This window comes from Geomonas sp. Red32 (genome assembly GCF_023652955.1).
GTDB lineage: Bacteria > Desulfobacterota > Desulfuromonadia > Geobacterales > Geobacteraceae > Geomonas.
Genome location: NZ_JAKLOY010000003.1, coordinates 225,734 through 281,716, shown reverse-complemented (window position 1 = coordinate 281,716; position 55,983 = coordinate 225,734). Strand labels below are relative to the sequence as shown.

The window sequence follows — 55,983 nt, the reverse complement described above, 5'->3', positions numbered from 1 at the left end:
CCTCCGCGAAGATAGCCGATCAGGACCATGCCGGCCTGCTCGCAGATGCGGATGGCCATGTCGGTGGGAGAGGTGCGGGACGCGAGCAGGGGAATTCCCAGGAAGGCGGCCTTGGCGGCCATCTCGGCGGAAATGCGGCCGGAGGTGACCAGCATCTTGCCGGTTAGGTCGGTTTTTCTTAAGAGCGCCTCCCCGGCCAGGCGGTCCACGGTGTTGTGGCGGCCGATGTCTTCCGCGTAGTAGATGAGGTCGCCATCGAGGTCGCCTAGGGCGGCGGAGTGGACGCCGCCGTGGCTCTTGTACTTCTCGGCCTTCTGGGCGAGCTGCTCCATGAGGTTGAAGACGGCATTGGTCGTGATGGCGCCCGGGCTTGCCACAGCGGGAATCCCCTCCGAGCCGGGGAGCGAAAAGGTGATGCCGGTGCCGCAGCCGGAGGTGAGGATCGGCTTGAGGGTCTCCGGCATCTCTCCACGGATACGGACGTTGGCGACGCCGAAGTCGTTGCAGACGCTCAGCATCAGGAAGTCCTCGGCTTTGCTGACGAACCCCTGCACGCGCAGGAAACCGGCCACCAGGAAACGAAGGTCGTGGGGAGATGCAACAAGGGTGACGATGTCTTTGTCGTTGACGCGGAGGGCCAGGGGGAATTCCTGGACGACGCCGGCCTCTCCGGGAGTGAGGGTACCGCCTGAAAAAACGTGAATCACTGGCATGTGGAGCTTGATTCCTTTTCGGTCCCCTCCCCTTTCAAGGGGAGGGGCAGGGTGAGGATGGGGAGTTACTTGATGCCGCCGATGCAGAGGTATTTCACCTCGAGGTAGTCTTCGATCCCGTACTTGGAGCCTTCCCGGCCGGTACCGGATTCCTTGACGCCGCCAAAGGGGGCGACGGTGGTGGAGATCAGGCCGGTATTGATGCCGACGATGCCGTACTCGATCCCTTCCGCCACCCGCCAGACGCGGGAGATGTCCTGGCTGTAGAAATAGGCGGCTAGGCCGAACTCGGTGTCGTTGGCCATCTGGATCGCCTCCTGCTCGGTCTTGAACCGGAAGAGCGGCGCCACCGGGCCAAAGGTCTCCTCGCGGGCCACCAGCATCTGCGGGGTCACGCCGGCCAGCACCGTCGGCTGGAAGAAGGTGCCGCCCAAAGCGTGACGCTTGCCGCCGGTTAAGACCCGCGCCCCCTTCCCGAGCGCATCGTTGATATGCTCCTCGACCTTGTCCACCGCGGCTTGGTCGATGAGCGGCCCCTGCTGCGTTTCGCCCTTCAGTCCGTCGCCCACCACCATCTTGTTGACGGCAGCCGCGAGTTTCTCCGCGAACTTGTCATAGACACCGTCCTGCACCAGGAAGCGGTTGGTGCAGACGCAGGTCTGACCGGTGTTGCGGAACTTAGAGATGAGCGCTCCCTCCACGGCCGCATCGATATCGGCGTCGTCGAAGACGATGAAGGGGGCATTGCCGCCCAGTTCCAGGGATACCTTCTTCACGGTCCCCGCACACTGTGCCATCAGCTTCTTCCCGATTTCGGTGGAGCCGGTGAAGGTCAGCTTGCGCACCAGCGGGTTCCCGGTCAACTCGCCCCCGATGGGGCCGGAGGAGCCGGTTACCACCGAAAAGACGCCGTCCGGGACTCCTGCGCGGCGGGCGAGTTCGGCCAGGGCCAGGGCGGAATACGGGGTCGCAGTGGCCGGTTTCACCACCATGGGGCAGCCAGCCGCCAGCGCAGGTCCCGCCTTCCTGGTTATCATGGCGGACGGGAAGTTCCAGGGGGTGATGGCGGCACAGACGCCGATCGGCTCCTTGGTCACCACGATCCGCTTGTCGCTCTGGTGGGGAGGAATCACGTCGCCGTAGATGCGTCTCCCCTCTTCCGCGAACCACTCGATGAAGGAAGCGGCGTAGACGATTTCCCCTTTGGACTCGGCCAGCGGTTTCCCCTGCTCGGCGGTCATCAGCACGGCAAGATCTTCCTGGTTCTCCAGCATGAGATCCGACCATTTCCGCAGGATAAGCGAGCGCTCGTGGGCGGTCTTCGCGCGCCAGGCCGGGTACGCCCGGTTGGCCGCCTCGATGGCCCGGCGGGTCTCGGCAGCCCCCATCTTCGGAATGGTGCCGATCTTTTCCCCGGTGGCGGGATTGGTTACGTCGATCGTCTCGCCGCTATCAGCGCCAACCCATTTTCCATCCAGGTAACAGAGCTGCTGAAAAAGCGTGCTGTCCTTTAGTGCCGGCATGTCTCCTCCCTTTGATAGATGTAATAGAAGTCAGAGTTTCAACATTTCCAACTGAACGAATGCAGGACAGATCCCCGGCCCCTTTTCTCAAAGGGGAAGAAACCTGCTCGAAAGAGTCGTGGCGATGCGCACCATCCAGGGCAAAAATCGGTCTAGATTCTATACCTTAACTCCACTGGTGCGGCAACAGAAAAACCGTGATCCCCGGGCCGCTACGCCCCAAAAGAAATGCCTCTTCGCTGTGAGTCGAAGAGGCATCCCTTGATGGTATCTGGCCCGGACGGTTACTTGGCGGATTGCCCGGTTTTCTTCTGCAGGCGGTCCAGATAGTTCGCGGTGTAGATGTAGTCGTCGATGTAGTCACGCTTGCCGTCGCCGTTGAGATCGTACTTCGGCGCGGTGGGGGTGCCCCGCTCCTTGAGGAACAGTGCGAAGTCGGCCTCGGAAGGCGCTGCCCCCTGCTTGGCGGCCGCCAGCTCTACTTTGGGAGCGACCGTAAGCGGGAATTCCTGCACCACGCCTCCATGCAGCATGGTAACCGACGCAGTGACGGCGCCTTGGTCGGGGCGGACCTCGATCTCCCATTCGCCGTCGCCGGTACGGTCCAGGGCCACATAATGGGCCGAGGTGAAGGAGAAGTTGGGAGCGCGGTCGCCGGGGACGCCGGTGATGGTAAGGATCACCGTGGACTTGCCGTCCGCGATGGCCACCGCCGGGGTCTGGATGAAGGTCGCCGAGTTTTCCGGCCTGAACAACGCCATGAGGTTTTCAGGAGTCTTCTCACCGGTGAAGAGCCTGAAACGCTCCAGGACGCTGACCAGTTGCCTCGCGTGGTAAACCTGCTGGGGAGCCGGTTTGGCGGCATTCTCCTGCTGGTCCGACGGCGGAGTCGACGCGGTTTGGGCGGCAGTACCCTGATTACCGCCCCTGCCCTGCCCTTCCTGATCAGCTTGCGGCGCCGGACGAGCGGCCGGATTATCGGCCGGGTTGCTGTCTGCGGGGAAGGTCAGCGTCCCTCCCGCCACGAACGGTTGGGACGAGGTGCCCTTGGTACCGGTGTTAGCCGTATCGGTGGTCCCCGCGGTGCCGCTCCCGCCGCCGGTCGTTCCGCTGCCGCCGCTGGTCGATCCGCTCCCGCCGCTACCGCCTGTGGTATCGGTATTGGAGGCGACCGCTGATGGGTTACGAACGTAGGTGGCGACGGCTACATTTTGACTTTTGCCATCGAGGGCTTTGACAGAAAAAGAGGTGATCGTACCGGCGGTACCGGCGACGGGGGTGAAGCTGATGGTAAGGGCAACACCTTGAGAGTTTATAGAGCCGGACGGCATGGCACCGGCGAAATGAATCGGGTTGGACCCGGAGTTCGTAGCCGACAGTAAGCCGCCCAGCAGCGCCCCTGTGGTCACCGAGGGGTTGGAGAGGGTGGTGGAGTCGTAGCCGATATCAATTTGGATGCCGTTAACGCCCGCCAGGCTTCCCTGGACGACAAAGTTCCCGTCATTATTGGGCGACGAGATGGTGAGCGAGGAGGCGGCAAAGGCTGATACGGGAAGAAGAAGTAACAGGGAGGCCAAAAGGGTGCGGAGGATACGGTTGAACTTCAGCATGCATCACCTCATAGAAGCAGCACTCATAAGTCGAGGCTAAGGACTCTTTGACGGCGGGCTCGGTATCTCAAAGCCACGACAGTATCGGCAGTTATAGGTATAAACTTTACTGACCGCTTCGCAAAGTGTCAAGACGATTGAGGATGGACACGGCACAGGGGAAGCCGGTGCGTGCCTGCAAAGAGCATAAAAAAACGGAAGGGAGAACGAGCATCCCTTCCGTTTTCTTTTAGCCAGTTGTTACCTCACGGTCAGGAGAGTTTCCCCATGGTCTTGAGGATGTCCCACCCTTTGAGGAGATCGAGCGCGCGCAGGATCTGGGAGTCGCCCTTGATCTGCTCGTCGGTCTTGTAGGGAGCCGGAGCCGCTTTCTTGTCGGCGGCGTCCTTACTGTCATTCTCGAAGTGGTTCTCGAGGTCCTTCTCCCTGATGTGCATCCCGTCCTTCTTCTCGGGGGTGGCGGCGATCTCAACCTTCTCGGCCACGATGTCCGGGGTGATCCCCTTCGCCTGGATGGAGCGTCCGCTCGGGGTGAAGTAACGGGCGGTGGTGAGCCGTAAGCCCGAGTTGTCGGAGAGCGGGATGATGGTCTGGACGCTACCCTTGCCGAAGCTCTGGGTCCCCATGACCACCGCACGCTTGTGATCCTGCAGGCAGCCAGCCACGATCTCGGAGGCCGAGGCCGAACCGGAGTTGATCAGCACCACGATCGGGTAGCCGGACTCCTTGCCACCTTTTCTCGAGGTGAAGCGCATCTGGGAATCCTTCTCGCGCCCTTCGGTGTAGACGATCAGCTTCCCTTCGTCGATGAAGTGCTCGCAGACGCGGACCGCCTGGTCGAGGAGCCCACCGGGGTCGTTCCTCAAGTCGAGCACCAGCCCCTTGAGTTTTTTGTTGTCCGGCTGCAGCGCCTTGAGCGCCTTCTCGAGGTCATCGTCGGTCTTCTCCTGGAACTGGGAGATCCTGACGTAGCCGTAGCCGTCGTCGAGCACCTTGTACTTGACGCTCTTGACCTGGATGATGTCGCGCTCGAGAGTGAACTCCTTGGTCTTCTCGAACCCTTCGCGCATGATGGTCAGGGTGACCTTGGTTCCCTTGACGCCGCGCATCCTTTTCACCGCATCGGTGATGGTCAGGTCCTTGGTGAACTTGTCGTCGATCTTGAGGATCTGGTCACCGGCCTTGATGCCGGCCTTGTAGGCGGGGGTGTCCTCGATCGGGGAGATGACGGTGAGGATACCGTCCTTCACGGTGATCTCGATACCGAGACCGCCGAAGGCACCCTTGGTGTCGATCTTCATCTCCTTGTAGGTTTCGGGAGGCATGAAGGAGCTGTGGGGGTCGAGGGACGTGAGCATGCCGTTGATGGCCCCGTAGATGAGCTTCTTGGTATCCACCTCTTCCACGTAACTCTTCTTGACGATGGCCAATACATCGGTAAAGAGCTCGATCGACTCGTAATCGTTGCCGCCACCTTGGGCCGCACATCTGCGCTGAACCCCGAAAGCGATGGCCAGCGTAAGCAGGGAAACGGTGGTGACAAACACAGTCACCTTCTTGAATTTACTGCCCTTGAACATTCTGCCTCCCTTATAGGTTGCTTGTCCTAGACTGTCATCTGAACCAGGGCGACGGATCGACCGGCTTTCCCTGATATCTGATCTCGAAATAGAGCATGGGGCCCTTTGCCGAGTCGACATCCCCTACGCTAGCCAGGACATCGTTTCTGGCCACCTTGGACCCCACCTTTTTGGCCACTGAGGAAGCGTGGGCGTAGAGACTGAAAAAGCCTCCCCCGTGGTCAACGATAACCATATTACCATACCCTTTGAAATAGTTGGCAAAAATCACTTCGCCGTCATACACAGCGCGGATGGGTGTTCCTGCGGGGGCAGCCACCGAAATGCCATTACTGACAGTAAAAGAGTTGAACTCGGGAGATTTATGCCTGCCGAAGCGATCGACAATGGTCCCTTTGACTGGCATGGAGAGTCTCCCCCGCTGGCTCCCCATCCCATGGTCGGGAACCGGCGGCGGTGCCGGCAGCAGGTTGGCCTGCTCCCCCTTGCCATGAGCCCTGGAACTATACCCCTTTCGATTGCGTGCTTCAAGCGCCTTTCGGTTCCTCGCCTCGAGCTTCGCGAACATGGTCTGAAGCCTGCGGGCGTTGGCCTGAAGATCCTTGATCGAGGCCACGTACCCCTGCTTGTCCTTGCGGACTTTGGCGAGGTATTCGGCTTTTTTCTGCTTCTCCTCCTCGATCTCCCGCTTCTTGGCCTCCATCGACTGGCGGATACCCTCCTTGCGGGCGGCCTCCTGCTCCAGACGCTGCTTCAGCCCGCGCAAGCGGTCCAGGTTCTCGTTGTACTGGGCGAAGAGCTTCTTGTCGTTTTCCAGGACACTCCGCAGGTACTTGAGGTTCTCGCTCATCTGGGGAAAAGATTCCGAGGAGAAGAAGACCCGCAGGTTCCCGGTGTCCCCCCCCTTGTAAAGGGCGGCAACCCGGCGGTTGATCTGCTGGCGCTTTTTCTCGGCTTCCTGGCGCTCTCGCTCGATCTCCTGCATGGTCTTGCCGACCCCCTTCTCGACCACGGCAAGATCGCGTCCGAGGTTAACGAGGCTCGCCTGCTTGTCGGCCAGGGACTTCTGGATCTGCTGGAGCTCCCCGCTGACCTGTGTCTCAACCTTCTTGGTCTTCGACAAAAGGGCGTTCTTCTCCTTGATCTGCTTTTTGACCCCCTGAAGGTCCTCGCGCACCCCCGCAAGCGACAGCGACGGCACAAGTAAGAGCAGGACGATTATGGCTGCGTTGATTCTCATGCTAGACGTTCACGAACCTTCTGAGGGAAGTTGCGCTCCCGATGAATCCGAGCAGCACGCCCCCCAGGAGGATGCCTGCCAGGTGAGCTGGCGGCAGAAACGACAGTCCGGCCGAGGCGGGGTTGACCCCCAGGAAATTGCCGGCGTTTTTCAGGAAGGTGTAGTAGCAGACCAAAAGCGCCACCACCGAGAGCACCGCTCCCAGCGCCCCCTGCAGGATCCCCTCGATGAGGAAGGGGGCCTTGATAAAGAACCGGGTGGCACCGACCAGGCCGAGCACCTCAAGTTCGTCCTTGCGGGCGTAGATGGTCAGCTTGATGGTATTGGAGACGATGAAGAGCACGGTGACCGCCAGGAAGCTCCCGAGGAGCATTCCCATCAGCCGGAACAGGTTCATGAAGGAGTTGAAGCGCTTGACCCACTCCTCGCCGTACTGCACCTCGCCGATCCCGTCGATCTTCTTGAGCGCGGAGACGAAGGAGGCCACCTGTGCAGTGTCGCGGTTCGAGCGGTCGAGGCTGATCTCCATCGAGGCGGGGAGGACGTCCGCCGTCACCCCCTCGAGAAGCGATTCCTGCCCCTTCAGACGGGCGCGCAGCCTCTTCTCGGCCTCCTGCTGGGAGACGAAGACAACCTTGGAGGCCCCGGGGATGTTCATGATCCTCCCCTTGAGGGCGGTGACCGCCAGCGGGGCCGGTTCCTTGTCGAAGTAGACCGTCACCTGGACCTTGTCGCTCCACCCCTGCGCCATGTGATCGAGGTTCACGTACACCAGGAGAAAAAGCGAGGCGATCAAGAGCGCCAGCGCGATGGTGCCGACGGTGACCACGCTCACGAAGGTGTTCTGCCTGAGGTTCGCCAGCGCGCGCGAAGAGAAGTAAGAGAACCGGCCGAAGAACCCCTCCTGCTCGAGCTTGGGACGCACCGCGTGCTTCGCCTTATTGCTCATAGCCGTCCTCCCCAATGGCAGCGTGCTCGGGAGCCGCGCCGCCGTCCTCGATCACCCTCCCCTTTTCCAGCCGGATCACCCGGCGGTGGGAGTTGGTGATCACCCGCCGGTCGTGGGTGGCGACCACCACGGTGGTGCCGCGGATGTTGGCTTCCTTGAAGATCTCGAGGATCTGCTCCTTGTTCTCGTCGTCCAGGTTCCCGGTCGGCTCGTCGGCGATCAGGATCTTCGGGTCGTTGACCAGGGCACGGGCGAGCGCCACCCGCTGCTGCTGGCCGCCGGAGAGCTTCAAGGGAGTGGCGTTCACCTTGTCCTCGATCCCGAGCTGCTTCAGCATGTGGAATACCTTCCTCCCGATGTCGCGCTTACCCCACCCGAGCACCTCGAGGGTGATGGCCACGTTCTCCAGTACCGTGCGGTTGGGGAGGAGCTTGTAGTCCTGGAAGACCACGCCGATGTTGCGGCGCAAAAGGGGGATCTGCGAGCGGGAGAGACGGGTCAGGTTCTGTCCGTCGATCAGCACCTGTCCCCGGGTGGGAGAGAGCTCGGCGTAGATGAGCTTCAAGAGGGTCGATTTGCCGGCCCCGGACTGCCCCGTCAAAAAAACAAAATCCCCTTTGGGGATCTTGAGTGTGATGTCGTTGAGCGCCGGGGCGTCACCTTGGTAGGACATCGAAACATTGTGCAGTTGAATCATCTGAATCAGGCCTCGTGGCGATGACGCTTGGCAGCCGGAAGGCTACCACTTGCTGTAAGGGATCCCGTCGGAGCCGACCACCTCGGAACGGCTGTGAATATCGTAGACGTTACCCTTGACCTCCTGCCCTTCGGCAGGCGGCGGAGGGGGGTCGGTGGTCCAGTCGTCCTTGCGGGTGAAAGGGTCCTTGGGGACGCTCTTTATGTACTGGTTCTTGTTATCGGCCATCTCCTGGAGCGAGTCGGGGTAACGCCCCTGATCGGCGGCGAACTGATCGATGGCGGAACGCATCATGTAGAGGTCCTCGCGCAGCACGGACTCCCGTGCCCGGACGATCCCCCACTGATAGTTGGGGGCCGCAATGGCGGCCAGGATGCCGATGATGGAGATCACGATCATCAGTTCGATCATGGTGAACCCCCGTTGCGTCCTGACCAGTCTCGTAAGGCGTTTCAGCATGTCACCAGTCCTTGTATTTGGTGCCGTCGATGGCGGTCTCTTCGCTTTGGGAGGAGACGTCGAAGACGTCCTGGCCGCCCCAGATCCTGCTGTCCGGGTCGTCCGAGTATGAGCGCATCCGCCAGGGGATCTCGTCACCCTTCACCGGATAGAAGGGATCCCGCGGAATCCTGCGCAGAAACTTTTTCTTGGGGAGCAGACCGCCGAAGTCGTCCCCGTCCACCAGCAGCTGGAGGGTCTTCGGGTAGCCGGACTCGTCGGGGCTTGAGGTGATCTTTTTCTCGAGCACGGCCTGGTCGCGGTACTTCTTGTACGCGTCGAGGGCGTCCCTGACCTCGCGCAGGTTGCGCCTGAGCTCGATCTCCTTGGTCCGCTTGATGGTGAGGCGCGCCGAAGGGACGACCAGGGAGGCAAGCAGCGACAGGATGATGGCGGTCACCACCAGCTCGATGAGGGTTAGCCCGCGGTTATTTCTAAGGATGGTCAGCATGGTAGTAGCCGATGGATGCTACTTTACCTCCACAATCGCCTTGAACGGTGTGACCGCGATCACGCCGCCTTGCTTGGTGCTGAAGTTGGTGTTGGCAAAGCCGAGATTCGCCTTGCCGTTGGCGATGGCCTTGAAGGTGGCGATCGCCAGCGTACCGTCTCCGGTGACTCCGCCCGGCGCCGTCATCCGGGAGGCGGTGATCCAGAGCTCGCCCTTGGACTTCAGGACGAAGGACTGGAAGTTGACCTGCTGCCCGTCCTTCTTCAGGAAGGGGCCGGCCGCCTGGCTGACCGGCTCCAGCAGTTTCGGGTCGTAGGTGAGGACGAATACCGAGTTGTACAGATCCTTGGCTCCGTCGACGTTGACCTTGACCTCGAAGCGGTCCCTGATGTTGACCGTGGCGGGGACCCCGAGGGCCAGCGAGAGCTTGGACACCGGGACCACCGCCTTCGCGGCCGGCGGCGCGGGGACGGCGTCCGCGGGGGCCGGGGCCGGCACGGCCTGGGAAGGAGGTGTCACCGGCACGGCAACGGGCGCGCTGGAAGCCGGAGGAACCGGAGCTGCCATCGGGTCTGCTACCGGAGCCGGGGCCGGGACGGGAACCGCTGCGTTGGCTGCCGGAACGGCCGCGGGAGCCGCCTGGCCAGCCGCTGCGCTATCGGGCACCTCACCGGCGGGGACCGTCTGGGCGGAGGGCGGGTTGACCGTCCTTGTCATCGAGGCAGGTTTTCTCCTGGCGCGTCCGGGGCCCGAGCCAGGGGCGGGGGCGTTGGTATCGGCTGCCGCCGTGGCGGCCACGGGGGTGGCCGATACGACCGGCGATCCCGGCGCAAGGTTCGCACCGGCAGCAGGCGCGGCACTATCCGGAAGCGTGTCAGGTTCCTCGAAGGAGGAGTACGGTTTGTTGGTAGAAGGCTCTTCCTCGCGGCCGGACCAGAAGGCCGCCACGTCCCCTTCCGGCACGGTTACCCCGCGCACGATCCTGGGGGTGATGGCAAGCAGAATCTCGGACTTCCCGGCCGAATCGTTGGTGTTGGTGAAGAGGCTCCCCAGGAAGGGGATGTCCCCCAGCAAAAAGATCTTCTGTTTGCTGTCGGTCTTGCTCTTCTGGATCAGGCCACCGATGATGGTGGTCTCACCGTCCTTGAGCGACAATACGGTGTCGAGGTTCCTGGTACCGATGGTGACCACCGTAGTGGCCTGGTCGGTACCGATGACCGACTTGTCGGTGATGGTACTGACCTCGACCCCCAGCTTGATGGAGACCTCGTTGTTGAGCTGGATGGTCGGTTCCGCGTTGACCTTGACGCCGACGTCGACGTACTGGACGTTGACGCTCACGCCGCCACCGGACGGAGAAGAGGTGGTGGTGATCGGCACCCTGGTACCGACGTTGAACTTCGCTTTCTCCCGGTTTTTCACCCTGATCTTCGGATTGGCCAGCGTCTCGCCGTTGGAGAGGGTCTTGCCGAAGTTGAAGGTTGCGTTGGGGACGGTAAGGTAGCCGTTGTACCCGCGGTAGGCGAAGAAGTTGATCAGGTTGGACGGCGTGGCCGGGGTAGTTGTCGAAGTAGTGCTGGTGGTGGTCACCGATGAAAGCGAGTCGGTCAGGAGGCTGGTGCTCCCCGGCGGCGAGGCGGCAGCCGAGATCCCGTACTTGGAGAGTGCCAGCCCGAAGGTCTCCGAATCCTGCTTGGAGAGCTCGAACACCTCGACATCCAAAAGCACCTCGGCGTCCGGTACGTCGTTGGCCTCGAGGATCTTCCTGGCCACGGCGATCACCTCGGGAGTGTCGCGGATCACCAGGGCGTTAAGCTCGTCGTTGACGTAGATCTTCTTCACCTGGAGCATGGTGCGGATGAGGTTGACCGCCTTCTTGGCCTCCAGCTTGTTGAGGTAGAAGGTCTCCACGTACAGCTCTTCGTACTGCTTCAGCTTGTCCGGGGTACGGGGGTAGAGAATGATGGTGCTTTCGTTCAGCACCTTCTTCTCCAGCTTGTTCATCCCGGTGATGATCTCCATCGCCTGCTGAAAAGTGGCATTCTCCAGGAACAGGGAGATGTTCACGTCCTTTACGGTGTCGTCGAACACGAAGTTGATCCCGGAGAGCTGGGAGAGAATGTTGAAGATCTCCTTGAGCTTCGCGTCCTTGAACTTGAGAGTAATCGGCTTGGTCGATTTCAGGTTCAGCTCGTAGCCGTCCAGCTTATGATGCTTGAGGCTGGTGAGCCTGCTGATCCCCTCCTTGGCCTGGCTGCTGTTAGGATCGAACTCGAGGGCATGGCGGTAGGAGACCATAGCCTCCCGCGGCTTGCGGTCCTTCTCGAACTGGGCCGCCTCCTGCACGTACACGGCGGCGTTGGCCAGCTTCTGGGAAAGCTCGGCCTGCAGCCTCGCCTGGACGTAGGTCGGATCGATGGCGAAGGCAGTCTCGTACTCCTTGACGGCCTCGGAGTAGCTCTTGACGGCGAAGAACGCCTCCCCCTTGCGGAAGTGCTTTTTGGAAGCGGCCGACACCGTGTTGAGCAGCCTCACCCGATACTCCCCGACCTCGGGGTAGGCGGTGGCCACCTCGGTGTACTTGACCAGGGCTCCGTCGAGGTCTCCCGCGGCCTCCAACCGTTCTCCCTTGTTGAAGGCAGAGCGCCCGGCGGTGCAGCCGGTGAGCGTCAGCGCCACCAGCAAAAGGGTGCAGATCGGTTTCATAACATGCATGCAGATGCTCCTTAGGGGTTCCTTCTGGAGTGACGCAACAACATCGCGCGATTCTCCACCAGCGGAATGGCTAACTCTTTTCCGGTCGGCAGCGCCTTCAAGGTGAGGGACTCGTCGGTGATATCGGTGACCATGAAGTCTCCCGCGATCTTCGACCCCTTCTTGGCCAGGAAAACCTCGTTGTTCTTGGAGAGGAACACCGTCTTGTCCCCGTTCTTCTTAAGGAACCCGACGAAATTGAACTTACCCAGCTCCACGTTCACCGGCGGCTCGGGAGGCGGCGGTGGCGGCTGCGGCGGCAACACCTGCGGCAGCAACATCGGCGGAGGCGGGAGCTTGGCCGCTTTGGGGAGCGGCGGCAGCGGCTTGAACGGGGGAAGCTTGGCCTCGTCCCTGAAGATCGGGCTGAAGATGTTGCGCCGGGAGCCTCCCGTCTGAGAGGGGACCCGGTCCAAAAGGTCGAGGCGCACCACGAGGTCACCAGAAGCGGCGTTCGACGTAGCGTTCGACGGTGCCTTCGCCGGTGCACCTGCCGGGGCGTTCGCAGGTACGTTGGCAGGTGCCGGGGGCGCGGTACGCGTCTTGGCCTGGACCGGCGCCCGTTTGGCCGGCACGGCAGGACGGGCGAGCTCGGACTGGGTGGCCAACCGCTGCTTCGGGGACTTCACGTAGCTGTAGACCAGGGAACAGCCGAAAACCAGGAGCAGGACGGCAAGGATCAGCTTCTGACGGTTCATCGCGCCCCTCCCTGGTCGAGGTAGGCGGTGAGTGCCATGTTGAGCGCCACCTCTTCGGTCGTCCGGCTCCCGTTACCAAGCGAGACGGAATCGAGGGTGACCATCTGGGGAAGCCGCGCCAGGTCGCTCATGAACCCCTTCACCGCCGGGTACGGACCGGCGACCGAGAAGGTGATGCCATAGGCCAGGATGGTGGGATCCTCCTTGAGGGGAGCGGGACGGTAGGCGATGGAGGTCAGCGCCAGGTGCCGCCCCTTGGCCACGCTGTAGAGCCGCGCGATGAAGGCGGGAAAATCGTCCCGGGCGATCAGCCGCTTGCGGACCTGCGCCAGGTCGGTGACCGCCTTGGCATACACGGCCGCCGAGGAGACGTTACCGCGGTCGGCATGGACCTCCCGGTTGGCGAACCATTCCTTCTGGGCCGACTCCAAAGCCGGCCTTTGCCATTGGCTCAGGTAGATGTAGAACCCGGCGTTGAGAAGCACCAGGCAAAGGAGCAGGATGATGCTCGTCTTCCTGGCCGCGTAGATTTCCTGGAGCAGCTGTAGGTTCATCAGTAGGTAACCTTGCAGGTCAGGTTGAAGGTGAGCCCGCTCTGGGTGAGCCCCACCTTGGTCTCGGTTTGGTTCAGGAGGTAAACGTCCGAAAAGCTCTTGGAGCGCTGCATGTTTTCCAGCAGGTGCTGCAGCTCGGGGTATCCTTTGGCGACTCCGTTGATTCCGACCACCTTTCCTGGCTGGATCTGCCCAAGGGCGACTCCCGAAGGGACCACCGCCTCAAGGGCGTCCAGCAGCCCCAGCCAGTCGGTGGTCTTCTGGCGGATGAGGCTATTGGCAAGGGCTACCTTGGCGGCCACCACCTTTACCTGCGCCTCGCTCACCCCCGCCGGGGCCGCCGGGGCGCTCTTGGCAGTGACGGAACGAAGGCGGGAGAGCTCTCCCTGGTTGGAGCCTATCTCGGCAACCCGGACGACCAGCAGGCCGCCGAACACGAGGAAGCCAAGCACCAGGGCGACGTCGAGGGAGCGCAGGTCCAGGTAGCGCCTGGTGGCGAGGTTGATGGTAAATCTCATCTCACAGGCTCCTTGAGGCGGCGCCAAGCGCGGCGCAGAGTCCGTGCAGGGCGTTTTTGTCCATGACCGTCCCAGCCCCCAAGGCAACCGCCCGCTCCAGGTCGAGCAGCACCGGCTCCATCTGGGTGGTCTCCGCCACCAGGGCACGGAACGGTTCCGCCTCGGCCGGGGAGGCCATGCAGAAGACCTCGCCGATGGCCTGGCCAGGGTAGCGGTCGCGGTAGACGAGGAGCGAGCTGTTGAGCTCGCGGTAGAGGTTCTGGGCCTCCCCCGGTGTCTCCTTGGTACGGTAGAAGGAGAGCACGCCGCCGAAGAAGATCAGCACGGTCAGGGCTCCCCGGTAGAAGGAGACGAAGGCGGCGTCCTCGCTCATCTCGAGGCGCTGGGCGAACATCCGGTACAGGTTGAAGGAGGTGAAGTCTATGAAGCGCGGTTCGAGCCCCGCCTCGCCGAGCAGTTCTTCGTACTGGGCGGCCACCGGCCGCGACAGCAGCGAGACGAGGAGGCTTACCGCCCCGTTTTCCCGCTCCACCAGGGTCTGGTAATCGAGCTGCACGGCGCCCAGATCGATCGGGAAATTCTTCTTGAGCTTCCAGCGGATGATCTCCAGCCCCTCCTCGCGGCTCCTGAAGCGGGCCTCGAGGTCGAGCAGCACCACCCGGCCGACCGCATCGGGAAGCGAGACGGAGGCCGCCCGCTCCTTGGTCAGAAGCCGCAGGTGCGCTTCCCGGACCGCCGCCACGAAGTGGGCCGCGTTGAGCACGTTGGGTTCGCGCCGGGAGAGCTGCAGGGTTCCGGGAGGGAGCGGAACGCTCAGCCCCCCCTGCACGGTCAGGTTCTTCCCGCCGGAGGCGACCGCGAGGGAGAGTCCCTCTGCCGACACCTCCAGTCCCAGCCCTTTTCTCGAAAGTATCATTAACGGCTACTCCACGAAGGTGACGCGGTTGATTTCCTTGATGCTGGTTTCCCCCGCCAGCACCTTGGCGACCGCCGATTCCCTCAGGAATGAGGTGCCGGCGGCCTGGGCGGCCTTCTTGAGGGCCGCGATGGGGGCCTTGGAGATGATCAGCTCGCGGATCTCGTCGTTTAAGTCCAAAAGCTCCACGATGGCGGAGCGTCCCCGGTACCCGGTCCCATTGCACTCGTCGCAGCCGACCGACCGGTACAGGGTAACCCCGCGGGTACGCTCCGGATCGATGGCCGATTCCCTAAGCTCCTGGTCGGTGTGGGCGATCGGCTTCTTGCAGCTCGGGCAGAGTTTTCTGACCAGCCGCTGGGCCATGACGCAGTTCAGGCAGGAGACGAAGTTGTAGGGGTCGATCCCCATGTGGGTGAAGCGTCCGATGACGTCGAAGACGTTGTTGGCATGCACCGTGGTGAAGACCAGGTGGCCGGTCAAGGCGGACTGCACCGCGATCTGGGCGGTCTCGGAGTCGCGGATCTCGCCGACCATGATCTTGTCCGGGTCGTGGCGCAGTACCGAGCGAAGGCCGCGGGCGAAGGTGAGCCCCTTCTTCTCGTTGACCGGGATCTGGGTGATCCCGTTAAGGACGTACTCGACCGGGTCCTCGATGGTGATGATCTTCTCTTCGCCGGTGTGGATCTCGGTGAGCGCGCCGTAGAGGGTGGTGGTCTTGCCGGAACCGGTCGGCCCGGTGACCAGCACCATCCCGTACGGCTCCTTGATCATCTTCCTGAAGCGCTTGATCTCGTGGGAGGCCATCCCGAGGGTCTCCAGCGTGAGCCCCCTGAGGTCGGTGGCGATCGACTCCTTGTCGAGGATACGGATGACCGCATCCTCGCCGAAGGCGCTCGGCATGATGGAGACACGGAAGTCGATCGACTTGCCGGCGATCCTCACCTTGAAGCGGCCGTCCTGCGGGATACGCCGCTCGGAGATGTCGAGCTCGCTCATGACCTTCAGGCGGGAGATCAACGGTCCCTGGAAATGGTTGTCGATCGGCTCGGTCGCCTTGTAGAGCACGCCGTCGATACGGTACTTGATGATCACCCCTTCCGAGGTGGTTTCGATGTGGATGTCCGAGGTCCGGCGGGTGAGCGCGTCCAGGATGGTCGAGTTGACCAGCTTGATGATGGGGCTCGTGTCGGCGGTGACGTTCTCCACCGAGAGGACCTCTTCCCCCTTCTCGGTCTCGGTCACCAGCTGGATCATGAAGTCCTCGGAGACCTCTTTCAGTACCCGGCTGGTCCCCTCCCCCTTCTTCAGGTGGTAGGAAATCTCGCTTTCCTCGGCCACCTTGAAGACCAGCGGGCGCTCAAGGAGAAGCGACATCTCGTCGAGCTTTAGGACCGCGGTGGGGTCAGCGATGGCGACCGAAAGGGTCTCCCCCTCGATCTCCAGCGGGATGAAGTGGTAGCGGTACATCATGTCGGGCGGCAGCGCGCTGAAGATCGCCTCGTCGGGGCGGAACCCCTTGAGGTCGACGTACTCCATCGCGAACTGCTCGGCCAGCGCCTGGGCCAGCACCGTCTCGGTGATGAGCGCATCGGCCAGACAGATGGCTCCCAGCCGTTCGCCGGTCGCCTGCTGGCGGTCGAGGGCGTAGGCCAGTTGGTCGGGGGTGAGCTCACCCTTTTGCAAAAGGATGTCCCCCAGCGTCTTTCTCTTGAACGGTTTCAGCATATCGTTAACCCACGGTGCCGGCGAGTTTGAAGACCGGCAGGTACATGGTGATGATGATGGTACCGATGACGACCCCCATGACAATCATGATGGCCGGTTCGATGGCGGTGGTCAGCATGTGAAGGTTGCGGTCGATCTCGTCCTCGAAGTAATCCGAGATGTCGGAGAGCATCTCCTCCATGGAACCGGTGCTCTCCCCGACCGAGAGCATCCTCAGGGCCAGGGGGGGCATCAGCTTGATGCTCTCGAGGGCGCTCGACAGCTTGCTCCCCTCCTCTACCCGGGTCACGGCGTGCAAAAGCCCCCGCTCCAGCACCCGGTTGTTAAGCGTCCCCACCGACATCCTGAGCGCCTCGACGATGGGGATGCCGCTCCCGAGCACGGTGGCGAGGGTCCGGGTAAAGCCGGCCACCGCGTAGCGGGTGGCGATATTCCCGATGAAGGGTGTGCTGATCTTCATGGCGTCCACCCGGTAGCGCCCCGCCTCGGTCTCCTTCCACCGGCGGAAGATCCCCGCCGCCACCACGACGATCCCGATGAACAGGAGGAGGTAGCGCTTTAAGAAGGTGGTGAAGGAGATCAGCATCTGGGTCGGGACCGGCAGTGCGGAGCCCGATTCGGCGTAGATCGCGCTGAAGGTCGGGACCACGTAGATCAAAAGGAGCGCGACGGCCGCGGTCGCCACCGCCACCAGAATGGCGGGGTAGAAGAGCGCCGCCGTCACCTTTCCCTTGAACCCCTCGGTCTTCTTCAAAAAGGCGATGTAGCGCCTGATGGTCAGCGGGAGATCCCCCGTCCGCTCGCCCGCCTGTATGGAGGCGATGTACAGGTGCGGGAAGACCCGCGGGTACTTCTCCAAGGCCGCCGACAGCGACGCCCCACCCTTCACGTCCTCGCGCACGGCGGTCAGGATCTGGTTGAGCTTTCCCCCCTCAGACTCAAGGATGGTGTCGAGCGCCTGAATGATCGGGAGGCCCGACTTCAGGAGCACGAGCAGTTCCTGGTTGAAAAGGAGCAGGTCCTTGTTGCCGATTCTCTTGCGCCCCCCCCCCTTCTCAAGGAGAAACTGCAGAGGCTTCTTCCTGAGCTCAAAGACGACGTACCCCTGCTCTTCCAGACTCTGGCGGAGCAGGTCGGCATTGACCGCGTCAAACTCCTTGACAGTGATCCTGCCGTCAGAGGAGCCTATCTTGCAGGTGAAGATCGACATAAGCTATTATGAGTACCACAAATGAGAGAGAATGAAAACTCAAAACCTTGAGTAAATTGGCGACCTCTAAGGTCGAGGGCGGGAAAAAGGGACAAATAAACCGGGAGGGACACTTTCTCGGGAAGTATGGATCGATTCCACCTTCAGCGGATCAGGCATTGGCCATGCCGATCATCCAGAAGAGAAAGCTCACCAGCATGGCAACTCCCCACGGCAGGCTGGCACGGACGTCGAAAACCCCGCGGGCGCGGAACCCCTTGAGGATGAAGACCACGGTGCACCCTACAAATGCCCAAAGGCCGGCCACGCAGGCCACGCTCCAGAACCCGTTCACCATGTTATTTCCGCCCTCCGGAGAGCCCCAACAGGGAGCCGATCTTCAGTTTCCAGACCATGAGCACCGCCTCCCGCACGATCTTCTTGGACATCTTCGAGGTTCCGGCGTGACGGTCGATAAAGATGATCGGGACCTCGGCCACCTTGAAGCCGCGCTCGACGCAGCGGAAGTTCATCTCGATCTGGAAAGAGTAGCCGTCCGAGCGGACCTTGGCGAGGTCGATCCCCCTGAGGGTCTCGGCCCGGAAGCACTTGAAGCCGCTCGTGCAGTCGGAGATCTGGAGCCCGGTGATGACCCGGGTATAGACGCTGGCGAAGTAGCTCAGCATGAGTCTTCTGAGCGGCCAGTTCACGACGCTGATCCCGTTCACGTACCGGGAGCCGATCACGAAATCGGCCTGGTCGAGCTTCTCGAAGAAAAGCGGCAGGATGGAGGGATCATGGGAGAAGTCGGCGTCCATCTGGACCACCGCGTCGGCCCCCATCTCGAGCGCCTTGGCGAACCCCTCCCGGTAGGCGGAGCCCAGCCCGAGCTTGCCGGCCCGGTGCAGGACGCTCAGCCGCCCGGTTTCCTCGGCCAGCCGGTCGGCCATCTGGCCGGTGCCATCGGGGGAGTTGTCGTCGACGATGAGAAGATGGAGCGAGGGGTCCAGGGAGAGAATCTGGGTGGCAAGCCTTTCCAGGTTGTCCCGTTCATTGTAGGTCGGAATGACCACGACCGGTTTCAAGGGTTTCAAGGAGGACTCGCTTTCCGTAAGGGGATCGTGGCAGGATCGGCACCGACCCTGCCGCCAGCTTCAGCCGCAGTGGAATATAAACGATTTCCCAGAGTGAAGTCAACCAGGTAAACGGTACCACGCCGGCCGGGGAGCCCCAGGGAGGGGCAAAGAAAAAGGCCACCTGCATGCAGATGGCCTCGATAAGGATGGCGGGGTTGACGGGGCTCGAACCCGCGACTTCCAGCGTGACAGGCTGGCACTCTAACCAACTGAGCTACAACCCCCTACTCCTTCTTCCCGTGCCGTTGGGCGGCGGGAGGTATTCGATTGTGACGGACGCGGCGCCTTCATAATGGTGGGCGAAGAGGGGATCGAACCCCCGACATCCAGCTTGTAAGGCTGGCGCTCTCCCAGCTGAGCTATTCGCCCGTTATGAAAAATGGCGGGGTTGACGGGGCTCGAACCCGCGACTTCCAGCGTGACAGGCTGGCACTCTAACCAACTGAGCTACAACCCCGCGTCAGGCGACCTCGCTTGGAGGTCCGCCGGTACTACTTGTTGATCAGTTCCTTCAGGGTGTTGCCCGGTTTGAACTTGGGAGCCTTGGAGGCCGGGATCTGGATCTCTTTCCCGGTCTGCGGGTTCTTGCCGGTACGGGCGGCGCGCTCGGCGACGCTGAAGGTGCCGAAGCCGACCAGGGTTACCTTGTCGCCACCGGCCAGGCAGCTGGTCAGTGTGTCGACGATAGCGGTAAGTGCCTTATCTGCTTCAACCTTGGTGATCTGAGCCTCATCGGCGATGGCGCTCACCAGTTCTTGCTTGTTCATTGTCGCCTCCTGGACTGCATCGCAAAGTGAAGCAACCTTATACCAGACACCTGCGAACGCTGTCAACTGTTTTTCTAATGGGGTACCACCACATTCTCGCCGGAGGGGGTGGCCCCTTCGGGATAGAGGACGCCGGCCGGGATGGCCGACTCCCCTAACAGGGCGAAACCTAACACTTCGTCCATGTGGGAGACCGGGTGGATGGTGAGGCCGCTGGTGACCTCCCGCGGTACCTCCGCCAGGTCCTTCTCGTTCTCCTTGGGGATGAGCACGGTGGTGATTCCGCCCCGGCCGGCCGCGAGAAGCTTCTCTTTAAGCCCGCCAATCGGGAGCACGGTGCCCCGCAGGGTGATTTCGCCGGTCATGGCGATGTCGCGGCGGACCGCTCGCCTGGTCAAGGCCGAGGTGAGCGCGCAGGCCATGGTGATCCCCGCCGACGGGCCGTCCTTGGGGATGGCCCCCTCGGGGACGTGGATGTGGATGTCGAGGTGCTGGTAGAAGTCCTTGGCGAACCCCAGGAGCTCGCCCCGGGAGCGGACGTAGGTCATGGCCGCCTGGGCGGACTCCTGCATCACCTCCCCGAGCTTGCCGGTCACCGTCAGCTTCCCCTTCCCCGGCACGGTCACCACCTCGATGTTGAGGAGTTCCCCTCCCACCTCGGTCCAGGCGAGACCGGTCACCAGGCCGACCGCATCCTCCTCCTGCGCCTCGCCGTACTTGAAGCGGGGGACCCCGAGGAAGCCGGCGATCTGCTTGGGCTGCACCGTCTTCTTGAGCTTGCCCCCCTCTACCAGGGAGAAGGCCATCTTCCGGCAGACGCTCCCGATCTCGCGCTCGAGGTTTCTGACCCCGGCCTCCCGGGTGTAGCGGCGGATGATCTCCAGCAGTGCGGGATCGGTGAAGGATACCCCCTTGCCGGAGAGCCCGTTGCTGGCGGCCTGCTTGGGAACCAGGTACTGGCGGGCAATGGCGAGCTTCTCGTGCTCGGTGTACCCTTCCAGCCTCACGAGCTCCATCCGGTCCAAAAGCGGCCGCGGGATTGAGTGGCTCGAGTTGGCGGTGGTGATGAACATGACCCTCGAGAGGTCGTAGTCGAGATCGAGGAAGTGGTCGTTGAAGGAGAAGTTCTGCTCGGGGTCGAGCACCTCCAAAAGCGCCGAGGCGGGGTCGCCGCGGAAGTCGGAGGTCATCTTGTCGATCTCGTCGAGCAGGAATACCGGGTTGGAGCTGCCGCACTTCTTCAGGGACTGCACGATCTTTCCGGGCATGGCGCCGACGTAGGTGCGGCGGTGGCCGCGGATCTCGGCCTCGTCACGCACCCCGCCCAGCGAGATCTTCACGAACCCGCGGCCGGTCGCCTTGGCCACCGAGCGGGCGAGCGAGGTCTTGCCGACCCCCGGAGGGCCGACCAGACAGAGGATCGGCCCCTTCATCCCCTTCATGAGGGTGTTGACCGCCAGGTACTCGAGGATGCGGCTCTTCACCTTCTCAAGGCCGTAGTGGTCCGCCTCCAGGCAGGCGCGGGCCTCCTGGATGTCGCTCTTCTCCTCGCCGCAGATCCCCCAGGGAAGCGCCAGAACCCACTCCACGTAGTTCCTGACCACCGCCGCCTCCGAGGACATCGGCGACATGAGCCGGAGCTTCTTAAGCTCGGCCTGGACCTTTTCCCTGGCCTCCACCGAAAGGCTCAGCTTGGCGGCCTTGGCCTCCAGGGCCTGGAGTTCCTGCTTGAACTCGTCCTTGCCCCCCAGCTCCTTCTGGATGGCGCGGATCTGCTCGTTGAGGTAGTAGTCCTTCTGGGTCTTTTCCATCTGCTTCTTGACCCGGGCCTGGATCTTCTTTTCGATCTGGAGGATCTCGATCTCGGCTCCCATCAGGGCCAGGAGGCGTTCCATCCTCTTCGCGGGGGAGCTTAGGGCGAGGAGTTCCTGCTTCTGGGGGACCTTGAGGTTCAGGTGGGGAGCGATGGTATCGGCCAGCCGGGAGGGGTCGGAGATCGACTGCACCGACTGGAGCACCTCGGAGGGGACCGAGCTGTTCAAGCCGAGGTAGCTTTCGAAGCTGGTCACCACCCCGCGCTTCAAGGCCTCCAGCTCGCTACCCTTGACCGCCGGCTCGGGGAGCGGCTCCACCTCGACCTCGAAGAAGGGGCGGCTCTCGGAAAAGCCGGTGATGGCGCCGCGGCGCTTCCCCTCCACCAGCACCTTCACGGTGCCGTCGGGGAGCTTCAGGAGCTGGATGATGTGGCAGACGGTGCCGACCTGGTAGATGTCGTCGGAGGCGGGGTCCTCGGTCTTGGCGTTTTTCTGGGTGGCGAGGAGGATCATCTTGTCGTTGTCGGCCATGGCCGCCTCGAGCGCCAAAACCGACTTTTCCCGCCCTACGAAGAGCGGTACCACCATGTGGGGGAAGATGACGATGTCCCGTAAAGGAAAGAGAGGGAATCTTTCCGGATTCCCTCTCTTCCTGGCTCTGGTCCTGCCGGCCTTACTGCTTTCTTCTGTCATGTTTCTCCGTCCGTCTCAGGCGCTTTCGGCGACGTTCTCGTAGACGATGATCGGTTTTTCCTTGGAGTAGATCACCTCTTCGTTGATGACCACCTCCTTGACCATGCTCTGGGAGGGGATCTCGTACATGATGTCGAGCATCGCGTTCTCCAGGATGGAGCGGAGGCCGCGGGCGCCGGTCTTTCTCTTGAGCGCTTCGCGGGCGATGGCGATCATGGAGCCGTCGGTGAATTTCAGCTTCACATGCTCCATTTCGAAGAGCTTCTGGTACTGCTTGATCAGAGCGTTCTTCGGCTCCTTGAGGATCTGCACCATGGCCTCCTCGTCGAGCTCGGCCAGGGAGGCGAGCATCGGGAGACGGCCGACGAACTCGGGGATGAAGCCGAATTTCAGGAGGTCCTCCGGGGTCACCCCGGCCAAAAGCTCGCCCGCCTTCTTCTCGACCTTCTTCTTGACGTCGGCCCCGAAGCCCAGGGTCTTGATGCCGATCCGCTGCTGGATGATGTTGTCAAGCCCCGGGAAGGCGCCGCCGCAGATGAAGAGGATGTTGGTGGTGTCGACCTTCAGGAACTCCTGCTGCGGGTGCTTGCGGCCACCTTTGGGGGGAACCGAGGCGATGGTCCCCTCGATAATCTTCAAGAGCGCCTGCTGGACCCCCTCACCCGAGACGTCGCGGGTGATGGAGGGGGAGTCCGACTTCCTGGCGATCTTGTCGATCTCGTCGATGTAGATGATCCCCTTCTGCGCCTTCTCGACGTCGTAGTCGGCCGCCTGCAAAAGAGTCAGGATGATGTTTTCGACGTCCTCGCCGACGTAGCCCGCCTCGGTGAGGTTGGTGGCGTCCGCCATGGCGAACGGCACCTTGAGGATGCGGGCGAGCGTCTGGGCCAAGAGGGTCTTGCCGCTGCCGGTGGGGCCCAGGAGCAGGATATTGGACTTCTGCATCTCCACGTCGCCCGGCTTGGTGGCCGCCTCGACCCGCTTGTAGTGGTTGTAGACCGCAACCGCCAGAACCTTCTTGGCGCGGCTCTGGCCGATCACGTACTCGTCCAGGACCTCCTTGATCTCCTGCGGCTTGGGAAGCTTCCTCACGTCGGTCCCCGAGGCATCCTCCAGCTTCGACTCCTCGGCGATGATGTCGTTACAGAGCTCGATGCACTCGTCGCAGATGTAGACCGTAGGCCCCGCGATCAGCTTCTTCACCTCTTCCTGGCTCTTTCCGCAGAAAGAGCAGATCAGCGTATCCGAACGGTCATCCCGTCTGCTCACTTGGCACCTCCTGTAACGATGTTCCTGGTCACTATTGCATCAATGATACCATAGGTGACCGCCTCTTCGCCCGACATAAAGTAGTCGCGCTCGGTGTCGGCGGCGACCTTCTCTACCGGCTGGCCGGTGTGCTCGGCCAACAGCTCGTTCAACTGGTCCTTCATGCGGAGGATCTCCTTCGCATGGATGTGGATGTCGGTGGCCTGCCCCTGGAACCCGCCCAGCGGCTGGTGGATCATGATGCGGGAGTTGGCGAGCGCGAAGCGCTTACCCTTCTCGCCGCCGGAGAGCAGGAAGGCCCCCATGGAGGCCGCCTGCCCGATGCAGATGGTGGATACCGGCGCCTTGATGTAGCGCATGGTATCGTAGATGGCCATCCCTGCGGTCACCACCCCGCCGGGGGAGTTGATGTAGAGGTGGATGTCCTTGTCCGGATCCTCGGCCTCCAAAAAGAGGAGCTGGGCGATCACCAGGTTGGCGACGTTGTCGTCGATCCCACCGCCCAGGAAGATGATCCGGTCCTTCAGAAGGCGCGAGTAGATGTCGTAGGACCGCTCACCGCGGCCGGTCTGCTCAACTACAATCGGTACCAGCATGTTGGCTCCTAGTCTTTGATTTGATCCTTGGGAAGCTCCACGACGTTGGCCTTGTCCAGCACGAACTGCATGGCCTTGTCCTCGCGCAGCTGGGCGCCGAGGCTGTTCTTGGCCTGCTCGTTGTCACGGTAGTAGGAGGCGATCTTCTCGACGTCCTGGCCGCTGGAGGCCGCCATCAGCTCGACGCGCTGCTGGACGTCCTCGTCGGTCACCTCGACCCCTTCCTTGTCGGCGATGGCGTCGAGAATCACCGACCCCTTGACCTGGTCGCGCGCCGCGCCGCGGAACTGTGCCCTGTACCCCTCATCGGTAAGTCCCATCATTTCTAAAGTGAGACGTTGGGCGGCGAGCTTCTGCTTGGACTGGTCGAGGAGCACCTTCAGGTGGCGCTCCACCAGCACCTCGGGGACCTCCACTTCGTTCTTGGCCACCAGGACCTTCATCACGCGCTCGCGAAGGTCGTTCTCCACCCGCTGGTTCTCCTGGGAGGCGTGCACCTCGGCAAGCTTGGCCTTGAGCTCATCGAGAGTCTCGAACTCGCCGAATTCCTTGGCGAAGTCGTCGTTCAGCTCGGGAAGTTCCTTGACCTTGATCTCCTTGATCTCGACCGCGAACTCGGCGGGCTTGCCGGCCAGTTCGCTGTTGCCGTAGCTCTCCGGGAAGGTCACCTTGACGGTCCCCTTGCTCCCGACGGTCATGCCGGCCATCTGCTCCTCGAAGCCGGCGATGAAGCGGCCGCTACCGAGCTCGAGCTGGTAGTCCTGGGCCTCGCCTCCCTCGAAGGGGACGCCGTCGATGGTCCCTTTGAAGTCGAAGGTGACGAAGTCGCCGTTGGCGGCCGCGTGCCCTTCGGCGGCCGGTGCCAGCTGGGCCAGGTTCTCCTGGAGCTGCTTGAGGCGCGCTGCCACTGCCTCCTCGTGGTCGTCGGAGAGCTGCTCCTTGGAGACCTGGAGACCGAGGTACTCCTTGAGCTCGACCTTGGGGTAGACCTCGACGGTGGCCGAGTAGCTGAACGGCTCGCCCGGCTTCAAGGGATCGGAATCGATCATCGGGTAGGAGACCGGCTCCAGGCCGTGCTCGGCTACCGCGGCGTAGTAGGTGTCGTTGATGAGGGTCTTCACCACTTCCTCGGCCATCTTATCGCCGTAGTGCTTCTCGATCAGGCTCATGGGAACCTTCCCTTTGCGGAAGCCCTTGATGGCGGCCTGCTTGCGGATCTCGGCGTAGGCCTTGTCAACCTCGGCGTTGACGCGGTCGGCGGGAACGGTGAGATTTATCTTCTTCTTGATGTTGCTCAGCGATTCGATGTTGCTCTGCATGATTTCCTCTCTTTATCACTTAATCAATCTATAGCGGCAGGATCGGGCCTGCCGCAATGCCTCGTGCGTGGTATCGGCGGGGAAACGTGGAGGGTTCTACGGGGCGTCGTTGGCCAGTTGCCACCCGGGGGCCGCCGGTGGGCGGCCGCATTTGGGCACGCGGCAAAGGCGTAAAGTAACAAAGGAGGAGTGAATTTGTCAACCTAGAATACCCTTTTGAAGGTTCCGGCGATCGGGAGGGGGTAAAACGGGCGCTCCCCCAGCCGGCCGGGCTGGGGGAGCGGGTACTGCGGAAGAGTTAGTAGGCTTCGTGGTCGGCCAGTACCGCCTCGGTGGTGAGCCGCTCCCTAAAGACCCGGTAAGCCCAGATCTTGTAGAGGATCACGATCGGGACGAAGATCAGCGCGACGGCGGTCATGATTTTCAGGGTGTACAGCGAGGAGGAGCTGTTGAAGATGGTCAGGCTGTAGTTCGGGTCCAGGGTGGACGGAATCAGGTTCGGGAAGAGTCCGATCACGCCGGTGGCCACCACGGCCAGCACGGTCAGGCAGGAGGCGGCGAAGGCCTTGCCCGGGGCGGCTTTGGCCAGCAGGGCCCGGATGGAGAGGAGCGACACCACGGCGAGCACCGGGGCGATCAGCAGCACCGGGTGGGCCAGGTAGGTGTTGTAGAGCTTGGTGGCGAAGGCGGTGAAGACCAGGAAGCCGACGGCGACCACGGTGAGCGGCAGCCAGAGGGTCTTGGCGAGATCTTCCGCCTTCTTGCTCAGGGAGCCGACGGTTTTGAGGGAGAGGTAGAGGGCGCCATGCACGAGGAACAGGAGCACGAAGAGGACGCCGGTCACCAGTCCGTAGGGGTTAAGGAGCGACAGCAGGCCGCCGTGGTACCCCTGGGCGTCCATCGGAAGCCCCTCGAAGATGTTGCCGAAAGCGACGCCGAAGAGCAGGGCCGGGAGGAAGCTCGTGACCACGATGACGGTGTCCCAGGTGCCTCTCCAGGCAGCCCCCTCCTCCTTGCTGCGGAACTCGAAGGAGACCCCGCGCACGATGAGGGAGGCGAGGAGCAAAAAGAGCGCGGTGTAAAGGTAGCTGAACATCTGGGCGTAGGCGGTCGGGAAGGCTGCGAAGGTCGCGCCGCCCGCGGTCAGCAGCCAGACCTCGTTGCCGTCCCACACCGGGCCGAAGGCGTTGATCACCACCCGGCGCTCGGCGTCGGTCTTGGCCAGCACGCGGTGCAGGATGCCGCCACCGAGCACGAAGCCGTCAAGCATGAAGTACACCGCCCAAAGGACGCCCCAAAGTACAAACCAAGTAATCTGGAATTCCATCTCAGCTCACCTCCTAGTTGGTTGCCGCGTCGGCGGCGAAAGAAATCTCATCCGATTCGTGGGCTACCTTCTCGTTGTGCCCTTCCGGCCCTTTGCGGGCGAACTTCATCAGCAGGTAGATGTCCACGAAACCGAGCAGCGTGTAAAGGAGGGTGAAGGTCACCAGCGAGAAGATGATCTGCGGCAGGGTGACCGCCTTGGAGACCGCGTCGGAGGTCTTCATGACCCCGTTGACGATCCAGGGCTGGCGCCCTACCTCGGCGACGACCCAGCCGAGCTGGTTGGCGATGTAGGGGAGCGGAATGGACCAGACCAGCAGGTAAAGGAACCAGCGGTTCTTCTCGAGGGTCCCTTTCTTGGAGAAGTAGAGCCCCAGACCGGCCAGCAGCAGGAACAGGGTGCCGAGCCCGACCATCAGCCTGAAGCTCATGAAGACCGGGGTGACCGGCGGGCGCTCGGATTTCGGGAAGGAGTTGAGCCCCTTGATGACGGCGTTGGGGTCATGGAAGGCCAGGATGGAGAGGAGGCTCGGCACCGGCAGCGCCGAGACCAGGTTGCACTGGTTGCTCTCGTCCGGGAAGGAGATCAGGTGGAGGGGAGCGTTGCTGCAGTTCTCCCAGACCGCTTCCATGGCGGCGAACTTGGACGGCTGGGTCTTGGCGACCTCGGCGGCGTGCAGGTCACCGATGACGGCCACCGCGATGGTGGCGATGAAGCCGAACACGGCGGCGATGGCGAAGGATTTCTTGAAGAAGTCGGGGTTCTGCTTGCGGAGCAGGTGCCAGGCGGAGATCCCCATCACGAAGAAGGCGGCAACCGTATAACCGGAGGTGACCTGGTGGCCGAACTTGAGGAGACCGACCGGGTTGGTGGCCACGGCCAGAAAGTCGACCATCTCGGCGCGGCCGTTTCTCAGCACGTAACCTACCGGATGCTGCATCCAGCCGTTGGCCAAAAGGATCCAGAGGGCGGAGAGGTTGGTACCGATCCCCACCAGCCAGATGGAAACCAGGTGCGCCTTCTTAGAAACTTTTTCCCACCCGAAGGCCCAGACCCCGATGAAGACCGACTCCATGAAGAAGGCGACGGTGGCCTCGATGGCCAGCGGCGCGCCGAAGATGTCGCCCACGTACCGGGAGTATTCCGCCCAGTTCATGCCGAACTGGAACTCGAGGGTGACACCGGTCACGACCCCGATGGCGAAGTTGATCAGGAACAGCTTGCCCCAGAATTTGGCCATCTTCTTGTAGACTTCGTTGCCGGTCTGCACGTAGCGGGTCTCGATGATAGCGGTCAGAATCGAGAGTCCCAGGGTGAGCGGTACGAAAATGAAGTGGAACATGCTGGTGAGGGCGAACTGCAGCCGGCTTAGGGTGAGAACATCCATCTGCTTCCTCCTTTTTGTTGTGATGCTGAATTTATGCCGATACCGAAGAGGCTGACGTAGCGCGCAGAAAAAAGACCCCGGATGTTGTATACAGGATCTTTAGGACCGGCTTAGTCCTGTTTTTGGGCAAAATTTTTTAGCTCAAAAGGCCGTGCCCCGCCCGGTCAGGCGGCGTCACGGCCGTCACGGCCACGTGCCAAAGTATCAATGGTGACTGCATCGAGGATGTTGACCACCTCGGTCTGGACCTGGCGCCAGACGTCGTGCACCAGGCAGTGCCCGGTGCCCCGTTCGCAGGAGGCACCGAGGAGGCAACGATTGGGGAGGATGGGCCCTTCCACCGCCTCCACCACTTCGCGCATGGTGATGGCGGATGCCGGACGGGCCAGGACGAAGCCGCCGCCGGTACCGCGGGAGGAGACCACCAGGCCGAGCTTGGCGAAGCTCTGGAAGATCTTGGCCAGGAAGGTCTGCGGCACATCGGCCGCCGCCGCGATCTCGCTGATGAGCGATACCCGCCCCGGGGGCTGCTGGGCCAGGTAGATGATGCCTCTAATCGCGTATTCTCCCTTGCGGGTCAGTTCCATCATAGATAAAACACCTTTAGGATCATTTTGATCCTGTTATAACTAAGGTCGCTGCCGCTGTCAAGGGGAAATTCTGCAATAGGAAAAATTTCTCTGCATGGCGATGGCGATCCGGGTATGGGGTGGGAGGAGGGGGAGTTCCCTCCCCCTCCTCTGCGATTACCTGTAGTTTCCGCCGGTTACCGGAGCCTGCCGGCGTAGAGCGGGAACTGCTTCATGAGGGCATTGACCTGCTTTTTCACCGCAGCGAGCTTCGCCTCGTCGTTGACGTTGCCGAGCACCTCGGCGATGAGGCCTGCCACCTGCTCCATCTCGGCTTCCTTGAGGCCATGGGTGGTGGCCGCCGGGGTGCCGATCCGGATGCCGGAGGTGATGAACGGCGAGCGGGTGTCGAAGGGGATACCGTTCTTGTTGACGGTGATCCCGGCGCGGTCGAGCGCTTCCTCGGCCACCTTGCCGGTCAGCTCGGTCTCGGTGAGGTCGACCAGCATGAGGTGGTTGTCGGTCCCGCCGGAGGTGAGCTTGAAGCCGCGCTTGGTGAGGGCGGCGGCCAGCGCCTGGGCATTCTTGACGATCTGCTGCTGGTAGGTCTTGAACTCGGGGGAGAGCGCCTCCTTGAAGGCCACCGCCTTGGCGGCGATCACGTGCATGAGGGGGCCACCCTGGATGCCCGGGAAGATGTTGGAGTTCAGGGTCTTCGCGTAGTCCTCGCGGCAGAGGATCATGCCGCCGCGCGGTCCCCTGAGGGTCTTATGGGTGGTGGTGGTCACGAACTCGGCGTAGGGGACCGGGCTCGGGTGCACCCCGGCGGCCACTAGGCCGGCGATGTGGGCCATGTCCACCATGAGGACGGCGCCCACCTTGTCAGCGATCCTGCGGAAGGCCTCGAAGTCCAGCACGCGCGGGTAGGCGGAGGCGCCCACCACGATCATCTTCGGCTTGTGCTCGACGGCCAGGCGCTCGGTCTCTTCGTAATCGATCCTGCCGGTCTCGCGGGAGACGCCGTAGGGGACGATGTTGAAGAGCTTGCCGGAGAAGTTGACCGGGGAGCCGTGGGTGAGATGCCCGCCGTGGGCGAGGTTCATGCCGAGCACGGTGTCGCCCGGCTTCAGCACGGAGAAGTAGACCGCCATGTTGGCCTGGGAGCCGGAGTGCGGCTGCACGTTCGCGTGGTCGGCGCCGAAGAGCTCCTTGGCCCTTTCGATGGCCAGATTCTCGACGATGTCGACGTTGTGGCAGCCTCCGTAGTAGCGCTTACCGGGGTAGCCTTCCGCGTACTTGTTGGTCAGCACCGAGCCCTGGGCTTCCAAAACCGCCGGGGAGACGAAGTTCTCCGAAGCGATCAGTTCGAGGTTGTACTCCTGGCGCTCGGTCTCGAGGCGGATCGCCTCGGCCACTGCCGGATCGAAAGTTTCCAGTACGGACATGTCTTTCTCCTGAAATTTTTGGTGTTAAAAGAAAACGGGACTTTTATGGAGTCCCGTCGTTTTTCTTGGGTTTTCCGGGAGTTACCCCGGCCGCCGGTTAGCAGCAGGTGATCTTCAGCTCACCCTCCAGCGCGGTGATCTTGTCCAGGCGGTTCTGGTGACGGCCGGCGGCGAACTCGGTATCGAGCCAGGCGCAGACCATCTCGCGGGCGAGCCCGGCACTGATGACCCGCCCCCCCAGCACCAGGATGTTGGCGTTGTTGTGCTCCTTGGCCATGGTGGCCATGAAGACGTCAGTGGCCAGAGCCGCCCTCACCTTCGGGAACTTGTTGGCCACGATGGACATCCCGATCCCGGTGCCGCAGACCAGGATCCCCTTCTCGGCCGCCCCGGTGGAGACCCGCTTGGCGACCTGCACCCCGAAGTCGGGGTAGTCGACCGAGTCGCCGTTGTTGGTGCCGAGGTCCTGGCAGGCGATGCCGCGCTCCTGGAGAAGTTTCTTGATCTCCTCCTTGAGCTCGAGACCGCCGTGGTCGCTTCCAATCACTATCATCGCTAGATCCTCTTGAAGAGCAGGGTGGCGTTGGTGCCGCCGAAGCCGAAGGAGTTGCTCATGGCGTACTCGATCTTGGCATCGCGGGCGGTGTTGGCGACGTAGTCGAGATCGCAGTCGGGATCCGGCTCGTGCAGGTTGATGGTCGGGGGGGCCACCGACTTCTGCATCCCCATCAGGGTGAAGACCGCCTCCACGCCGCCGGCGGCACCGAGGAGGTGGCCGGTCATGGACTTGGTGGAGGAGACCATCAGCTTGTAGGCATGGTCGCCGAAGACGGACTTGACGGCCATGGTCTCGTACAGGTCGCCGTAGGGGGTCGAGGTCCCGTGGGCGTTGATGTAGTCGACCTGCTCGGGGTTCAGCCCCGCGGTGGCGAGCGCCATCTTCATGCAGCGGGCCGCCCCTTCCCCGCCCGGAGCCGGGCTGGTCAGGTGGTAGGCGTCGCCGGAGAGGCCGTAGCCGACGATCTCGCCGTAGATCTTGGCGCCGCGGGCCTTGGCGGCCTCGTACTCCTCGAGCACCACGATGCCGGAGCCCTCGGAGAGGACGAAACCGTCCCTACCCTTGTCGAAGGGGCGGGAAGCGGAGGCCGGATCGTCGTTGTTGGTGGAGAGCGCCTTCATGACGGCGAAGCCGCCGATGCCAAGCGGGGTGACGGTCGATTCGGTGCCGCCGGCGATCATGGCGTCGGCGTCGCCGCGCTTGATCATATGGTAGGCGTCACCGATCGAGTGGGTGCCGGTAGCGCAGGCGGAGACCGACGAGACGTTCGGCCCCTTGGCCCCGAAGCGCATGGAGATGTGGCCGGGAGCCAGGTTGATGATCAGCATCGGGATGAAGAAGGGGGAGATCTTCTTGTAGCCGCCTTCCGCGAGCGCGGTGTGGTAGCGCTCGATGGCAGGAAGCCCGCCCAGGCCGGCGCCCACCAGGACCCCTACCCTCTCGGCGTTTTCCTCGTTGATTACCAGCCCCGAGTCCTCCATGGCGAAGTGGGCTGCGGCCAGGGAGTACTGGATGAAGAGGTCCATCTTCTTGACCTCTTTCTTGTCGATGAACTCCTCGGCGACGAAGTCCTTGACCTCGCCGGCGATCTTGACCGGCAGATCGGTAGTATCAAAGCGGGTTATGGGAGCGATGCCGGACTTGCCGGCCACGATGGCCTCCCAGTTCTTGCCGTTCCCGATCCCCAGGGGGGAGACCACGCCGACACCCGTTACGACGACTCTTCTCATGCGCTGAACTCCTTGAAATCTGATGCATCATGCCAGTCTGCGGGCATGAAAAAGGGGAAGTGAAACTCCCCCCGTTGGGTACTGTCAGTTTGAATCAGGTATGATCGGTGATGTAGTCGATCGCGTCCTGGACGGACTGAATCTTCTCGGCATCCTCGTCGGAAATCTCGATTTCGAACTCTTCTTCAAGAGCCATCACGAGCTCAACAGTGTCGAGGGAGTCAGCGCCGAGGTCGTCCATGAAAGAGGACTCATTGGTTACCTGAGCCTCATCGACACCGAGCTGCTCAGCGACTATTTCTTTGATGCGTTTTTCAATCGAAGCCATCTATACACCTCCATTTGATTTGCTGCGTCAGACAATTGTGATTGGGTTAAGCCACCTCAGTTTCATAGCATGAAAAGCCGAATTTGCAAAAGGTATTTTTGGCGCCTTTTCAACAAATCCCGGCTCCAATGAATTACATGTACATGCCGCCATTCACCGACAGCACGTGACCGGTGATGTACCCCGCCCCGTCGGAAACGAGGAAGAGGACGGCGGCGGCAATGTCGTCGCCGGAGCCGAGTCTCCCCATCGGGATCTGATCCTGGAGCGCCTCGCGGGCCTTGTCACCCAGCTCGGCGGTCATGTCGGTCTCGATGAAGCCGGGGGTGACCGCGTTGACGGTCACGTTGCGGCGGGCGAGCTCCTTGGCGACGCTCTTGGTAAGGCCGATCAGGCCGGCCTTGGAGGCGCAGTAGTTGGCCTGGCCGGGGTTCCCCATCTCCCCCACCACGGAGCTCACGTTGACGATGCGGCCGTAGCGGGCCTTGGTCATCACCTTGGCGGCCTCCTTGATGCAGTTGAAGGCACCCTTGAGGTTCACGTCGAGGACCTGGTCCCAGTCGGACTCCTTCATCCTGAGCAAAAGGCCGTCCTTGGTGATCCCGGCGTTGTTGACCAGGATGTCGATTTTCCCGAAGGCGGCCAGCGCCTCCTTGAAGAGGTTCTCCACCTCGGCCACCTGGGAGACGTCGACCTTGACGGCGAGCGACTTCCCGCCGGCAGCAGCGATCTCGCCGGCCGTATTCTGGGCCCCCTCCAGGCTGGTGGCGGTCACCACCACGGCGGCCCCCTGGGCAGCCAGTCTGAGCGCGATGGCGCGGCCGATACCGCGGGATGCCCCGGTTACCAGGGCGACCTGTCCGTTGAGACTCATTCAACACCTCCCGCCATGGCCTTCACGCCGGCCACGTCCTGTACGTTGAAGGTCGCCGCTTCCTTGGCGATCCTCTTGACCAGACCGGCCAGCACCTTGCCGGGGCCGATTTCGACGAAACCGGTCACGCCGTTAGCTACCATCCACTGCACCGAGGCATCCCACAGAACCGGGGAGCAGACCTGCTCGACCAGAAGCGGCTTCACGCGGGCGGCATCGGAGTTCGGTTTGGCTTCCACGTTGGTCACCACCGGGGTGACGAGCGGGGAGACCGCGACCTGCTCCAGGGTGGCAGCCAGGCGGTCGGCGGCCGGCTTCATGAGGGCGCAATGAAAGGGGGCGGAGACCGGAAGCGGCATGGCCTTCCTAAACCCTTTCCCCTTGGCGATCTCGATGGCGCGGTTCACGGCGGTGGCGTGGCCGGCGATGACGATCTGGCCCGGGGAGTTGAAGTTGGCAGGGGAAACGATCTCCCCCTGGGCGGCTTCCGCGCAGATCTCCTGGAGGAGCTGAGGCTCGACACCCAGGATGGCGGCCATCCCCCCTACCCCTACCGGCACCGCTTCCTGCATGAAGGTGCCGCGGGCGCGGACGGTGCGGAGGGCGTCGGCGAAGTCGAGGGCGCCGGCGGCCACCAGGGCGGAGTACTCGCCCAGCGAGTGGCCCGCCATGAAGGAGGCGGAAAGGGTGGCCTCTTCCTTGAGGACCCGGAAGGCGGCCACGCTGGCGGCCAGGATGGCCGGCTGGGTGTTGGCGGTCAGCTTCAGATCCTCTTCCGGCCCCTCGAAGCAGAGGGTGGAGAGTTTGAAGCCCAGGGCCTCGTCGGCCTCCTCGAAAGTGCGGGCGGCGGTTTTGAAATTTTCGGCGAGCTCCCGGCCCATCCCCGCGTGCTGCGAGCCCTGGCCGGGGAAGATGAATGCGTAGGACATAGGTACCCTCGTTAAGAAGTGATGCGAACTTACATTACAGGGTCAAAAGAGTATCCGGGAAAAGATCCCCCGGCCGCCTTCCCCAGCAGTACCGGAAAAGGAGGACCAGCCGTCTCCCCTAGCAGTACCGGGAAAAGTGGCCCAACCGTCCCCCCCCTTGCGAAGGGGGGACAGGGGGGACAGGGGGGATTTTTGCGTATCTCGCTAATTTACCAGCGGATGGCGGCCGCGCCCCAGGTGAGCCCGCCGCCGAAGGCGTCGAGGAGCACCACGTCGCCATCCTTGATGCGGCCGGCGCGGAAGGCCTCGTCGAGCGCGATCGGGATGGAAGCGGCAGAGGTATTGCCGTAGCGGCCGAGGTTCACGTAGGTGCGGTCGGCGCCGATCCCCAGCCGTTTCCCGACCGAGTCGATGATCCTCTGGTTAGCCTGGTGCGGGATGAAGAGCGAAACGTCGCCAATGGTAAGGCCGTTGGTGGTGAGAGCCTCGAGCCCCACCTCCCCCATGGCGCGCACGGCGTACTTGAAGACCTCGTTCCCCTGCATGGTCAGGTAGATCAGGCGGTCGTCCAGGTTCTTCTGGGAGGCCGGGTTGCGGCTGCCGCACCCTCTCTGGTAGAGGAGTTCCCAGTAGTTGCCGTCGCTGTGGAGGTGGGTGGAGAGAACGCCATGGTCCCCCTCGGCGGCCTCGAGCACCACTGCGCCGGCGCCGTCGCCGAAGAGCAGGCAGGTGTTACGGTCGCTCCAGTCCACGACGCGGGAAAGAACCTCGGCGCCGATCACCAGCGCTTTTTTGGCCTGGCCGCAGCGGATGAACTTTTCGGCGGTGGAAAGGGCGTAGATGAAACCGGAGCAGGCGGCGGAGAGGTCGAAGCAGGCGGCGTTCACCGCCTTGATGTTCTGCTGTACGATGCAGGCGGTGGCGGGGAACGGGAAGTCGGGGGTCAGGGTGCCGATGATCAGGAGGTCGATCTCCTCGGCCTTGGCGCCCGCGGCCTCCAGCGCCCTGAGGGCGGCCTGGGTGGCGAAGGTGGAGGTGTACTCCCCCTCCGAGGCGATGCGGCGCTCGCGGATGCCGGTTCGGGTGACGATCCACTCGTCGCTGGTATCCACCATCTTCTCGAGATCGAAGTTGGTCAGTACCTTCTCCGGCAGACAGGAACCGGTGCCGGTGATTTTTGCGCGAATCATTGGGCTGCTTTCTCCTTTGCGGCGTCGGGGACCGGTGCGCCCTCGCGTTCGCGGGCCGATCCGGGGAAGCTTTCATCGAGCTTGTCAGCCATCCGGCCGTTGACCCCTTTCAGCGCGTAGTCATGGGCGAAGCGGATGGCATTCTTGATCGCCTTGGGGTTGGAGCCGCCGTGGCAGATCATGCCGACGCCGTTGATCCCCAAAAGGGGAGCGCCGCCGTACTCCGCGTAGTCCACAGTTTTCTTGAAATTATTGAAGGCCTTGCGGCAGAGGAGATAACCTACTTGGGAAAGGAGGCTGCTTTTGATCTCGGCCCTGAGCATCTTGCCCACGGTCTCGGCGAGCCCTTCGGAAACCTTGAGCACCACGTTGCCGACGAAGCCATCGGTGACCACCACGTCGACGGTGCCGTTGAAGATGTCCCGTCCCTCCACGTAGCCGATGTAGTTGATCGGCTTTTCACGCAGCATGAGGCTGCTCTCGCGGGTCAGGTCGTTCCCCTTGCTGTCTTCCTCGCCATTGGAGAGAAGGCCCACCCGGGGGGCGGCGATCCCCATCACAAAGCGGGCGTAGACCTCGCCCATGATGGCGAACTGCAAGAGGTGGATCGGCTTGCAGTCGACGTTGCCGCCGACATCGAGCACGAGGGTCTTGCCGGTGAGGGTAGGAAAGATCTGGGCGATGGCGGGACGGTCGATACCCTTCATCCGCCTCAACACGAACATCCCCGCGGCCATGGTGGCACCGGAGTTGCCTGCGCTGACCACGGCGGCGGCCTTCCCCTCCTTGACGAGCTCGAAAGCGACCCTGATGGAGGAGTCCTTTTTCTTGCGGACCGCGTCGGAGGCGGAATCGTGCATGCCTACTACCTCGGAGGCATGCCAGAGGTCGATGTCCAGACCGGTCACGTCGTAGCGAGCGAGCTCGGCCTTGACCCTTTCGATGTCGCCTACCAGGGTGACCGGTACTCCGAACTCCCTGGCTGCGGCTACGGCACCTTCGACCTCAACATGAGGGGCGTTATCGCCCCCCATCACATCGACAGCAACTCTCATATTTCCCCTGGAAAGCGGATTTCCTGAAGTCACGACAGTGTGAACGCCTGGCTATTAAGCTTCTTCGGCGTTCAGGACCTGGCGTCCCTTGTAGGTTCCGCAGGAGGGGCAGACGCAGTGCGGGAGTTTGGGGGCCTTGCACTGGGGGCAGGTGGAGACGGTGGGAGCGGTCAGGAAGTCGTGAGCCCTTCTCATGTTTTTGCGGGACTTGGAAGTTTTCTTCTTGGGTACAGCCATGGTGTTCTCCTTTTACTTTTCTATCTTGATCTTCTTCAGCGCGGCCATTTTAAGGTTGATCCCGCCGCGGTCGCAGCCGCACTCGCCGTGGTTTAGGTCCTGGCCGCAGTTGGGGCAAAGCCCCAGGCAGGACTCCTTGCAAAGAGGTTTGTACGGGACCTCGAGCAGTACCTGCTCGGCGATCTCCGGGTCAAGGTCAATCTCGTCCCCGCGGTAGCTGGCCGAAATCAACTCTTCGTCGCTCAGTTCGACCTCCTCGTCCATCTCATCACCCTTGGACTCGGTGTAGAAGATGGTGAACTCGGAGGAAAGGGGCAATTCGTACTCGGTCAAGCAGCGCGAGCAGCTGAGGCGGACGGCGCTTTCCACTTTGCCGGCGACCCTCACGTGTCCGTACTCCCACTGGGCGGACATCTCGGCGAGGATCGGCTTGGTGAAGGTTACGCCATCCTCGGCTTCCATGTCGACCAGACTCGGGTAGTGCTCCGCGGGTTCCTCTTCAGTGAGGTCGATCCGCTTCTTTTTAACGTCATCGACGCGTATCTTCACGGGATGGACCCCCTCTTTTTCAAAGTTTCCCAGTATATAGATGGAGGCCATTTTGTCAAGACAAATGATGGGCTACCATCCGGCACCGAGCCGGTAGTCCACACTCACCTCGCCGTCGGCCCGCGACAAGGCTCCCAGCCGGTCGGCGGCGCTCTCCACCAGAAGGTCGATCATTTTGGTTTTCTTCTTGGGCGGTTTGATCAGGTGGGGCTCCCCCTTGATCCCGGCCAGGCGGCCCGCCTCCTCGATGGCGTCCTGCAGGGTGCCGAGCCGGTCGACGAGCTTGACGGCCAGCGCCTGCTCCCCGGAGAAGATCCTCCCGTCCGCGATGGCCCTGACACTCTCCACCGGAAGCTTGCGCCCCTCGGCCACCGCCTTCACGAACTGGGCGTGGGTGGAGTCGATCACGTTCTGGAGCATCTGCCGCTCCTCGGCGGTCATCGGGCGGGCAGGCGATCCCACGTCCTTGAACTTGCCGGTCTTGATGGTGAAGGCCTTCATCCCCACCTTCCCCATCAGCCCCTCGAGGTTGGAGAACTTCATCAAGACCCCGATGCTCCCCGTGATGGTGCCGGGGTTGGCGTAGATGAGGGTCGCGGGGGCCGAGATGTAGTACCCCCCGGAGGCGGCGATGCTTCCCATGGAGACCACCACCTTCTTGACCCGGGCGAGCCCCTTGATCTCCGCGGAGATCTCCTGGGAGGGGCCGACCACGCCGCCGGGGGAGTCTACCCGGACCACCACCGCCTTCACCCGCTCGTTCTTCCTGAGCTCGCGCAACTGGCGCACGGTGTCCTGGCCATCGACAATGACCCCTTTGATCTCCACGTAGCCGATGCCGTCCTCGCCGGAGAAGCGTTCATGGTCGCCAAAGAGCGCGGTGGCCACCGCCACGCAGACCGCGAAAAGAAGCAGCAGCCCCCCCGCCGTCAGGGCGCCCCAGAATAGACATCCTCGTTTCATGCCCCCTCCACTGAATGTGAGTTGTAGCCACCGCCCTGTGGTCCCTTGGGTACCTCCCCAATGAGCCAACAATTTTCTTGAACTCATGTGCCACAAAGGTCTATACACCATTGATATACACGGTATCGGGGAACTCTCAACGCAACTTCCCGCTCCCCGCCATCAAATGAGGCATGTGATGAAACTTCTGGTCATTTCCGACAGCCACGGCAACTATCCGCAGGCCTTCAAGGCTCATGAACTGGCCGGCCCGGTCGACCACATTATCCACCTGGGAGACGGCAGCCAGGACGCGAAGCTTCTCGAAGATGTGCTCGAAGTACCGGTCCTCCGGGTAGCCGGCAACTGCGACTGCGACCCACAGCTTCCCCGCGAACTCACCCTGAAGTTCGGCGGCTGCCAGGTGCTGGTGACCCACGGCAACCGGCATGCCGTGAAGTCCGGGCTGGGCGGCCTGATCGGCCGCGGCAAACAGGTCGGCGCCGACGTCATCCTCTACGGGCACACCCACCTCCCTGCGGTGGACACGGCGGAAGGTATGCTGTTGATCAACCCCGGGTCCCTCAAGGAGAGCGGCTCCGGCTCCTATGCGGTCATCACCGTCGAGGGGGATGAGGTCGAGGCCGTCATTCGCGGCATCGCCCCGTGACATCCCCACCCCTCCCTTCAAAAGGAAGGGGCCTCCATCTCCGGAGGCCCCTCGCCCATCAGCAGCCACATCCACAGTTGTGACAGACCTTTCGGTTTTCGCTGTCGGGAGGCACCGTCTCCGGCGCGAAGGCGATCCGGTTGACCGCCCTCCTGATATCCTCCAGGGGATCGAGGTTGGGGCTTTTCCCGATCACATGGCCGACGCAGATGCTGGAGATCCCGTCGGAAGGGGAGCCGATCCTGACCGCGTTGAGGAGGTCCACGTAGCTCTTTATCTCGATCACCTGCTCCTGGCTGTCAAGCCTCTCCAGCCTGATATCAAAAGCCGCTAACTCCTGGACCAGCTCCTCGCAAAACTGATCGAAACCGGCACCGGATAGCACCTTCTCCCACTCGGGCCGGGTGTGCTTCTGCCCGTAACAGATCAACCGCATGTTCTTTCCCATCACAACCTCTCAACCTTTTTTGCTATTCACCACGCATAGGCCGCGTTGAACAGCCTCATCGTGAAACGCGACGCTTGCCATCACCGCCGGAAGCGCCGCGTTTCGTACCTCAACACGACCTACGAATGTTTCTGATCAGCTCTCCGCCGCCTTTCTCTGGAGCGAGCTGAAGATCATATCGAGCACCGCCTTCTGCTTTGCCTCGTACTTGTTCAATACCGCCAGGCAGGTCCCCATGGGAAACTGCTCGTGGAGGTAGTCTGAGTCGCGCCCCGACAGGATCACGATACGGTTCTTATCCATTCCGACCGACAACGCGTAGTTCACGAGCTTGGTACCGTCGAGCACCGGCATCTCCAGGTCCACCAGCAAAAGATCGAGTTTCTCATCTTTCAGGATGGTGAGCGCCTGGAAAGGATCGGTGCAGGTCCTCACATCCAATAGTGGATAGAGGGACTGGATCTTTTCCTTAAGCGCCTGGACGAAGGCCGCATCATCGTCGACGATCATGATCTTTCTCATCAGCACCTCATACTATCACTTCAGAACCCGAGTGGCTGCGGAAAACACCGGGAAGGGGACATGAAGATCCAGCGTCTTTGCCATCTTCAGGTTGACAATCAGGTCCACCCGTTTCGGGGTAGCCACCGGGAGTTGGGACGCCCTCTTGCCGGAAAGGATGCGGGCGGCGTATTCCGCCGCCACCTGTCCCTGCTCGGCGGGATCGGCCTCCAGCGAGACCAGCGCCCCCTTGTGGGCAGCCCCCGGCATCTGCGAGATCACCGGGATCTTCAGCTCGGCCGCCCGGTGCACCACCTTCTCGAACGCGCGGCTGGCGGCCGCGCACTCGGTGATGTAGATCATCTCCACCCGGGCCCCAAACAGCGACGCCAGCGCGGCATCGACCCCCGAAGTTCCGCTCACGTTGGCCTCGGTGAGGATCACCCCGTTGGCGGCGGCTATCTTGCGGGCTTCCCGGAGCTGGACCAGGGATCCCTCTTCCCTCACCGAATAGATCACCCCCACCGACTTGGTCGGCTTGATCTCGAGCGCGGTGCGGATGAGGGTAACCAGCGGTACCTTCGAGCTAATGCCGGCCGCGTTGGTGCCGGTGGAGTTCATGCTCTTGGCCACGCCTGTTTCCACCGGGCCGTAGACGTCGGCAAAGACCACCGGGATATCCCCCCGCTCGTGCAGCGCCGCCAAGGTGGCGGAGGCCCCGTAGGAGACGATGAGGTCCGCGCCGATGGCGTTGAACTTCCTGACGCTGTTGGCCCAGGAGATCGGGTCCGGATTGGGGGTCTGGGTGATGACTTCCACGCTGCTCTGGTCGTACCCCTTGAGCACCAAGGCCTTGATGAAGGCCCGGTGAGCCTCGCGGTAGCGCGGCAGGTCGCAGGTCAGGATTGCCGCCACCAGCTTCCCGGCCGCAAGGGAGCGCGACGCGGGGGTGACTGCGCAGATGACCAGCAGCAGGATTGTCAGGCGGAAAACTTTCAGGATCTACCTCTTGCTCACCACGTGGCCGCCACGGTAGCCACCACGGAATGGACGGTCCCGTTGTAGAGGCTGTAGGCCGGGTTCTTCTCGTCGTAATTCCTCACCTGGTACTGCAGCGAGGAGGAAAGCATCGGGGTGAAGTGGTACTCCCCCCGTGCGGAAAGCTGGCTGACCACCGTGTTTTGCCTGGTGATGCCGGTGATGCCACTGGTATCGCTGCCGGCGGAGAAGGAGGTAAAGGCAGGCTCGAAGGCCGAAGCGGAGCGGACCTGCTGCAGCATGAGGGAAAGGTCGAGCTTGTCCACCCCGGTGTAGGTGGCACTTACCCCGAACACGTGGGAGCGGTCGTAGAAATCCGAGCCGGCCTCGTGTCCCACCGCCACCATCGAGAAGAGCACGCTCTGGTCGATCCGGGTGTCGAGATAGGCGTAGTTGGCCCCCAGCGTCAATCCCGGCAGCGGAACTAACCACCCGATCAGGTTCCCGTTGACCACCTGGCGGTCGCGGGAGGTGAGGGGATAGGCGGTGTAGGTCACGTCGGTGGAGACCGTAGGGTCGACCGGGAGGTTGACCAGGAAATGCTGCACGTCGGGGTTCATCTCCCGCCTGACGATCAGGTTGGCGCTCCCCCCCCAGCCGTTGTTCCTGATGAAGCTCGCCAGCAGTTTTCCTTCGTGCTTCTCCTGGTAGGAGGCGCCGTAGGAGGGGTGGTCGACGGTGGTGTAGCTGTAGCTTCCGTTGAAGCGGACCCCGGTCACCGGCCGGTAGTTGGCGGAGATGACCCCGCGATGGCTCGCGCTGTCCTCGGGGAGCGCCCAGCTGGTATAGGACTGCAGGGAGGAGACATTGCTCCTTTGCTGGAACTGTCCCCGGTATTCGCCGGTCACCGTGAAGTCGCGCCGCGGATGGTAGGAGATGGTGGCGGTCACCGTGTCCCTGGTGGTATCCATCGGGGACTTCACGAGGACCACCGGGTTGGCGAAGTTCACACTGGTCACCTCGCCCCTTCCATCGTTCTCCAGCTGCTGGCGGCGGTATTTGACCGCCGCGCTCCACTCTTTATTGAAAATGTAGGAGAGGTCGCCGGCGGCATTGTGGAGATCCTCGCGGATGTACTTGGCACCGGTGGTATCGGAGAGGTTGGAGAGGTTTTCGCGCTGCTCGACGCTGTAGGCGCCGCTCGCCACCAGCCCTCCGGACATCGAGCTGTGCATCTTGAGCGTATGGGAGATGAAGCGGCTGTCGGGATTCTCGTTATGCTCCCTCACCCCCCCCACCGTCTCCGGGTTTCCCGCGATATCGTTGCGCGAGACGTAGGGGCCGGACGGGATAGGCTGGCGGTCCTCGAAGACCCTGATCTTGAACTCGTAGGCGAGATCCACCGGCCCCAGGTGAACGTCGGCCCCCACCCGTCCCTCCTGGGTCTGCTGGTTCACGTTGCGGGGGGCGGCGTAAATTGTGTTCGGAGTCCCCTCGAAGGCGATGTCCGCAAAGCGCTGCTGCTTGGTCCCTTCCCGGACCAGCCGCCAGTAACCGAGGCTCACGTGCAGGGGGTAATTGTGCAGCCGGTAGCGGAAGTCGGCGTTGTCCTGTACCACGCTGACCCCGTAATCCAGCTCCGGGTCCTGAACCGCCAGGTAATCGGCCGGGGTCCGGGGGGGATCGACGCGTCCGGCCTGGAAGTTCGGGGAGAAGAGGATTTCGCGGTCCAGGTTGTGGAAGAGCGACTCGGTCCTCAGGTGGAGACGGTAGTCCCCCTGGTAGTCGAGGAGGAGGTCGCCGTGGTAGTCGTGCTCGTTCAGGTAGGCCCCCTCGACCTCGAGGTTGCCGTCGCGCTGGAGGTTCCGATAGAAGAGGCCGCCGGTCCGGCTGGAGCGGAGAAAGCCGAAGGGTTCTGCCCGGCCGCCGTAGCCGTCGGTGGCGACGAAGCCGTACCCGATGAAGCCCCCCTTCTGCTCGAGGGTTTCCACCTGGCGCTCCTGCTCAGGCAGCGGGAGGGTCTTCGCCACCGAGGGATCGGGCTCCAGAAGCGGCTCCCACGGCTCCTCGGCCGCCGCGCCCCCCGCGGCAACGAGCACCACTGCCAGCGAAAGCGCCGCCGCGAGCCTCCTGTTCCACCCTCTGGTCACCTTCCGGTCGTGTAAGCCGTTCATTGGCGCAGCGTCCCCTTTCCGGTCAGCCCCTGGGTGGGGGTGTCGGTTCCGTGGATCTGGGAATGGCAGTCGGTACAGCGGTTGGTGAAGAGTTGCTTAAGCCCGGGGGTGTTGGAGGAGAGGTGGGCGGAGTGGCACTGCAGGCAGAGAAACGGCATGGCGGCGTTCAGCAGGTGGTTGTTGACCGAGCCGTGGGGAGTGTGGCAGTTGAGGCAGTTCTCGGTCAGGTCGCCGTGCTCGAAGACGAAGGGCCCCTGCTTCTCCATGTGGCAGCGGGTGCAGGTCTCCTTGAGGGTGTTCCCCTTGAGAAGCTTCGGCTGGGTTGAGCCGTGGATCTCGTGGCAATCCACGCAGACCATCTTCTTTTCCCGGATCGGGTGGTGCGAGTAGAGGGCGTTTTCGGCCCGCACCTGGGGGTGGCAGCCGTAGCACATCTCAGCCATCTGCTCGCGGCTCACCTTCTGCTGCGGCCCTTTGTGGAGCTTGTGGCAGTCGAAGCAGCTCACGTCGTTGATGGCATGCACGCTGGCGTTCCAGAAGGCCAGCGCCGGCTGCGAGGCGGCGGAATGGCACTTGAGGCAGATGAGCGACTGCGCCTGGGGGGGGAGGTGCATCAGGTCGAGGAAGGTGCTGGTGTCGCACTTCCTGTTTTCGGCGGTGTTCTTTTCTGGGTTGTCGGGGAGGTTGGCGACGGCGAGGCTTCCCGGTCCGTGGCACGACTCGCAGTTGACCAGGGGGAGGCCGGTCTCGGCCTTGATCTGCTCTCCGTGGACGCTGTGGCTGAAATCGTCGGAGATCTTGTCGTGCTTGTGGCACTTGGCGACGCAGTTGGCGGTCCCGACGTAGTCGGCGTCGAGCCTCCCCACGATCATCTTCTCGTACTCGCGCACCGGCAACAGCGGCTTGCTCTGCTTCAAGTCGGCGCAGGCCCAAAGGGAAAGGGAAAGCCCCGCCAGAAAGGTGGTCAAAAGGATGCGGCGGCCAAGCGGTGCCTTTGCCATCTAGTCTCCCCTTATCCCCTTGGTGGTGGTGTAGATGAAGCTGCGGACGACCGGATTCTGGCTCTGCTTGATCTCCCGGGGGGTCCCCACTTCCACGATGGTTCCCCCGCTCATCATGGCGATGCGGTCGGAGATGTAGAGCGCGAAGTTCAAGTCGTGGGTGACGATCACGGTGGTGTTCCGGGTGGTCTCCTTGAGCTTAAGGATGGTGTTGGCCAGCTCGTCGGTGGTGACCGGGTCGAGTTCGGCGGTCGGCTCGTCGTAGAGGATCAGGTCGGGGTTCATGGCGAGCGAGCGGGCGATGGCCACCCTCTTCTTCATCCCGCCGGAAAGCTCCGAGGTCCGGAGCCCCTCCCGTCCGGAAAGGCCGACCATCTCCAGCTTCTCCCGGATGATCTCCCGGATCCGCTGCTCCTTGCAGACCCGTTTCTCCCTCAGCCAAAGACCGACGTTTTCCCCGACGGTCAGTGAATTGAAAAGGGCCGAGGACTGGAAGACCATGCTGTAGCGGTAGTCGCGGGAGGAGTCGTGCGGGTCTCCCGAGAAGATCGGCAGGTCGTCGATGTAGATCTCCCCGGAGTCGGGGGTCTCCAGCTTGACGATGTGCTTCAAAAGCACGCTCTTGCCGGTCCCGGAGGGGCCGATGATGCAGAAGGTCTCGCCGGCCTTGATCTCGAGGTTGATATCCTTAAGGACATGGGTGGAGCCGAAGTACTTGTTGAGCCCCACCACACGGATCCCCACCCCACGCGTATCGTGGAGGTCCACCGGACGGCTGTGGTCGGAGTGGAAAAATGATGCGCTGAGGCCGTGTTTGAGTTTGGCGAACAAGGTGGATCCTTTGCGATGACCTCCCCGGCGGCAAGGGTAGCGGACCGGAAGCCGGAGCGGCGGCAGCCGGAGGGGGACAGCGCTGAAAAATGCGGCAATAGTAGCAGAGAGGCACACGGTCTGGCAAGCAGAGATGTGTACATTCCTTAACGATCACTGAAATTTGCCTCACCGTCCCGGGCTCCGGCAACCTCTTGATATCTCTATGAGATAAGATGGCGTCCCGGGGCGATCGAAGGTAAGAACCCGGTAAGGTTCCGATTAGAAGAGGTAGGGGGAGCGGTTGGTGAAGTGGCGCCGGGAAACGACGGTAAACCAGGTGACCCCGAAGACGAAGATCCCCGCGATGAGGGTGTTGAGCCGCATATCGCCGGGGGTGACCGCCACCCCGCTCAAGGCCGCGTAGCGGTCGGGGGGGATCGACCAGAGATTCACCAGGGCGTTGAACAGGTCGAAGAGGTTGTAGCAGAGGATGAGGTAGTAGGTAACCCGCTGTCTTTTGAGGATCCCCAGGCAGAGATAAAAGGAGACAAGGCTGTCGGCGAAGGTGAGGAAATGCCCCTCCCCTCCCGTGACGAGTTTTCCCAGGAAGGGGTAGGGGCTTCCGTAGCTGGAGGCGGAGAGGAGAAAGGAAAAGAGGTAGACGGCGGCGAGCAGGTTGAGGGACACCGGGCGCCGGTTGGCATGGGAGATCACCGCCGCGTCCCTCCACTCACTGCCGGGCCTGCTTGACGTGCTCCTTCAGGAGGCAGCGGTCCATCACCACGGTGAGCCCCGCGGCCTCGGCACGCTCGGCGGCCTCCTGGTTGACGATCCCCTCCTGCATCCAGACCACCTTGGCACCCTTGGCGATCGCCTGCTCGACGATCTCGGGAACGAACTCGGAGCGCCGGAAGATGTCGACGATCTCCACCGTCTCGGGAACGTCGGCCAGGGTCGGGTAGCACTTCTCGCCGAAGATCTCGGTTGCGGCCGGGTTGACCGGGATGATCCGGTACCCTGCCCTCTTCAGGTAGGCCGCCACCTCGTGGCTCGCCTTCCCCGGGTCCGGCGACAGGCCGACCACCGCGATGGTGCGGTAGTCGAGGATTTTCTTGATGTCGGGTCGTGTCATGGGATCCTCCTTTTTCATGAGTCTTCCTCCCAAGTCTACCACCTGCTTGACGGCTCGGTCACCTCTTCCTCATGCCGGAGATGGTCACGAAGAAGAAGATCACCAGCATGACGCCGGCGATGAAGATCCAGTCGGCCGGGGTGTACGCTTCCATGCGGTCCTCCTATCCCTGGATTTGGTCGAGGAGGCTTTGGGCCTCGGCGAAGTCGGGGTTCATCCGGAGGGCGCTCCGCAGGTAGGTCCGGGCGTCGGCGTTTCCTCCCATGCTGATGCAGCACTGGGCGAGAAGGTAGGGGATCTCCGGCATCGGGAACTCGCAGGCGAAGAAGGCGTCGGCCATCACGTCGTTCAAGACCGCGGTAGCCTCCAGGTAATCACCATCCTCCTTCATGGCCATGGCGCCGGCAATGGCCTCCAGGTAGTCGACCGCCGGCACCCGGGGAAGTTCCCCCTTGCCGATCCGCTCCAGCCTTCCCCTCACCTCGCCCGCCGACTGTTCCGGAAGGGTCGGCAGCAGCGAATTCCAGAGCGAGGAGGCCTTCTCGTACTTGCCGAGCAGGAAATAGACCTCGGCCAGGTTGGAGATCCCCCGCAGGTTGCCGGGGTCGAGGGAGAGCCCCCGCTCCAGGTATTCGGCCGCCTTGTAGAGGGTCACCGTGGAGAGGTGCAGCGCGGAGAAACGGCACCCCTTGTCCAAAAGGGTGGAGCCTATCTCCAGCGGGAAATGTCCGTTCTCGGGTTCCATCAGGGCGAAGATCTTCAACAGGTTGACCCGGCGGTCGAGGTAGGGGACCTCGACGTCCTTCTCGCCCAGCATGAGGATGTTGCTCGCCAGCTCGGAGACGTAGTGGGGATACCCCTCCTTGAGCCAGGCGGCGTAGCGGCCGGCGAAGCGGCAGCCGGGGTCGGTCCTCAAGGCCTGGTAGATACCGCGGCCAAGCTCGTCGTAGCCGGGAGCCTCGCCCCGCAACTTCAGGAAGTCGGTTTCCACCAGCGGGACCGGCTCCGATCCCACCTCGATTCGCACCTTGCCGTCCAGCCCGGTCACCTCGAAGGGGGCCGGGGGGCCATAGTACACGATCCCCGCCAGGGGAGTTGCCTGCTGCATGATTGCCTAACCTCCTACCCTTCCCGTCGAGGGAAGGTATTGACGCCCGCGTGGACGCCTATGGTCTTATAGATACGGACTTCATCCCACGGCTCGCCGAGGATACCGTCGTGGATGGCCCAGCTGCGCCCCCGCACCGTCCGTTCCATCCCGGGACGCCGGAAGGGGGTGGAACCGTCGAGCCTCCGGAAGAGCTCCCCTCCCGGGGCGAAGCCGGCGTCGATCTCCAGCATGAGCTTCTTCCCCACCACGTAGTCGAAGCCGTACTTCTCGTAGCGGATGGCATTGTCGTAGCTCAAAGGCTCGGCAACGATGAGCTCCATCCCGAGCGAGTCGGTGAGCCGCTCCAAAAGCGGAAGAAACTCCCCGAACATCCGCAGGCCGTGGCGCACCTGGTGCGGAAAGAGGCCGGCCTCCATGGCGCGGAGCTCCTCGCCCGGGTTCCTGCCGTGGGTGGCGAAGACGTTGTTTCTCCCCTCGCTGTCCCGGTCCACCTCGAAGCGTTGGGCGGCGGGGTCGCAGATCTGGCAGAAGGCGAGCTCCATCTGGCGGTGATGGGTGTCGCACAGTTCCAGGAAAAAGAGCGGGTCGCGGTCGCCGGCGGAGAGCCGGGCCTCCATCCTCACCAGCCTGAGCCCGCGGGGCGCCACGATGTTGACCGCCCCGCCACCGGCACTCTCCAGCAGGGCGGCCAGCCGCGGCGTGAGGAGCCGCCGGTAGATGGCCTCCTTCTCGGCGGGCTCCAGCCGGTTGATGTCGTGCAGGGAGAAGAGCTCCCGCCCGGACCGGTCCCGTAACTGCTCGTTACCCGCGATCCTTGGCATGGCCACCAATGTGCACCGGGAAGATGTGGGCGCGGAGGTAGGCGATCACCCGCTCCACCGCGTCCAGCGCCGCGTTGCGTTCGTCCTCCTGGGCCCAGTGCATGGCATCCAAAAGCATGCGGTGTGGGTACCCAAGGGGTCCGATCAGCTTGATAAATTCAGCCGGGAGCCTCGGAGAGATCTCCCGGTCGTTCATCACCGCCCAGGCGATGGTCCAGGCCCGGGCAACGTTCATCATATCGTAGCCGCCTCCCCCCACCGCCACCCAGGGGATCCGCAGGGCCCTGAGCTTTTTGAGGAGATAGGTGTAACCGTGGGTGGTGACCTCCAGCCGCGTCAAGGGGTCGGTCCGGAAGGTGTCCGCGCCGAGCTGGGTGAAGAGCACGTCCGGGTCGAAGGCGGCAATGAGCGGATAGGCGATCTCGTCGAAAGCCTTCATGAAAAGCGCGTCGTCGGTGTGGGCCAGAAGCGGCACGTTGACTGCGTACCCCTTCCCCATCCCCTCCCCGGTCTCGCGCTCGAAACCGGTACCGGGGAAGAAGTAGATGCCGCTTTCATGGAGCGAGATGGTGAGCACCCGGTCGCTCTGGTAGAAGGCGTTTTGAACCCCGTCGCCGTGGTGGGCGTCGATGTCGAGGTAGACCACCCGTTTTCCCCGGCCTACCAGGTGGTTAATGGCCACCACCGCGTCGTTGAGATACGAGAAGCCGGAGGCGCGGCTGTGCTGGGCGTGGTGCCAACCACCGAACGGGTTGAAGGCGGCCGCGAATCCCTCCTCGGTCACCAGCCGGGCCGCCTCGAGGGTGCCGGAGACGCCGAGGCAGGCCCAGTCGTAGACCCCGGGAAAGATCGGGTTCTCGAGATCGCCGAGCCCGTAGCGGAAGTCGGCGCGCGACTCGCAGGCGTCGCTGAATTCTTTGAGCCGGTCGAGGTACTCCGGTGCGTGGGCGGTTAGGAGCTCCTCCCGGGTCACTTTCCGGGGAACCCGCTGCTCCATCCCCGGCAGCTCGAGGAGCCGGTAGGCGGCCATCAGGTCACGGGCCAGCCGGAAGCGCTGCACCTTGAAAGGATGGTGGTCGCCGTAGCTAAACCCCGTGAGATCGGCGCAGGTTATCAGTGCGGTCTTGGTTAACAGGAGGTCCCCCACCTTCTTCATCCCCGGCCGGTCCGGGTACTGGAATGTACCCCGCCCGCGGTGGGGAGGTCAACCTCTAATGCTGCCCATTCATTAGGCATGACTGCCTCCCCTTTAGGCAGAATCCTCACCCCTCACGGCCGGCGCCGGTACGGTTTCCCAAGGATTACAGACTTTTCCGTTTTTGGCAAGCATCTTGCTGGTCAGACCGGGCCTTGCGACGCGCTCGCGGTCAGCGACTGCTCATTAATCAGGCTCTCACAACGAGGTGGGACTATTTACCAACGGAGGTAATGTAATGAACGGGATGTCAATGACGACTCCACTTGGCAACAGCAGCGATGTACTCTTCCTCATGCTCGGTGCGGTCATGGTCTTCGCCATGCACGCCGGGTTCGCCTTCCTGGAGGTCGGCACCGTACGGCAGAAGAACCAGGTCAACGCCTTCGTGAAGATCCTCACCGACTGGTCGGTCTCCACCGTGGTCTACTTCCTGGTCGGCTTTCCGATCGCCTACGGGATCAATTTCCTCAAACCGGTCAAAGAGCTTCTGGGGGAAAACCAGGGATACGACATCACCCACTACTTCTTCCTCCTCTGCTTCGCCGCCTGCATCCCGGCCATCATCTCCGGGGGGATCGCCGAGCGGGCAAAGTTCTGGCCGCAGGTGATCGCCGGCGCCATCTTCGCCGGGGTGAGCTATCCCCTCTTCGAGTCGCTCATCTGGGGGAAGAACATGTCCCTTCTGCAGGACGTCTTCAAGAAGGTAGGGGGCGCCGAGTTCCATGATTACGCAGGATCGGTAGTCGTCCACTCCATCGGCGGCTGGATCGCGCTTCCCGCCGTGCTCATCCTGGGCCCCCGCATGGGACGCTACCTCGGGAAAAAGTCCCACCCGATCCCGATCAGCAACATCCCCTTCCTGGCCCTGGGCTCCTGGATCCTGGCGGTCGGCTGGTTCGGCTTCAACGTGATGAGCGCAGGCCATCTGGACAAGATTTCCGGCGTGGTGGCGGTCAACTCCCTCATGGCCATGGTCGGCGGGGTGCTCGCCGCCCTCATCGCCAGCAGAAACGACCCCGGCTTCGTCCATAACGGCGCGCTGGCCGGCCTGATCGCCATCTGCGCGGGCTCAGACCTCATGCATCCCCTGGCCGCCTTCGTCACCGGCGCCATCGCCTCCTTGATCTTCGTCTTCGGCTTTCAGATCGAGCAGGAGAAGCTCAAGATCGACGACGTGCTCGGCGTCTGGCCGCTGCACGGGGTGATCGGCTCCTGGGGCGGCATCGCCTGCGGCATCTTCGGGCAGGAGGCCCTCGGCGGGCTGGGCGGAGTCTCCTTCGTCTCCCAGCTGATGGGGACCGTGTCCGGCATCGCCTTCGCCCTGGTCAACGGCTTCCTGATCTACGGCCTCCTCTCCAAGACCGTCGGCATCAGGCTGGACCCCGAGCAGGAGCACGCCGGCGCCGACCTCTCCATCCACCAGATCGGTGCCTACCCGGAAGAACACGTCCGCTGACCGGTCACCATCACTGCAACCAGGCAATTTTTTTGTCGAAAAGGCCCCCCCCGGGGCCTTTTTTTATTTTGCTATTTGTGGGGAACCCGGTATTATTGGCACCATGGTTAGAGAATCCTAATTACAATCAAAGGTCGGTTCGATCATGAAAACACCCTTAGGAGAGTTACTGGTCGAGTCAGGGATCATAACCATCAAGACCTTGGAGCGCGCCCTGATCAGGCAGCACAAGCAGCGGCGGCGTCAGCGGCTGGGAGGCGTGCTGGAGGAGATGGGGGTCATCACCAGGGACGAGCTGATCGAGGCGCTGGCCAGCCAGCACGGATTCCAGACGGTACGGGAGCTCGCCTCCCAGAGCTACCCCCGTCAGCTGCTGGAGCTTGTCCCGGTGCGGTTCGCCCAGGAACGGGTGGTGTTTCCCCTGCGCCGCCAGCGGGAGGGTGTGGTGGTGGCCATCACCGACCCCTGCGACACCGACACCATCTCCGAACTGCGGGCCTACTGCCGTACCCGCATCATCCCGGTGCTCGCCACCCGGGAGGCGATCATCGCCGCCGTCAAGCGCCACTACCTCGGCGCGGAGGAGGTGAACGCCGAAGCCCCCCGGGTCCTGGTGGTCGACCACGCAACCGACACCACCTCCGAGGTCGCCGAAGCGCTCAGGAAGGAAGGGTACCAGGTGCTGATCGCCAACGACGGGGTGGAGGGGCTCGGCATCGCCTTCTCGCAGCGGCCGGAGCTCATCCTGTGCGACGCGGTGATCCCCCGCATGGACGGCTACGCGCTCATGCGCGCCATCAAGGCCAACCCCGCCACCGCCGAGATCCCGATGATCCTGTTGACCTCCAAGGCCTCTCCCGAGGAGGAGCACCGGGCCCTGAAATCTGGCTTTCACGACTTCATCGCCAAACCGATGATGATCATCAGGGTGGTCTCCCGGGTCAAGCGGGCCTTCGACATCATGCAGCAGGTGAAGGAAGAGCATGCCGCGCCCGCCGCCTGATCCGTTGCCGGGCTCCGGCAGCCTGCCGATAGTGCGGTAAAAACACATGAGAACGAAATGAGGGGCATCTTAACAGTCATCGACGGTAGGTAAATTCCTGAGAGACAAGCTTTTTATCCTTGCAGCGCTTGCATTTTCGAGACATTAAATTACACTAAGAGAGAAGTTTCAACCCGGCATTCCCATTAAACCGCACAAGGGAGGGGCGATGTACAAGGAAAAGAGAAACTTCGCCAGGCTGGCACTGCACGCCAAGGCAAACATACATTTGGATAACGAAATGATCGCGGGTGAAGTGGAAAACCTGAGCATGAAAGGTGTCTTTGTCACGGCCGCCAGGAAGGTCGAGATCAACGACACCGTGGCCATCACCATCTACCACACCCTCACCCCGCAGGTGCTGTGCGACCTCAAGGCGAAAGTCGTGCGGGTCACCGAAAAAGGAATGGGGTTGCAGTTCGAGAAGACCCTTTTGGACTGAGATCTCCAGGCACGGATTACCCGCGGGGAGGAGCCGGCCGGTTCCCCCCGCCTAACCCTTCCCCGCTTTACCGCCATTTCCCCACATCGTTTACGAGCCCCCCTTCCTCCGATCTGCCTCAGGCAGGAGTCAGCGTGAAATAGAAGGTAGCCCCCTTGTCAACCTCCCCTTCTGCCCAGATCCGTCCGCCGTGCCGGGTGATGATCCGCTGGACGGTGGTGAGCCCGATGCCGTGGCCGGGGTACTCGGCGCTGTTGTGGAGCCTCTGGAAGGCCTGGAACATCTTCTCGGCGTTGCACATGTCGAAACCGACCCCGTTATCCCGAACGAAGCAGGCGCGGCCGCTCCCCATCTCGCGGGCCCCGAACTCGATACAGGCGGTCTCCCTGAGGCGGGTGAACTTCCAGGCGTTTCTCATCAGGTTCTTCATGGCGATCTCCAAAAGCCTCGAGTCCCCGATGGTGGTTATCTTAGGCTCGATGACGAAATCGGCCCGGCGCTCCGGCATACCCTGGGAGAGCTCGCCCGCCGTTTCGCTGGCGATGGCAGAGAGGTCGACCAGCTCCTTCTTGAGGCTCTGGTAGGAGAGCTGGGAAAGCTCCAGGAGGGCCTCGATAAGCTCGTTCATGTGCAGGGACGACTTGTGGATCCGCTCCAGGTAGTCGATCGCCTCCGGGTCGAGGCGGGCGCCGCAGCGCTCCTTGAGGGCCTGGGTGAAACCGCAGATACGGGTCAGGGGGGCGCAGAGATCGTGGGCGACCGAGTAGTTGAAGGCCTCCAGGTCGCGGTTGATCGACTCCAGCCGGGCCCCCTGCTCGGTCAGCAGGCGCTCCACCTGCTGGGTCAGGGCCCCGAGCTCCTCGTGATCGGGACGGCGCAGGAGGAGGTCACGGATGCTCTCCAGCGAGTTATGGATGGAACTTTTAAGGTCCGCCGGGTTGGAGACCTCCAAAAGCGGGGGAAGCCCTTTTTCATTGGTCACATCACCACCTCCTGGGGGGCCGTTTCCTGCCAGCTCTGAGGCTCCCCTCTCCCCTCCACCGTGAAGCAGAGGGTTCCTCCCTGTTCGCTCTCTCGTGCCGCCCAGATCCTGCCTCGATGCAGGGTGATGATCCGTTGGACGGTGGCCAGGCCGATGCCGCAGCAAAGGTGCTCCGCGTGCAGTTTCCGGCATCCTGCCGGGTCGGGGGGGAGAAGCGGCGGCCTCGGGCCGTTGTCGCTCACGTAGAAGCTCCGTTCCCCGGCCGCGACCACGGTGCCGAACTCGATGACCGGGGCGGGTACCGCGGCCGTGTAGTTCCAGGCGTTCTCCAAAAGCTGCTCGAGAGCCAGCCTGAGGAGCCGCCGGTCGCCGCGCGCGCGGACCCCCTCCTCGATCCGGAAGGTCACCGAACGCTCTCCGCTTTTTCTCAGCCATTCGGCAATTTCGCGGGCCATGGCGGTCAGATCCACTTCTTCGGGCTCCATCTCCGCCGAGGCGAGCGTAGTGAGGCGTTCGAGGGCATTGATCCGCCCCACCATCTCGAGGGTGGCCTGCTGGATGCTGGAGAGGAGTTCCCGGCACTGGGGGGTGAGCGCGGGGGCGTGCAGCTCCTGCATCAGGGCGCAATGGGCCCCGATCTTGGCCAGTTGGGAGCTAAGATCGTGGGAAACGGCGTGCCCGAAGAGCTCGAGTTCGCAGGTGCGGGCCTCGAGCTCGCTGCTCAAGGACTTGAGGCCGACCTCGGCATCGATCCTCGGGGTCACGTCGAGCCCGGTGATCCAGTTGGCCCAGCCCTGGATGGGAACGTAGCGGGAGATATTGGACCAGGAGATGCTGCGTAACGAGCCGTCCTTGCAGCGAAGCTCCCACTCCCTGCCCCGGTAATGTCCCCCCTCTTCAGGGTGGGCCTCCAGCACCTCTTCCGCCCCCTCGCCGGAAAGGTGGAAGAGCTCCCGCATCTGCCGCCCCATCACCTCCTCCGGCCTGAAGCCGGTGATCCGCTCGAACTCGTGGTTGCAGGCGGACACCGAGCCCTCCCTATCGAAGGCCAGCATCACAGCCGGAAGGTGCTGCAGGATGGTCTGCAACCTTCGGCGGTGCTCGAGCAGCAGATCATCCTGCTCCTGGAGCCTCTTTTCGCTCGCCTTGAGGGTGTCCTCCTCCTGCCAGTTCTCGTAGATCTTGCGCGCCAGGGCGGCGTAAGCCTGCTCGAGTTCCTGCCGCATCCGCTCCCGCTCGGCCGCCGCGGTGGCACAGAGCTGGGATACCGCCAGCAGCAGATCGAGCTCGCCATCCGAGCGGCTACGCCGGGGGGCGTGACCGGCCGGCACGAAAAGGGGGTTGGGACAGATCTTGCCGGCGACGACCAGCTGCGGGTGGAGTTTGGCGAGTTCCAGGATGACCTCGGCGGGGAAAGCCCGCCGGCGGTACAGAGAAAGGATGGTGACGTCGAGTTGCTCGGCCAGCCGGTTGAGGAGCAACTCGAACTCGATCAGGAGCGCGGTAAGCGAGGGGTCCCCGGCCGCCCACCCCATGTCGCAGATGACCCGGGTGGCCCGGAAGCCGTCGGTCGATGCCATGGCGGAGAGGGAAGCGAGAAGCTCGATGACGCTCTTCGGAGTGAAGCTTCCTCCCTTGAGCCAGCACTCCTCCACCGGCAAAAGCTTAAGCGCCCCGATGTCGTGCTTCTGCCCCAGCACCGCGTTTTTAAGCACCCGCTCGAGGGTCTCTTCCCCGCCATGGAGGTAGAGACAGCGCTCCCCGAGGGAGAGCCCCTTCTGGATGAAGGGGACCACCGGGGTCAGGATCTCCTCCTCCCCGTCGTACAGCAGGCAGAGGTGGTGGTGACGTCCCGCCTCCTCGAGCCCCGGGAGTTGTATCGGTTCTCGTTGCGCCATTGCTCTCACCTTAAAATTATTTTCTCTTAATACTACTGGAAATGGGGAAAGGTGCAATAAACCGGTGCCGAAGGAGACGGGAGAACAGGGTAAGAAAACCGGCAACTTCCGCGGAGGAGAAGTTACCCGGACGCCGGCGGGGGAGAGCCCGAAAGGTGCCCAAGGAAGGGGGGAAGCGCTTACCGGTAACGAAAAGTCTTTGCAATTCAAGTTATTTATCGGGGAGAGCAGCAAGAAAGCGGAGAGGAGGCGGGATAACAGCCCCTCCTGTAAAGGGGGGCGCGGTAACGTTCTCATTAAAGTTCAGGCTAGACAGCGGGCCGGCTGTGTGATATACAAAACAGCGTTCTGTTATTTCCGGGGAGGATGAATGTCGAAGCACATCGTCGTCATCGACGACTGTCAGGTCGTGCTGGCCATGGCCAGCGATTTCCTCGAGGCGGCCGGTTTCCGGGTCTCCGTTGCGGACAACGGTGTCTACTCCAACCACCTGATCTACTCCAATACCCCTCCCGACCTGATCATGCTCGACGTGGTCATGCCGCTCATGTCGGGGGACAAGAAGCTCCGGCTGCTCAAGTCCCGCGACAAAAGCCGCCACATCCCGGTGCTGCTGATCTCCTCCAAGGACGAGGAGGAGCTCAGCAGGCTCGTCGACACCCACGGCGCCGACGGCTACCTCGCGAAGCCGTTCACCGCCGAGCAGTTGGTCGCCACCGTCAGGAACCTCATCGCCCCCGGCCCCGGGGGGGACCGGCCGTCCCGGATGAGGCGGGCGGCCTAAGCCGTTAGCGCCGGCCTCCCCCACGCCTTCCCCGCGGCGCCTCCTGCTGGCCGGGAAGACGCGCCAGGTAGACCACGTGCCGCAAACCGCCGCGGCCGGGGCGGTCCGTGGTGACCGCAAAGCCCGCCCCCTTGAGCCGCTTCTCGAACGCGGCGTCCACATTCTCCCCCCACACCGCAAACACCCCGCCCGGCCTCAGCGCAGAGCGGGTGAGCTCGATCGCCACGCTTCCATAGAGGGGATCCATCACCTTGTCGGAGCGGGAGTGGGGACCGGTGTAAAGATCGAGCACCACCGCGTCGAAACGCTCCCCCCCGCCGGCGCTCTTCATGATCACCCGGGAGACGTCCTCGATCTCCACGGTCACCCGGGGATCGCTCACCGCCGAAGCAGTCAGAGGGGCGAGCGCCCCCCGGCACCAGTCGACCACCACCGGGTTAAGCTCGGCCACCACCACGGCCGCCGAAGGGGGAAGCGCATCCAGCACCGCCCTCAGGGTGATCCCCATCCCGAGCCCCGCAACCAGCACCCGGGGAGCGGGATGCTCCTTCAGCGGCGCGCAGGCGACCTCGCCGAGTGCGACCTCGGAACGGTGCAGGGAACTGTTCATGAGCACCAGCCCGTTGACGGTGATCAGGAAATCCCGCTCCCCCCGCCTCCTAAGTTCAAGCACCCCGTCCGGGGTATGCACCCGGTCCAG

The 55,983-nt window shown here is 62.8% G+C and carries 56 protein-coding genes and 3 tRNA genes (2 of these 59 only partly in view); 5 read left to right on the top strand and 54 right to left on the bottom strand.

What is annotated here, in order from left to right; genetic code table 11:
• The 40 genes from fdhD to sppA form a co-directional block, all read right to left on the bottom strand.
• A protein-coding gene (gene fdhD / locus L4X63_RS10575) for a formate dehydrogenase accessory sulfurtransferase FdhD (protein WP_250678592.1) crosses the window boundary here: on the bottom strand, positions 1–713 show its 5' portion. The gene continues 55 nt to the left of window position 1, outside the view; 713 of the gene's 768 nt are visible here — the first part of the coding sequence; its start codon is at positions 711–713; the stop codon falls past the left edge of the window.
• 65 nt (positions 714–778) lie between these two features.
• Positions 779–2,236 carry an NADP-dependent succinate-semialdehyde dehydrogenase gene (gene gabD / locus L4X63_RS10570; protein WP_250678591.1) on the bottom strand — a complete coding sequence of 486 codons (1,458 nt, stop codon included), beginning with the start codon at positions 2,234–2,236 and terminating at the stop codon, positions 779–781.
• A 284-nt stretch (positions 2,237–2,520) separates the two neighbouring features.
• Positions 2,521–3,846, bottom strand: coding sequence for a cohesin domain-containing protein (locus tag L4X63_RS10565; RefSeq protein WP_250678590.1), 1,326 nt, complete (start codon positions 3,844–3,846; stop codon positions 2,521–2,523).
• Between the two features lie 251 nt (positions 3,847–4,097).
• On the bottom strand, positions 4,098–5,426 hold the full coding sequence (locus tag L4X63_RS10560) for a S41 family peptidase (protein ID WP_250678589.1): 1,329 nt from the start codon (positions 5,424–5,426) through the stop codon (positions 4,098–4,100).
• Positions 5,427–5,460: 34 nt separating this feature from the next.
• Positions 5,461–6,666: a murein hydrolase activator EnvC family protein gene (locus tag L4X63_RS10555; RefSeq protein ID WP_250678588.1), complete on the bottom strand. Its 1,206-nt coding sequence runs from the start codon at positions 6,664–6,666 to the stop codon at positions 5,461–5,463.
• A 1-nt stretch (position 6,667) separates the two neighbouring features.
• On the bottom strand, positions 6,668–7,615 hold the full coding sequence (gene ftsX, locus L4X63_RS10550) for a permease-like cell division protein FtsX (protein WP_250678587.1): 948 nt from the start codon (positions 7,613–7,615) through the stop codon (positions 6,668–6,670).
• Positions 7,605–8,312 (bottom strand): cell division ATP-binding protein FtsE, encoded by a 708-nt coding sequence (gene ftsE / locus L4X63_RS10545; protein WP_250678586.1) that lies wholly within the window; start codon positions 8,310–8,312, stop codon positions 7,605–7,607. Before ftsE ends, ftsX begins: the two co-directional genes overlap by 11 nt.
• Before the next feature lie 42 nt (positions 8,313–8,354).
• A complete protein-coding gene (locus L4X63_RS10540; RefSeq protein ID WP_250678585.1) occupies positions 8,355–8,771 on the bottom strand; it encodes a type IV pilin protein in 417 nt (138 codons plus the stop codon).
• Position 8,772: 1 nt separating this feature from the next.
• Entirely contained in the window at positions 8,773–9,261 is a 489-nt protein-coding gene (locus L4X63_RS10535; protein WP_250678584.1) for a type II secretion system protein, read from the bottom strand.
• 18 nt (positions 9,262–9,279) lie between these two features.
• The gene (locus tag L4X63_RS10530; protein ID WP_350339182.1) at positions 9,280–11,967 is read right to left on the bottom strand and encodes a secretin GspD/PilQ domain-containing protein; all 2,688 of its coding nucleotides are present in this window, start codon (positions 11,965–11,967) and stop codon (positions 9,280–9,282) included.
• A 20-nt stretch (positions 11,968–11,987) separates the two neighbouring features.
• A complete protein-coding gene (locus tag L4X63_RS10525) occupies positions 11,988–12,713 on the bottom strand; it encodes a type II secretion system protein PulP (RefSeq protein WP_250678792.1) in 726 nt (241 codons plus the stop codon).
• The gene (pilO, locus tag L4X63_RS10520) at positions 12,710–13,267 is read right to left on the bottom strand and encodes a type 4a pilus biogenesis protein PilO (protein WP_250678582.1); all 558 of its coding nucleotides are present in this window, start codon (positions 13,265–13,267) and stop codon (positions 12,710–12,712) included. The genes L4X63_RS10525 and pilO overlap by 4 nt, the downstream gene beginning before the upstream one ends.
• On the bottom strand, positions 13,267–13,785 hold the full coding sequence (locus L4X63_RS10515; protein WP_250678581.1) for a PilN domain-containing protein: 519 nt from the start codon (positions 13,783–13,785) through the stop codon (positions 13,267–13,269). The genes pilO and L4X63_RS10515 overlap by 1 nt, the downstream gene beginning before the upstream one ends.
• Position 13,786: 1 nt before the next feature.
• Positions 13,787–14,701, bottom strand: a complete 915-nt coding sequence (gene pilM, locus L4X63_RS10510; protein WP_250678580.1) for a type IV pilus biogenesis protein PilM — start codon at positions 14,699–14,701, stop codon at positions 13,787–13,789.
• Between the two features lie 6 nt (positions 14,702–14,707).
• Positions 14,708–16,429 (bottom strand): GspE/PulE family protein, encoded by a 1,722-nt coding sequence (locus L4X63_RS10505; protein ID WP_250678579.1) that lies wholly within the window; start codon positions 16,427–16,429, stop codon positions 14,708–14,710.
• A gap of 4 nt (positions 16,430–16,433) precedes the next feature.
• Positions 16,434–17,639 carry a type II secretion system F family protein gene (locus L4X63_RS10500; protein WP_250678578.1) on the bottom strand — a complete coding sequence of 402 codons (1,206 nt, stop codon included), beginning with the start codon at positions 17,637–17,639 and terminating at the stop codon, positions 16,434–16,436.
• Between the two features lie 151 nt (positions 17,640–17,790).
• Complete coding sequence (locus L4X63_RS10495) at positions 17,791–17,976, bottom strand: hypothetical protein (RefSeq protein WP_250678577.1); 186 nt, start codon at positions 17,974–17,976, stop codon at positions 17,791–17,793.
• Between the two features lies 1 nt (position 17,977).
• Complete coding sequence (locus L4X63_RS10490; protein WP_250678786.1) at positions 17,978–18,703, bottom strand: polyprenol monophosphomannose synthase; 726 nt, start codon at positions 18,701–18,703, stop codon at positions 17,978–17,980.
• A 198-nt stretch (positions 18,704–18,901) separates the two neighbouring features.
• Positions 18,902–18,978: transfer RNA gene (locus tag L4X63_RS10485), tRNA-Asp, on the bottom strand.
• Between the two features lie 69 nt (positions 18,979–19,047).
• A tRNA-Val gene (locus tag L4X63_RS10480) sits at positions 19,048–19,123 on the bottom strand.
• Between the two features lie 11 nt (positions 19,124–19,134).
• Positions 19,135–19,211 (bottom strand) — tRNA-Asp (locus tag L4X63_RS10475).
• A 34-nt stretch (positions 19,212–19,245) separates the two neighbouring features.
• The gene (locus L4X63_RS10470; protein WP_284694579.1) at positions 19,246–19,587 is read right to left on the bottom strand and encodes an HU family DNA-binding protein; all 342 of its coding nucleotides are present in this window, start codon (positions 19,585–19,587) and stop codon (positions 19,246–19,248) included.
• Between the two features lie 8 nt (positions 19,588–19,595).
• Positions 19,596–22,028 (bottom strand): endopeptidase La, encoded by a 2,433-nt coding sequence (lon, locus tag L4X63_RS10465; protein ID WP_250678575.1) that lies wholly within the window; start codon positions 22,026–22,028, stop codon positions 19,596–19,598.
• A 15-nt stretch (positions 22,029–22,043) separates the two neighbouring features.
• Positions 22,044–23,297 carry an ATP-dependent Clp protease ATP-binding subunit ClpX gene (gene clpX, locus L4X63_RS10460; protein WP_250678574.1) on the bottom strand — a complete coding sequence of 418 codons (1,254 nt, stop codon included), beginning with the start codon at positions 23,295–23,297 and terminating at the stop codon, positions 22,044–22,046.
• Entirely contained in the window at positions 23,294–23,893 is a 600-nt protein-coding gene (gene clpP, locus L4X63_RS10455; protein ID WP_250678573.1) for an ATP-dependent Clp endopeptidase proteolytic subunit ClpP, read from the bottom strand. The genes clpX and clpP overlap by 4 nt, the downstream gene beginning before the upstream one ends.
• Positions 23,894–23,901: 8 nt before the next feature.
• Positions 23,902–25,212: a trigger factor gene (gene tig, locus L4X63_RS10450; protein WP_250678572.1), complete on the bottom strand. Its 1,311-nt coding sequence runs from the start codon at positions 25,210–25,212 to the stop codon at positions 23,902–23,904.
• 298 nt (positions 25,213–25,510) lie between these two features.
• Entirely contained in the window at positions 25,511–26,539 is a 1,029-nt protein-coding gene (cydB, locus tag L4X63_RS10445; protein ID WP_250678571.1) for a cytochrome d ubiquinol oxidase subunit II, read from the bottom strand.
• Between the two features lie 13 nt (positions 26,540–26,552).
• Positions 26,553–27,926 carry a cytochrome ubiquinol oxidase subunit I gene (locus L4X63_RS10440; RefSeq protein WP_250678570.1) on the bottom strand — a complete coding sequence of 458 codons (1,374 nt, stop codon included), beginning with the start codon at positions 27,924–27,926 and terminating at the stop codon, positions 26,553–26,555.
• A gap of 164 nt (positions 27,927–28,090) precedes the next feature.
• Positions 28,091–28,516: an RrF2 family transcriptional regulator gene (locus L4X63_RS10435; RefSeq protein ID WP_250678569.1), complete on the bottom strand. Its 426-nt coding sequence runs from the start codon at positions 28,514–28,516 to the stop codon at positions 28,091–28,093.
• 176 nt (positions 28,517–28,692) lie between these two features.
• Positions 28,693–29,940, bottom strand: coding sequence for a serine hydroxymethyltransferase (glyA, locus tag L4X63_RS10430; RefSeq protein WP_250678568.1), 1,248 nt, complete (start codon positions 29,938–29,940; stop codon positions 28,693–28,695).
• Positions 29,941–30,037: 97 nt separating this feature from the next.
• Positions 30,038–30,493 carry a ribose 5-phosphate isomerase B gene (rpiB, locus tag L4X63_RS10425; RefSeq protein WP_250678567.1) on the bottom strand — a complete coding sequence of 152 codons (456 nt, stop codon included), beginning with the start codon at positions 30,491–30,493 and terminating at the stop codon, positions 30,038–30,040.
• Between the two features lie 2 nt (positions 30,494–30,495).
• On the bottom strand, positions 30,496–31,728 hold the full coding sequence (gene fabF / locus L4X63_RS10420) for a beta-ketoacyl-ACP synthase II (protein ID WP_250678566.1): 1,233 nt from the start codon (positions 31,726–31,728) through the stop codon (positions 30,496–30,498).
• A 94-nt stretch (positions 31,729–31,822) separates the two neighbouring features.
• Positions 31,823–32,056 carry an acyl carrier protein gene (gene acpP / locus L4X63_RS10415; RefSeq protein WP_012531540.1) on the bottom strand — a complete coding sequence of 78 codons (234 nt, stop codon included), beginning with the start codon at positions 32,054–32,056 and terminating at the stop codon, positions 31,823–31,825.
• Positions 32,057–32,189: 133 nt separating this feature from the next.
• Positions 32,190–32,930, bottom strand: a complete 741-nt coding sequence (fabG, locus tag L4X63_RS10410; protein ID WP_250678565.1) for a 3-oxoacyl-[acyl-carrier-protein] reductase — start codon at positions 32,928–32,930, stop codon at positions 32,190–32,192.
• Complete coding sequence (fabD, locus tag L4X63_RS10405; protein ID WP_250678564.1) at positions 32,927–33,859, bottom strand: ACP S-malonyltransferase; 933 nt, start codon at positions 33,857–33,859, stop codon at positions 32,927–32,929. The genes fabG and fabD overlap by 4 nt, the downstream gene beginning before the upstream one ends.
• 209 nt (positions 33,860–34,068) lie before the next feature.
• Positions 34,069–35,049, bottom strand: a complete 981-nt coding sequence (locus L4X63_RS10400; RefSeq protein ID WP_250678563.1) for a beta-ketoacyl-ACP synthase III — start codon at positions 35,047–35,049, stop codon at positions 34,069–34,071.
• Positions 35,046–36,104, bottom strand: coding sequence for a phosphate acyltransferase PlsX (gene plsX / locus L4X63_RS10395; RefSeq protein ID WP_250678562.1), 1,059 nt, complete (start codon positions 36,102–36,104; stop codon positions 35,046–35,048). The genes L4X63_RS10400 and plsX overlap by 4 nt, the downstream gene beginning before the upstream one ends.
• A 54-nt stretch (positions 36,105–36,158) precedes the next feature.
• Complete coding sequence (rpmF, locus tag L4X63_RS10390) at positions 36,159–36,341, bottom strand: 50S ribosomal protein L32 (RefSeq protein WP_250678561.1); 183 nt, start codon at positions 36,339–36,341, stop codon at positions 36,159–36,161.
• A 12-nt stretch (positions 36,342–36,353) separates the two neighbouring features.
• The gene (locus tag L4X63_RS10385) at positions 36,354–36,890 is read right to left on the bottom strand and encodes a YceD family protein (RefSeq protein ID WP_250678560.1); all 537 of its coding nucleotides are present in this window, start codon (positions 36,888–36,890) and stop codon (positions 36,354–36,356) included.
• 72 nt (positions 36,891–36,962) lie between these two features.
• On the bottom strand, positions 36,963–37,853 hold the full coding sequence (gene sppA, locus L4X63_RS10380; protein WP_250678559.1) for a signal peptide peptidase SppA: 891 nt from the start codon (positions 37,851–37,853) through the stop codon (positions 36,963–36,965).
• A 178-nt stretch (positions 37,854–38,031) separates the two neighbouring features.
• On the opposite strand from sppA, the gene L4X63_RS10375 reads away from it, so the two are divergent.
• On the top strand, positions 38,032–38,502 hold the full coding sequence (locus tag L4X63_RS10375; RefSeq protein ID WP_250678558.1) for a metallophosphoesterase family protein: 471 nt from the start codon (positions 38,032–38,034) through the stop codon (positions 38,500–38,502).
• A 58-nt stretch (positions 38,503–38,560) separates the two neighbouring features.
• Here L4X63_RS10375 and L4X63_RS10370 read toward each other — a convergent pair whose 3' ends face one another.
• The 11 genes from L4X63_RS10370 to L4X63_RS10320 form a co-directional block, all read right to left on the bottom strand.
• On the bottom strand, positions 38,561–38,950 hold the full coding sequence (locus L4X63_RS10370; RefSeq protein ID WP_250678557.1) for a hypothetical protein: 390 nt from the start codon (positions 38,948–38,950) through the stop codon (positions 38,561–38,563).
• A 135-nt stretch (positions 38,951–39,085) separates the two neighbouring features.
• Positions 39,086–39,472 carry a response regulator transcription factor gene (locus L4X63_RS10365; protein ID WP_250678556.1) on the bottom strand — a complete coding sequence of 129 codons (387 nt, stop codon included), beginning with the start codon at positions 39,470–39,472 and terminating at the stop codon, positions 39,086–39,088.
• Between the two features lie 15 nt (positions 39,473–39,487).
• Complete coding sequence (locus L4X63_RS10360) at positions 39,488–40,366, bottom strand: ABC transporter substrate-binding protein (protein ID WP_250678555.1); 879 nt, start codon at positions 40,364–40,366, stop codon at positions 39,488–39,490.
• A gap of 98 nt (positions 40,367–40,464) precedes the next feature.
• Positions 40,465–42,603, bottom strand: a complete 2,139-nt coding sequence (locus L4X63_RS10355) for an MtrB/PioB family outer membrane beta-barrel protein (RefSeq protein ID WP_250678554.1) — start codon at positions 42,601–42,603, stop codon at positions 40,465–40,467.
• Positions 42,600–43,604 carry a DmsE family decaheme c-type cytochrome gene (locus L4X63_RS10350; protein WP_250678553.1) on the bottom strand — a complete coding sequence of 335 codons (1,005 nt, stop codon included), beginning with the start codon at positions 43,602–43,604 and terminating at the stop codon, positions 42,600–42,602. The genes L4X63_RS10355 and L4X63_RS10350 overlap by 4 nt, the downstream gene beginning before the upstream one ends.
• Positions 43,605–44,435 carry an ABC transporter ATP-binding protein gene (locus L4X63_RS10345; protein WP_250678552.1) on the bottom strand — a complete coding sequence of 277 codons (831 nt, stop codon included), beginning with the start codon at positions 44,433–44,435 and terminating at the stop codon, positions 43,605–43,607.
• A 261-nt stretch (positions 44,436–44,696) separates the two neighbouring features.
• Complete coding sequence (locus L4X63_RS10340; RefSeq protein ID WP_250678551.1) at positions 44,697–45,131, bottom strand: hypothetical protein; 435 nt, start codon at positions 45,129–45,131, stop codon at positions 44,697–44,699.
• Positions 45,132–45,147: 16 nt separating this feature from the next.
• Positions 45,148–45,549, bottom strand: a complete 402-nt coding sequence (locus L4X63_RS10335; protein WP_250678550.1) for a CoA-binding protein — start codon at positions 45,547–45,549, stop codon at positions 45,148–45,150.
• Between the two features lie 163 nt (positions 45,550–45,712).
• The gene (locus L4X63_RS10330) at positions 45,713–46,657 is read right to left on the bottom strand and encodes a tetratricopeptide repeat protein (protein WP_250678549.1); all 945 of its coding nucleotides are present in this window, start codon (positions 46,655–46,657) and stop codon (positions 45,713–45,715) included.
• A 14-nt stretch (positions 46,658–46,671) separates the two neighbouring features.
• Positions 46,672–47,481, bottom strand: a complete 810-nt coding sequence (locus L4X63_RS10325; protein WP_250678548.1) for a hypothetical protein — start codon at positions 47,479–47,481, stop codon at positions 46,672–46,674.
• Entirely contained in the window at positions 47,462–48,616 is a 1,155-nt protein-coding gene (locus L4X63_RS10320) for an acetoin utilization protein AcuC (protein WP_250678785.1), read from the bottom strand. The genes L4X63_RS10325 and L4X63_RS10320 overlap by 20 nt, the downstream gene beginning before the upstream one ends.
• 298 nt (positions 48,617–48,914) lie before the next feature.
• On the opposite strand from L4X63_RS10320, the gene L4X63_RS10315 reads away from it, so the two are divergent.
• The 3 genes from L4X63_RS10315 to L4X63_RS10305 all read left to right on the top strand — a co-directional run bounded on the left by L4X63_RS10315 (position 48,915) and on the right by L4X63_RS10305 (position 51,619).
• Positions 48,915–50,135, top strand: coding sequence for an ammonium transporter (locus L4X63_RS10315; RefSeq protein WP_250678547.1), 1,221 nt, complete (start codon positions 48,915–48,917; stop codon positions 50,133–50,135).
• 145 nt (positions 50,136–50,280) lie between these two features.
• On the top strand, positions 50,281–51,138 hold the full coding sequence (locus L4X63_RS10310; RefSeq protein WP_250678546.1) for a response regulator: 858 nt from the start codon (positions 50,281–50,283) through the stop codon (positions 51,136–51,138).
• A gap of 208 nt (positions 51,139–51,346) precedes the next feature.
• Complete coding sequence (locus tag L4X63_RS10305; RefSeq protein ID WP_250678545.1) at positions 51,347–51,619, top strand: PilZ domain-containing protein; 273 nt, start codon at positions 51,347–51,349, stop codon at positions 51,617–51,619.
• A 118-nt stretch (positions 51,620–51,737) separates the two neighbouring features.
• On the opposite strand, the gene L4X63_RS10300 is transcribed toward L4X63_RS10305, so the two are convergent.
• A complete protein-coding gene (locus L4X63_RS10300; RefSeq protein ID WP_250678544.1) occupies positions 51,738–52,601 on the bottom strand; it encodes a sensor histidine kinase in 864 nt (287 codons plus the stop codon).
• Positions 52,598–54,499, bottom strand: coding sequence for an MEDS domain-containing protein (locus L4X63_RS10295; protein WP_250678543.1), 1,902 nt, complete (start codon positions 54,497–54,499; stop codon positions 52,598–52,600). The genes L4X63_RS10300 and L4X63_RS10295 overlap by 4 nt, the downstream gene beginning before the upstream one ends.
• 370 nt (positions 54,500–54,869) lie before the next feature.
• Between L4X63_RS10295 and L4X63_RS10290 the strand changes: the two genes are divergently transcribed.
• Positions 54,870–55,283: a response regulator gene (locus L4X63_RS10290; protein WP_250678542.1), complete on the top strand. Its 414-nt coding sequence runs from the start codon at positions 54,870–54,872 to the stop codon at positions 55,281–55,283.
• A 4-nt stretch (positions 55,284–55,287) separates the two neighbouring features.
• Here the strand turns inward: L4X63_RS10290 and L4X63_RS10285 are convergent, their stop codons facing one another.
• Positions 55,288–55,983 carry the 3' portion of a spermidine synthase gene (locus L4X63_RS10285; protein ID WP_250678541.1) on the bottom strand. Its footprint extends 21 nt past the window's final position, so the window shows 696 of its 717 coding nt (coding positions 22–717); the start codon falls outside the window, past its right edge — the gene reads right to left on this strand; the stop codon is at positions 55,288–55,290.

Bases quoted from the DNA above. Each gene is read 5' to 3' on its own strand.
- L4X63_RS10350 (WP_250678553.1), bottom strand. From the start codon at position 43,604: ATGGCAAAGGCACCGCTTGGCCGCCGCATCCTTTTGACCACCTTTCTG.
- L4X63_RS10375 (WP_250678558.1), top strand. From the start codon at position 38,032: ATGAAACTTCTGGTCATTTCCGACAGCCACGGCAACTATCCGCAGGCC.
- L4X63_RS10305 (WP_250678545.1), top strand. From the start codon at position 51,347: ATGTACAAGGAAAAGAGAAACTTCGCCAGGCTGGCACTGCACGCCAAG.
- L4X63_RS10535 (WP_250678584.1), bottom strand. From the start codon at position 9,261: ATGCTGACCATCCTTAGAAATAACCGCGGGCTAACCCTCATCGAGCTG.
- L4X63_RS10440 (WP_250678570.1), bottom strand. From the start codon at position 27,926: ATGGATGTTCTCACCCTAAGCCGGCTGCAGTTCGCCCTCACCAGCATG.
- fabD (WP_250678564.1), bottom strand. From the start codon at position 33,859: ATGTCCTACGCATTCATCTTCCCCGGCCAGGGCTCGCAGCACGCGGGG.
- L4X63_RS10505 (WP_250678579.1), bottom strand. From the start codon at position 16,429: ATGCTGAAACCGTTCAAGAGAAAGACGCTGGGGGACATCCTTTTGCAA.
- acpP (WP_012531540.1), bottom strand. From the start codon at position 32,056: ATGGCTTCGATTGAAAAACGCATCAAAGAAATAGTCGCTGAGCAGCTC.
- L4X63_RS10325 (WP_250678548.1), bottom strand. From the start codon at position 47,481: ATGCCAAGGATCGCGGGTAACGAGCAGTTACGGGACCGGTCCGGGCGG.
- fabG (WP_250678565.1), bottom strand. From the start codon at position 32,930: ATGAGTCTCAACGGACAGGTCGCCCTGGTAACCGGGGCATCCCGCGGT.
- L4X63_RS10330 (WP_250678549.1), bottom strand. From the start codon at position 46,657: ATGCAGCAGGCAACTCCCCTGGCGGGGATCGTGTACTATGGCCCCCCG.
- tig (WP_250678572.1), bottom strand. From the start codon at position 25,212: ATGCAGAGCAACATCGAATCGCTGAGCAACATCAAGAAGAAGATAAAT.
- pilM (WP_250678580.1), bottom strand. From the start codon at position 14,701: ATGATACTTTCGAGAAAAGGGCTGGGACTGGAGGTGTCGGCAGAGGGA.
- L4X63_RS10515 (WP_250678581.1), bottom strand. From the start codon at position 13,785: ATGAGATTTACCATCAACCTCGCCACCAGGCGCTACCTGGACCTGCGC.
- L4X63_RS10335 (WP_250678550.1), bottom strand. From the start codon at position 45,549: ATGACACGACCCGACATCAAGAAAATCCTCGACTACCGCACCATCGCG.
- L4X63_RS10290 (WP_250678542.1), top strand. From the start codon at position 54,870: ATGTCGAAGCACATCGTCGTCATCGACGACTGTCAGGTCGTGCTGGCC.
- L4X63_RS10315 (WP_250678547.1), top strand. From the start codon at position 48,915: ATGAACGGGATGTCAATGACGACTCCACTTGGCAACAGCAGCGATGTA.
- clpP (WP_250678573.1), bottom strand. From the start codon at position 23,893: ATGCTGGTACCGATTGTAGTTGAGCAGACCGGCCGCGGTGAGCGGTCC.
- ftsE (WP_250678586.1), bottom strand. From the start codon at position 8,312: ATGATTCAACTGCACAATGTTTCGATGTCCTACCAAGGTGACGCCCCG.
- fabF (WP_250678566.1), bottom strand. From the start codon at position 31,728: ATGAGAAGAGTCGTCGTAACGGGTGTCGGCGTGGTCTCCCCCCTGGGG.
- L4X63_RS10540 (WP_250678585.1), bottom strand. From the start codon at position 8,771: ATGCTGAAACGCCTTACGAGACTGGTCAGGACGCAACGGGGGTTCACC.
- L4X63_RS10525 (WP_250678792.1), bottom strand. From the start codon at position 12,713: ATGAACCGTCAGAAGCTGATCCTTGCCGTCCTGCTCCTGGTTTTCGGC.
- gabD (WP_250678591.1), bottom strand. From the start codon at position 2,236: ATGCCGGCACTAAAGGACAGCACGCTTTTTCAGCAGCTCTGTTACCTG.
- L4X63_RS10310 (WP_250678546.1), top strand. From the start codon at position 50,281: ATGAAAACACCCTTAGGAGAGTTACTGGTCGAGTCAGGGATCATAACC.
- L4X63_RS10295 (WP_250678543.1), bottom strand. From the start codon at position 54,499: ATGGCGCAACGAGAACCGATACAACTCCCGGGGCTCGAGGAGGCGGGA.
- plsX (WP_250678562.1), bottom strand. From the start codon at position 36,104: ATGAGAGTTGCTGTCGATGTGATGGGGGGCGATAACGCCCCTCATGTT.
- L4X63_RS10355 (WP_250678554.1), bottom strand. From the start codon at position 42,603: ATGAACGGCTTACACGACCGGAAGGTGACCAGAGGGTGGAACAGGAGG.
- sppA (WP_250678559.1), bottom strand. From the start codon at position 37,853: ATGAAACGAGGATGTCTATTCTGGGGCGCCCTGACGGCGGGGGGGCTG.
- L4X63_RS10565 (WP_250678590.1), bottom strand. From the start codon at position 3,846: ATGCTGAAGTTCAACCGTATCCTCCGCACCCTTTTGGCCTCCCTGTTA.
- cydB (WP_250678571.1), bottom strand. From the start codon at position 26,539: ATGGAATTCCAGATTACTTGGTTTGTACTTTGGGGCGTCCTTTGGGCG.
- L4X63_RS10555 (WP_250678588.1), bottom strand. From the start codon at position 6,666: ATGAGAATCAACGCAGCCATAATCGTCCTGCTCTTACTTGTGCCGTCG.
- L4X63_RS10495 (WP_250678577.1), bottom strand. From the start codon at position 17,976: ATGGTGAACGGGTTCTGGAGCGTGGCCTGCGTGGCCGGCCTTTGGGCA.
- L4X63_RS10400 (WP_250678563.1), bottom strand. From the start codon at position 35,049: ATGATTCGCGCAAAAATCACCGGCACCGGTTCCTGTCTGCCGGAGAAG.
- L4X63_RS10500 (WP_250678578.1), bottom strand. From the start codon at position 17,639: ATGTCGATCTTCACCTGCAAGATAGGCTCCTCTGACGGCAGGATCACT.
- rpiB (WP_250678567.1), bottom strand. From the start codon at position 30,493: ATGATAGTGATTGGAAGCGACCACGGCGGTCTCGAGCTCAAGGAGGAG.
- glyA (WP_250678568.1), bottom strand. From the start codon at position 29,940: ATGTCCGTACTGGAAACTTTCGATCCGGCAGTGGCCGAGGCGATCCGC.
- rpmF (WP_250678561.1), bottom strand. From the start codon at position 36,341: ATGGCTGTACCCAAGAAGAAAACTTCCAAGTCCCGCAAAAACATGAGA.
- L4X63_RS10435 (WP_250678569.1), bottom strand. From the start codon at position 28,516: ATGATGGAACTGACCCGCAAGGGAGAATACGCGATTAGAGGCATCATC.
- L4X63_RS10370 (WP_250678557.1), bottom strand. From the start codon at position 38,950: ATGGGAAAGAACATGCGGTTGATCTGTTACGGGCAGAAGCACACCCGG.
- lon (WP_250678575.1), bottom strand. From the start codon at position 22,028: ATGACAGAAGAAAGCAGTAAGGCCGGCAGGACCAGAGCCAGGAAGAGA.
- L4X63_RS10560 (WP_250678589.1), bottom strand. From the start codon at position 5,426: ATGTTCAAGGGCAGTAAATTCAAGAAGGTGACTGTGTTTGTCACCACC.
- ftsX (WP_250678587.1), bottom strand. From the start codon at position 7,615: ATGAGCAATAAGGCGAAGCACGCGGTGCGTCCCAAGCTCGAGCAGGAG.
- pilO (WP_250678582.1), bottom strand. From the start codon at position 13,267: ATGAACCTACAGCTGCTCCAGGAAATCTACGCGGCCAGGAAGACGAGC.
- L4X63_RS10530 (WP_350339182.1), bottom strand. From the start codon at position 11,967: ATGAAACCGATCTGCACCCTTTTGCTGGTGGCGCTGACGCTCACCGGC.
- L4X63_RS10365 (WP_250678556.1), bottom strand. From the start codon at position 39,472: ATGAGAAAGATCATGATCGTCGACGATGATGCGGCCTTCGTCCAGGCG.